Here is a 57,558-nt window from a genome sequence, read left to right as displayed (position 1 = left end):
CCGAGACGCTGTTCATCATCGCGTCGAAGACGTTCACGACGATCGAGACGATCACCAACGCTTCCTCCGCGCGCAACTGGCTGCTCGACGCGCTCGGCGACGACTCCGCCGTCGCGAAGCACTTTGTCGCTCTGTCGACGAACGCCGAGAAGGTGGCCGACTTCGGCATCGACACGGCCAACATGTTCGAGTTCTGGGACTGGGTCGGCGGGCGTTACTCGTACGAGTCGGCCATCGGCCTCTCGCTGATGATCGCGATCGGTCCGGACGCCTTCCGCGAGATGCTCGACGGGTTCCACCTCGTCGACGAGCACTTCCGCACCGCTCCCGCCGAGGCGAACGCCCCTCTTCTGATGGGCCTGTTGGGCATCTGGTACGGCAACTTCCACGGCGCCCAGTCGCACGCGGTCCTGCCGTACTCGCACTACCTGTCCAAGTTCACCGCGTACCTCCAGCAGCTCGACATGGAGTCCAACGGCAAGTCCGTGGACCGCGAGGGCCGCCCGGTGGACTGGCAGACGGGCCCCGTCGTCTGGGGCACCCCCGGCACCAACGGGCAGCACGCCTACTACCAGCTCATCCACCAGGGCACGAAGCTCATCCCGGCCGACCTGATCGGCTTCGCCCGTCCGGTCGGCGAGCTCTCGGCTCAGCTGGCGGACCAGCACGACCTGTTGATGGCCAACCTGTTCGCACAGGGCCAGGCCCTCGCCTTCGGCAAGACCGCCGACGAGGTCCGAGCCGAAGGTGTCCCCGAGGCGCAGGTGCCCCACCGCACCTTCAAGGGCAACCACCCCACGACCACCGTCCTGGCGAAGGAACTCACCCCCTCCGTCCTGGGCCAGCTCATCGCCCTCTACGAGCACAAGGTGTTCGTCCAGGGCGCCGTCTGGAACATCGACTCCTTCGACCAGTGGGGCGTCGAACTCGGCAAGGTCCTCGCCAGGCGCGTCGAACCCGCCCTCACCCAAGGCGCCGACGTCCCCGGCCTCGATGCCTCCACCCAGGCGCTCGTCGCCACCTACCGCACGCTCCGGAAGAAGTGAAGACAGACATGACCGCGATACAGCTCGGACTCATCGGCCTCGGCAAGATGGGCGGCAACATGCGTGAGCGCATCCGCCGCGCCGGCCACACCGTCATCGGCTACGACCGCAACCCCGAGGTCTCCGACGTCGACTCCCTCGCCGAGCTCGTCGAGAAGCTCGAAGGCCCGCGCGTGGTCTGGGTGATGGTCCCCGCGGGCGCCGCCACCCAGTCGACGATCGACGAGCTGAAGGAGCTTCTCTCGCCCGGCGACATCGTCGTGGACGGCGGCAACTCCCGCTGGACCGACGACGAGAAGCACGCCGCCGAGCTCGCCACCAAGGGCATCGGCTTCGTCGACGCCGGTGTCTCCGGCGGCGTCTGGGGCCTGGAGAACGGCTACGCCCTCATGGTCGGCGGCGACAAGGAGCACATCGCCCGCGTCCAGCCCGTCTTCGACGCCCTCAAGCCCGAAGGCGACTTCGGCTACGTCCACGCCGGCAAGGTCGGCGCCGGGCACTTCTCCAAGATGGTTCACAACGGCATCGAGTACGCCATGATGCAGGCCTACGCCGAGGGCTGGGAGCTCCTGGAGAAGGTCGACTCCGTCACCGACGTGCGTGAGGTCTTCCGCTCCTGGCAGGAGGGCACGGTCATCCGTTCCTGGCTGCTCGACCTGGCGGTCAACGCGCTGGACGACGACGAGCACCTGGACAAGCTGCGCGGCTTCGCCGCCGACTCCGGTGAGGGCCGCTGGACGGTCGAGGCGGCCATCGACAACGCGGTGCCGCTGCCCGCGATCACCGCGTCCCTGTTCGCGCGCTTCGCCTCGCGCCAGGACGACTCGCCGCAGATGAAGATGATCGCGGCCCTGCGTAACCAGTTCGGCGGCCACGCCGTCGAGAAGAAGTAGTCAGAGGGAGACGACAGCCATGGGCGACCTCTTCCTGGTCCGCCACGGCGAGACGGAGTGGAGCCTGTCCGGACAGCACACCAGTTGGACGGACAAGCCCCTCACCCAGCAGGGCGAGGAACAGGCCAAGTCCCTCGCCCCGCTCCTCGCCGGACGTCCGTACGCGCTCGTCCTCACCAGCCCGCTCGGCCGCGCGGTCCGCACCGCGGACCTCGCGGGCCTGAGCGGGGCCAGGCCCGAACCGGATCTCCACGAGTGGCACTACGGCGCCTACGAAGGCGTCACCACCCGCGAGATCCACCGCACCCGCCCCGACTGGGACCTGTGGACCCAGGGCGTCCCGCAAGGGCCCGAAGACGGGCCCGGCGAGTCCCCGGGGGCCGTGGGGGAGCGGGCCGACCGCGTCCTGGCCCGCGTGGCGCCCGCGCTCGCGGAGGGCGATGTGGTCGTCGTGGCCCACGCCCACGTCCTGCGCGTGCTCACGGCCCGCCGCCTGGGCCTCGCCCCGGCGGACGGCCGCCTTTTCCAGCTGGCGACCGGGACGGTGAGCCGCCTGTCGACGGAGCACGGGCGACCGGTGATCGCGGAGTGGAACGTGCGGGCACCCGGACACGGGTGAGCCGAGTGAACGCGGGGTCTTGACAAGGGGATTGGTCCATACCAACTTGGTGGTCGCGCCTCGCGCGCCGCTGGTGTCCGGTCCAATCCCCTTGCCCCCACCGGGAGTTCGTGTGTTCTCCAGACGCAAGAGACGCTCCGCAAGACCCCGCCTCCTCGCCCTCATCGGATCCGCCGCACTCGCCGTGGCCGGCGCGGTCGCCCTCCCCACCACCGCTCAGGCCGCGAACGTACTGTCCAACGCGGGCTTCGAGAGCGGCAGCACGAGCCCGTGGACCTGCTCCGGCGGGCTCGGCTCGGTCGTTTCCAGCCCGGTCCACGGCGGCACCAAAGCCCTGTCGGGGGCGGCCGGTTCCAGCGACAACGCGAAGTGCAGCCAGACCGTCTCCGTCCAGCCGAACACCGCGTACACCCTCTCGGGCTGGGTGCGCGGCAACTACGTCTACCTCGGCGTGGACGGCGGGGCCTCGACCTGGACGCAGTCCCCGACGGCCTACAGTCAGCTCACGGTGCAGTTCACGACCGGCGCCTCCCAGACCAGCGCCACCATCTACACCCAGGGCTGGTACGCGCAGGGCACCTACTACGCCGACGACATCAGCCTCGACGGGCCCGGCGGCGGGGGCGGCGACACCCAGGCGCCCACCGTCCCGACGGCCCTGAAATCCACCGGCAAGACCTCGACGAGCGTCTCCCTGTCCTGGACCGGGGCGAGCGACAACGTCGGCGTCACCGGCTATGACATCTACAGCGGCGGCAGCAACAAGCTCCTGACGGTCTCCGGAACGAGCGCCACCGTCAGCGGCCTCTCCCCGAGTACCGCGTACGCCTTCACGGTCAAGGCCCACGACGCGGCCGGCAACGCCTCGGCCGCCTCCAACTCGGTCTCCGTGACGACCGATCAGGGCTCCGGCGGCGGCACCGGATTCAAGCAGGCGGCCCCGTACTTCTACACCGGCTGGGGTGACCCGCCGAGCCCGGCCACGGTCATGAACGCGACCGGCGTCAAGTGGTTCACGATGGCGTTCATTCTCTCCTCCGGCGGCTGCAACCCCGCATGGGACGGCCAGCGCGCCCTCACCGGCGGCCAGGACCAGACCGCGATCAACGCCATCCGCTCCGCGGGCGGCGACGTCGTCCCGTCCATCGGCGGCTGGAGCGGCAACAAGCTCGGCCCCAACTGCTCGACCCCCGAAGCCCTCGCGGGCGCCTACCAGAAGGTCATCGACGCGTACGGGCTCAAGGCCATCGACGTCGACATCGAGAACTCCGACGAGTTCGAGAACGAGGCCGTCCAGGACCGCATCCTGGGCGCCCTGAAGATCGTCAAGGCCAACAACCCGGGCCTGCGCACGATCCTCACCTTCGGCACCTCGACGACCGGACCGACGTACTACGGCAACCGCCTCATCGAGCAGTCCAAGGCCCTGAACGCGGACATCGACGTCTTCACGATCATGCCGTTCGACTTCGGCGGCGGTTCCGACATGTACGGCAACACCGTGAATGCCGCCGACGGCCTCAAGACCAAGCTCAAGTCGGTCTTCGGCTGGGACGACACGACGGCGTACGGGCACATCGGCATCTCCGGCATGAACGGCGTCAGCGACCAGCAGGAGACCACGACGCCGGCGATCTGGACCCAGGTCAAGGACTGGTCCAACAGCCACCACATCGCACGCCTCGCCTTCTGGTCGGTCAACCGCGACCGGCCGTGCGCGGGCGGGGGAGTGGCGGAGAACTGCTCCGGCATCAGCCAGGACAACTGGCAGTTCACGAAGATCACCGCCGGATTCACCGGCTGACCACGCGCGCACCGGACAGGCAGGCCCCCGGGATCTCCCGGGGGCCTTGCCGTTGCCCGAACACTCCGAACACTCCGATTGCTCTGGAGGCTCCGAAAGATCATCAACTCCGCTGTGGTCAAGAGGGCTTACGCGCGAGGCGCATCGAGCGTACAGTCCGGGCCACCTCGTTTAGTTACGTAACTTTACTGGCGCCTCCCTCCCGCGTGAGGAGCTCCTGTGAACGTGCCTCCATCCACGCCCGTCGTCCTCGCCCTAGATTTCGGCGGCACCAAGACGGCTCTGACCGTCGCAGACCAGCACGGCACCCGGTTGCACGACCTCACCGTCGAGACCGCGCCGGAGCACGGCGCACAGGCAGGCCTCAAAAGGGCCGTGGGCGCCGCCCGCTCCCTCCTCGACGGCCGCGAACCGGTCGCCGTCGGGGTGTCCACCATCGGCATCCCCGGCGCCGACGGGGTCGCCCTCGCCCCGAACATCCCCGGCTGGGAAGAGCTCGCCCTCGGGCGTGAACTCGCCCTGGAATTCCCGGATTCGGAGCTGCGCCTGGCCACCGACGTCAAGGCCGCGGCCCGCTACGAATGCGATGCCGGAGCGTTGAAGGGCTGCGACCCGGGCCTGTACGTCAACCTCGGCACCGGCCTCGCCGTCGCGATCGTGGCCGGCGGCACGGTCCTGACCGGACGGCACGGCGCGTCCGGCGAGATCGGCTACAACCTGCGGGCAGCCGCCGACGTCGGCCTGGCCTCCGGAGACCGGATCCCGCTGGAGGACGTCGTCAGCGGCAAGGCCCTCAGCCAGGCCGCGCAGGCGCAAGGATCTACCGAACTCGCCGGTCACATCGGAGAGTTCATCGACGAGCTGGCCTTCCACCTCGTCAACCTCGCCATTGCCGTCGATCCCGAGCGGATCGTCGTCGGCGGCGGCATGGTCCGCTCCTGGGAGGCGTTGCACGACAGGCTGCGCCACGCCCTGGACGCTGCCGTGCCCTATCCGCCCCAGCTCGTACCCGCAGCGCATCCGTACGACGCGCCCCTGCTCGGGGCACTCGCGCTGGCCGTCGAGGCCGCGCGCACCGGAACCTGACGCACCCGGCCCACGAAGGGACTGGCAGGACATGAGGCCCACGCGCATCCTCGCCGCAGCGGTCATCGGCGCGCTCGCCGTGACGGCGACGGCCTGTTCGGAGACCAAGCACAAAGGCGACTCCGACGGCAACAACGCCACACAGAGCAGCGGCCCGAAGAAGAAGGGCGGCACGGTCACCATCGCCAACACGGCGGGGCAGACCTGGACCTGCAACTTCAATCCGTTCAACCCGGCCGTCTACAACACGTCCATCGGCTTCGTCTACGAACCCCTGATCTACGTCAACACGCTCAAGGACGCGGCCGAGACGCCGATGCTCGCCAAGAGCTACAAGTGGAACGCCGACAAGACGCAGATCGACTTCACGGTCCGCTCCGGCGTGAAGTGGAACGACGGCAAGCCGTTCACCGCCAAGGACGTCGCGTTCACCTTCAACCTCATGAAGCGCGTCCCGTCCACCGACCTGTACGCGCTCTGGACCACGGCCGGACTCCAGTCGGCCACCGCCTCCGGTGACAAGGTCACCCTGAAGTTCGAGAAGGCGGCACAGCCCTACTTCTACGCCTTCGCCCACCAGGTCGCCATCGTGCCCGAGCACGTCTTCGGCACCGGCGCGGCCGCCGCCCACCCCGACACCTGGGTGGACAAGAAGCCCGTCGGCACCGGCCCCTTCGAGGTCAACCCCTGCTCGCCGAACAACATCCAGTACACGGCCAACCCCGGCTACTGGCAGCCGGGCAAGCCGTACATCCAGAAGGTCGAGTACCCGGCCTACCTCGACAACGGCCCCGCCAACCTCGACCTCGCCAACGGCAAGGCGCAGTGGGGGAGCCAGTTCATCCCGGGCATCAAGCAGTTCTACCTGGACAAGTCGGCCGACAACCACACCTGGTCGCCGCCCGTCCTGAACGTCAGCATCCACCCGAATCTCGACCCGTCCCACAAGATGACCAGCAACCTCAAGGTCCGCCAGGCGATCTCCCTCGCCATCGACCGGGACAAGGTCTCCAAGATCGGTGTCGGCGGCCAGGAACCGGCCGCGAACCAGTCGGGCATCGTGACACCGACGTTCGACAAGTACTACGACAAGGCGGCTGTGGAAAAGGCCGGCTTCGACAAGCCGGACCCGGCCCGCGCCAAGAAGCTTCTCGGCGAGCTCGGCTACTCCCCGTCCAAGCCGCTCAAGCTCAAGATCATCACGATCACCGGCTACACCGACTGGGACGCCTCGCTCAACGTCATCAAGCAGAACTTGAAGGCCGTCGGCATCGACCTCGCGGTCCAGGACCTCGCGCAGCAGACCATGATCGGCCACCTCTACACCGGCGACTACGACCTGGCCTACTACGCCCAGCAGACCAGCGGTCCCACCCCGTACTACGAGCTGCGCCAGATGCTGCACTCGGCCAACACCGCCCCGCTCGGCAAGAACGCCGCGAGCAACTGGGAGCGCTACAAGAACCCGAAGGTCGACCAGCTGCTCAACGACTACGCGTCGGCGAACGAGACGAAGCAGGTCGAGATCGTCAAGCAGGTCGCCCAGTACATGATCGACGACGTCCCGGTGATCCCGATCGTGGAGTCGGTGGACTGGTTCCAGTACAACACCAAGGACATCGCCGGCTGGCCCACCGAGGACAACCCCTACGCTCAGCCCGCGGCCTACAACTTCCCCGACACGGGCCAGGTGCTCACCCACCTGTACTCCAAGTCGGCCCAGTAGGCGGTGACTTGTGCGCTTCATACTGCGCCGCCTGGGGTTCTTCCTGCTGACGCTCTGGGCGGCCCTCACCCTGAACTTCTTCATCCCGCGCTTCATGCCGGGCGACCCCGTCGACGCGCTCGTCGTGCGTACCCGCGGCCGGGTGTCCCGGGACGCGCTCGAACAGATGCTGACGTCGTTCGGCTTCAAGCCCGACCAGAACGTGGCGGTCCAGTACTTCGACTATCTGGGCCACATGTTCACCGGCAACTGGGGCCGCTCCATCGGCCAGACGCTGGGCGAGCCGGTCACCAAGCTGATCGGCGGCGCCCTGCCCTGGACCCTCGGCCTCGTCGGCATCACCACGGTCCTCGCCTTCGTGCTCGGCACACTCATCGGCACGGTCTCGGGCTGGCGCCGCGGCGGCGCCCTCGACGCGGTCCTCCCGCCGATCTTCGTGATCACGTCGGCGCTGCCGTACTTCTGGGTGGGCCTGCTGCTGATCCTGGTCTTCTCGCAGGGCACCGGCGGCTGGCTCCCCGCCAACTTCAACTACGACACCTCGATCGTGCCCGGCTTCTCCCCGGGCTTCGTCGGGAGTGTGCTCTCCCACGCCGTACTCCCGGCGGCGACGCTGCTCATCACCACGATCGGCGGCTGGATCCTCACCATGCGCAACAACATGATCACGACCCTGGCCGAGGACTACGTCCGGATGGCCCGCGCGAAGGGCCTCGGCTCCCGCCGGATCATGTACGGCTACGCGGCCCGTAACGCGATCCTGCCCAACCTGGCCGGCTTCGCCATGTCACTCGGCTTCGTCATCTCGGGCGCGATCCTCATCGAGTACGTCTTCAACTACCCCGGGATCGGCTACCTCCTCTACAACGCCGTCCAGAACGTCGACTACCCGCTGATGCAGGCCCTGTTCATGCTGTTCACCGTCGCGGTGCTGGTGGCACTGCTGGCCGTGGACATCGCGACCGTGTGGCTCGATCCACGAGCCAGGGCGAAGGGGTGAGCGCCCGATGACCACCACCGCCATCACCGCCCCGCCGCCCGAGAAGGCCTCCGCCCGCACCCGGGCGGGAGGCGGCCTGTGGAGGGCGGTCCGCGGCAACCGCAAGGCCATGGCCGGTGCGGTGATCCTGCTGATCTTCACCGTCGTCGCCGCGTTCCCGGGCCTGTTCACCTCCGTCGACCACCCCGACGAGGCGAACTTCGCCCCGCGCCTCGACCCGTCCACCGCCCATCTCCTCGGCACGACGGCGCTCGGCCAGGACATCTACTCCCAACTCATCTACGGCACGCGGGAATCACTCGTCATCGCCGTCGTGGCCGGCGCGCTCGCCACCGTCCTCTCCGTGATCGTCGGCGTCTCCGCCGCGTACCTCGGAGGCATCGCCGACGACCTCCTGTCCCTGCTGACGAACGTCGTCCTCGTCATCCCCGCGTTCCCCCTGGTGATCATCCTCGCCAAGTACGCCGGCAAGGGCTCGCTCACCGTGATCCTCGCCGTCCTCGTCCTCACCGGCTGGTCCTACGGCGCCAACCAACTGCGCGCCCAGGCCCTGTCGTTGCGCAACCGGGACTTCCTGGAATCGGCCCGCGTGCGCGGCGAGCGACGCTCGTACATCATCGTCTTCGAAGTCCTGCCGACGATGACGTCCCTGATCGTCGCCAACTTCCTCGGTGCCGCGCTCTATTCGGTGCTGAGTGCGGCAGGCCTGCAGTTCCTCGGCCTCGGCGACCCGAACTCGCAGAGCTGGGGCACGATGCTCTACTGGGCCCAGAACCAGCAGGCCCTGCAGACCGGCACCCCGCTGTGGTCCATCGCCCCCGGCCTCTGCGTCGCCCTGCTCGGCGTCGCGTTCGCCCTCGTCAACTACGCCTTCGACGAGATCGGCAACCCGGCCCTGCGTCCCGTACGAAGGAGGCGCAAAGGTGCCTGAACCCCTGCTGAGTGTCACCGACCTGACCGTCGTCTACGACACCGCGCGCGGCCCTGTCACAGCCGTCGACCACGTCGAACTCATCGTGGAGAAAGGGCAGTTCACTGCCGTCGTCGGTGAATCCGGCTGCGGCAAGTCCACCCTGATGTTCGCCGTCGCGCGGCTGCTCAACCCGCCCGCCCGCATCGCCGGCGGCGCTGTCCGCTTCCGCGGCGAGAACCTCGTCACCCTCGGCGAACGCGAACTCAACGCCCTGCGCTGGCGCGACTACTCCGTCGTCCTGCAGTCCGCCATGAACGCCCTGAACCCCGTGGCCACCCTCGCCGCCCAGTACAAGGACGCCATGGCGGCGCACGGCACCTACACCAACGAGGAGATCCGCGCCCGCTCCACCGAGGTCCTCGACCTCGTCGGCATCGACCCGGTCCATCTGCACAGCTACCCGCACCAGCTGTCCGGCGGCATGCGCCAGCGCGCCATGATCGCCATGGCGCTGCTGCTCACCCCGGACCTGGTCATCATGGACGAACCGACCTCGGCGCTCGACGTCGTCGCCCAGCGCTCTCTCATGGTCCAGATCAAGGAACTCCAGCAACTCCTCGGCTTCGCCGTTGTGTTCGTCACCCACGACATGTCCCTCGTCAGCCACTTCTCCGACCAGCTCCTCGTCATGTACGCGGGCCAGGTCGTCGAGCAGGGGCCCACCCGCACCGTCTTCGACCACCCCTCCCACCCCTACAGCCGCGGGCTCCTCGAAGCGTTCCCCTCGATCCGCGGCCCCCGCGTCCCCCTGAAGGGCATCCCCGGCAGCCCGCCCGACCTCGCCGCACCGCCCGCGGGCTGCCGCTTCACCCCGCGCTGCCCCCTCGTCCACGAGCAGTGCCACGACACCGAGCCCGCCCTGTACGAAGTCGGCACGGCCCGCTCCCGCTGCCTGCTGCACCTCACGGAGGCCGTCTCATGAGCCCTCTGCTCGAAACGATCGGCCTCACCCGCCACTTCAAGGTCGGCACCGGGCTCACCCGCCGCGTCCTGCACGCCGTCGACGACGTCGACCTCACCATCGGCGCACGCGAGATCGTCGCCCTCGTCGGCGAGAGCGGCAGCGGCAAGTCCACACTCGCCCGCCTCGTAGCCCAGGTCCACAGGCCCACCAGCGGCGAAATCCGGTACGAGGGGCAGCCGCTGACCGCCCAGCGCGGCCGCAAGGCGAAGCTCGCGTACCGCGGCGACGTCCCCATGGTCTTCCAGGACCCCTTCGCCTCCCTCAACCCCGCCTACCGCGTCTCCCACGGCATCCTGCGGGGTCTCAAGCTGCACCGCCCCGAACTGAGCGGCGCCGAGCGCCAGGCAGAAACAGAGCGCGTCGTCGAAGCGGTCGGCCTCACCCCTGCCGCGGACGTCCTGGCCCGCTTCCCGTACGAACTCTCCGGCGGCCAGCGCCAGCGCATCGGCTTCGCCCAGGCCCTCGCCCACCGCCCCAAACTGATCCTCGCCGACGAACCCGTCTCCATGCTCGACGTCTCCATCCGCATCGGCCTGCTCAACGTCATGGCCGACCTGCGCGAGACCGAGGGCGTCTCCATCCTCTACATCACCCACGACATCGCCGGCGCCCGCTACCTCTCCGACCGGATCGCCGTCATGTACGGCGGCCACGTCGTCGAGACCGGCCCCACGGAGGACGTCCTCGCCCACCCCCGCCACCCCTACACCGAGTTGCTCCTGTCCGCCGTCCCCGACCCGCGCGCCCCCCTCGACGTCGACGCGGCCGCCGCCAAGACCGACCCGCCCGTCGTCATCGACCCCACCCCCAGCTGTCGCTTCCGCACCCGCTGCCCGCTCGCCGTCGACGAGTGCCACCACGTCACCCCGCGTCTGCAGCCGGTCGGCGGGGGTCACACGGCGGCCTGCCACGTCACCGCCCCGCCCGAGGGCGCCCAGTGACCACACCCCCCTGGAACCGCCTGCGCCTGCGCAGCAACAACGAATGGCTGCTCCTCGAACGCCTGCGGCTCGAAGGCCCCGCCTCCCGCGCCCAACTCGCCCGCGACAGCGGCCTGTCCAAGCCCACCGTCTCCTCCGCCCTCGCCGCGCTGGAACGCGCCGGCCTGGTCCGCGAGGCCGGCACCCACGCCCAGAGCCGGGGACGCGTCGCCGTCCTCTACGAACCCGACCCGCGCGCCGGACACGTCCTCGGCATCGACATCGGCCGCGCCCGCCTGCGCACGGCGGTGGCCGACCTGACGGGCGCGATCGTCTCCCGTACGGAGGTACGCAACCGCGGCCGCAGCGCGGGAGCGGTCGCCGACGCCGCCGTCACCTGCGCCGAACAGGCCCTCGCGGACGCCGGGCTGAGCCAGGCCGACATCGTGCACACCGCCGTGGGCACCCCCGGAGTCTTCGACCGCCACACCGGCCGGGTCCGCTACGCCGTCAACCTGCCCGGCTGGGGCCGCCCCGGCCTCATCGAGCGCATGCGCGACCGCCTCGGCACCCCGCTCTCCGTCCACAACGACGCCAACCTCGCCGCGCTCGGCGAGTACACCTTCGGCGCGGGCGCCGAAAGCCACCTCTTCGTCTACGTCCTGATCGGCACCGGCCTCGGCATGGGCGTCGTCGCCGACGGAGAGCTCTTCCTCGGCGCACACGGCGCCGCGGGCGAGATCGGCTTCCTGCCACTGGACGGCGTACCGGCGTCGGGGGCGGCACCCCGGCGCGGCATGCTGGAGGACGCGGTCTCCGCCGACGCCGTCGTCCGCGCCGCCCGCACCCTGGGCATGACCGGCCCGCTCACCGCCAAGCGCGTCTTCGACGCCGCCCGCACCGGCGACACCGCCGCCCTCGCCGCCGTACGCCAGGAAGGCGAGCGCCTCGCCCTCGCCGTCGCCTCCGTGACCGCCGTCCTCGACCCCGATCTGGTGGTCCTCGGCGGTGGCGTCGGCCGGGGCGCGGACCTCCTGCTCGCCACGGTCGGCGAGACCCTGCACCGCCTCACCCCGCTGCGCCCCCGCGTCGAACCCAGCAGGACAGGAGCGGACGCGGTGCTTCTCGGAGCGATCACCACGGCCCTGCGCGCGGCCCGCCCGCTGCTCTTCGATCGCCTGACGGGGAGAGGGCCGGGGAGAGGACCCGCGAGAGTTCCGGAAACGCAAAAGACCCCAGGTGAACTGGGGTCTCAGCTGGTGTCCGAGGGGGGACTTGAACCCCCACGCCCGATAAAGGGCACTAGCACCTCAAGCTAGCGCGTCTGCCATTCCGCCACCCGGACAAGGTGTCTGTCTTCGCGGGGTGTTCCCCGCGGCGACAGAGAGAACATTACCAGGCCCGAAGGGGTGCCAGATCCCGCCACCCGTCCGCTGTGAACGGCGGATGACGACCCCCGCCCGCCCTTGGGCCGCGGCCCCCGGAGAGAGAGGATGAGGGGGACCACCAGCAACGACAGTGGGAGGAACAGGCGTGAGCGAGTCGAGCACGGGCAGGACGGTCTCGGGCGAGGACGAGGTCGTCGACCTCTGTCGTGAGCTGATCCAGATCGACACCAGCAACTACGGCGACCACTCCGGTCCCGGCGAGCGCAAGGCCGCCGAGTACGTGGCGGAGAAGCTCGCCGAGGTGGGCCTCGAGCCCAAGATCTTCGAGTCGCACCCGGGCCGGGCCTCGACGGTCGCCCGCATCCAGGGCGAGGACCCCTCGCGGCCCGCGCTCCTGATCCACGGCCACACCGACGTCGTACCGGCCAACGCGGCGGACTGGACCCACCACCCGTTCTCCGGCGAGATCGCCGACGGGTGCGTCTGGGGCCGCGGCGCCGTCGACATGAAGGACATGGACGCGATGACCCTCGCGGTCGTCCGCGACCGGCTGCGCAGCGGCCGCAAGCCCCCGCGCGACATCGTCCTGGCCTTCCTCGCCGACGAGGAAGCGGGCGGCACGTACGGCGCGCGGCACCTCGTCGACAAGCACCCGGACCTCTTCGAGGGGTGCACGGAGGCGATCAGCGAGGTCGGCGGGTTCTCCTTCACCGTCAACGAGAAGCTGCGGCTCTACCTCGTCGAGACGGCCCAGAAGGGCATGCACTGGATGAAGCTGACCGTGGACGGCACGGCCGGCCACGGTTCGATGATCCACAAGGACAACGCGATCACCGAGCTGTCCGAGGCCGTCGGTCGTCTGGGGCGCCACAAGTTCCCGGTGCGGGTCACCAAGACGCTGCGGCACTTCCTCGACGAGCTCGGCGACGCGCTCGGCACCGAGCTCGACCCGGAGAACATGGACGAGACGCTCGCCAAGCTCGGCGGCATCGCCAAGCTGATCGGCGCCTCGCTGCAGAACACCGCCAACCCGACCCAGCTCGGCGCCGGCTACAAGGTGAACGTGATCCCCGGGCAGGCCACCGCGCACATCGACGGCCGCTATCTGCCGGGCTACGAGGAGGAGTTCCTCGCCGACCTCGACCGCATCCTCGGCCCGAACGTCCAGCGCGAGGACGTGCACGCGGACAAGGCCCTGGAGACCACCTTCGACGGCGCGCTCGTCGACGCCATGCAGACGGCGCTCCAGGCCGAGGACCCGATCGCCCGCGCGGTGCCGTACATGCTCTCCGCCGGCACCGACGCCAAGTCCTTCGACGACCTCGGCATCCGCGGGTTCGGCTTCGCTCCGCTGAAGCTGCCGCCGGAACTGGACTTCGCGGGCATGTTCCACGGCGTTGACGAGCGAGTTCCGGTCGACGGACTCAAGTTCGGCGTGCGCGTGCTCGACCGGTTCATCGACGCGTCCTGACCCGAGGGGCCCGCGCGGCCGGATATTCGGCCGCGCGTGCGTACCGGACTGAGAAGAGTGAAAGGAAACATAGGCTCGTAGCCTCATCAGTCCCTCCTCGTTACAGGGGGTGCAGTCCGCGGCTGGGACTGCATTGCCAACAAGGAGGAATAATGATCAAGAAGGTCGTCGCTGCTGCGGCTGCCACTGGTGGTCTCGTGCTCGCTGGTGCGGGCATCGCCGCTGCCGACGCCGGGGCTCAGGGTGCCGCCGTGAAGTCTCCCGGTGTCATCTCGGGCAACGTCATCCAGGTTCCGGTCCACATCCCGGTGAACGCCTGTGGCAACACGGTGTCCGTGATCGGGCTGCTGAACCCCGCCTTCGGCAACGCCTGCGTCAACAAGTGACGTCGTTGTGCATCGCCCCGTGAGGGCCTGAGTCCATCGGCCCCGGAGTGCGCGCCATGCGCTCCGGGGCCGCTTGGTCATTCCGCGCACGTGTATGGATGCCCGTGCGCATTCTGCAAGGCATAAGGCAGGTTAAAGCTATGCGACAGGTCACGCGCAAAGGCCTGATCACCGTGGCGGCCGCGACCGGCGTACTCGCCGTGTCCGGGGGCTACGCACACGCAGACTCCGGTGCCGAGGGAGGCTCGTCGGGATCGCCCGGCGTCCTCTCCGGCAACACGATCCAGCTCCCTGTGGACGTCCCGGTCAACGCGTGTGGCAACACCGTGAACGTCGTCGGGCTGCTCAACCCCGCGGCGGGCAACGACTGTGCCAACACGTCGAAGCCGGGAGGCGGCCACCCCGGTGGGAGCCATCACGGCGGCGGCGCCACGGCCGAGGGGGGCACGAGCGATTCGCCCGGTGTCGGCTCCGGCAACCATGTGCAGGTCCCGGTCCATGTGCCGGTCAACGCCTGTGGCAACGGCGTCTCGGTCATCGGGCTGCTCAACCCCGCGGGGGGCAACGACTGCGCGAACTCGCCGGGAGGCGACAAGCCGACGACCCCGCCGACCAAGCCGCCGACGCAGCCGGAGCCGAACACGCCCGCGCCGCCGAAGCCGGTGACCCCCAGCACCCCGAACCACCCGGGGACGCAGACCGTCACCCAGCCCGAGGGTTCGGAGCAGCTCGCCGAGACCGGCAGCTCGATGCCGCTGGGAACGGTCCTGCCGGCCGGTGCGGGCGCCCTGCTCGCGGGCGCGCTCCTCTACCGGCGGGCGCGGGCAGGCGTGTGACCGCCGTGTGACGCGGCGTGACCGAGCAGGTGCGGAACGGAGCGGGCCCAGCAGGACGGGGCCCGCTCCGCTCACTCACCACGTGGCGCGAAGCTGGCGGATGATCCGCCGGCGCAACCGCACCCTGCGGCTGCCGTCGCGCAACAGGCTCAGGCGGTCCAACTCCCAGTGTCCGTACTCGGCATGGTCGGTCAGCAGGCGTGTGGCGTCCTTGCGGGAGACCCCGCGCGGGACGTACACGTCGACAAATTCGTATTCCGGCATCGCATCTATTGTGCGGGCACGGGCCGTGTACGGATAGCGTCTGCACTATGTCTGATGCTGCGCAGCCCACCGCTGCCGAGGTACGCGCCGCCGCCGAGGCGGTCAAGGCTGCGCTCGACCGCCACCTGGCGGCTGTCGAGCGCAGGTCGGGTGAGGACGATCCGGCCGTCTACGAAGCGTTCAACGAACTGGCCGCGGCGGCCGAGGAGTACGACGAGCTCCTCTACGACCGCTACGACGAGGTCACCCCCTTCGAGATTCCCGGTACGGAGGACTCGCTGCCCCCGTACACCGGCCCCGAGGAACCGAACGCCCTGAGCGTGCTCATCCGCCGCGACTACGCCGTGGTGGAGCCGCAGCGCCTGCTCGCGCAGGCCCAGCGGGTCGCCGACGTGGAGGCCGACTCGGATCTCGTCGACGGGGCCGCGGCGGCCGTCGGGACCATCGGGAACAGCGTGCACGCTGCTCTCGGTGTCCTCTTCGGAGAGTTCGAACCCGACGAAATCGCCTCCCGGCACAAGGAGTTCGGCCTGGAGGAGGGCGACTCGACACTGTGGGTGACGGCCTCGGACGAACCGGCTGAGCCGGGGGAGTGGCTGGACGCGCCGTTCGACCAGGCCGATCCGCAGCGGGTCGTCTGCCGCTTCGACGTGAGCTCCGTCTTCGACGACGAGCTGGACGGCGACCTCGCGGACGACGGGCCCGGCGCGGTCGCGGGCGCGACGGAGGACGAGCTGGAACCGACCTGACGCGGTCCGTCCACGCGGGCCGGTGACGGTGTGAGCGAGTGAGCGGGAGGGGCGGGCGGACATCGGTCCGCCCGCCCCTCCCGCTTGCCGCTGTGTGCCTACTGTGCCGTGGGGACCTGCGCGCGCAGCAGGGTCTGCAGACGCGTCGTACGTGGCTTGGCCGGGACCTCGGCCACGGCGATCGGCAGGGCCGCGTCGGCGCCGTGCACCACCGAGAGATGCCGCTCACCGCGGCCGAACGCCGTGTACACCCACGGGCGGCTCAGGGCCTGCGTCGCGTCGCCCGGCAGTACGACCACCGCCGCGGGCCACCGCAGGCCCACCGCCTGGTGCGCGGTCAGCGCCCACCCGTGCCGCACGGTCCGCTCCACCGCGTCCTGCGGCACGACGACCGGGGTCCCGGCGCAGTCCAGGTGCAGGCCCTGAGCGTCGGCCCGCACGACCCGGCCGGGCACGGTACGGCCCGGGGCCGGTGCGTACGCGACCCGGTCGTCCGGGTCGAAGCCGCCGAAGCGGCCGGGGCCGGGGTTGAGGCGCTCCTTGAGGGCCGCGTTCAGCGCGCGCGTCCCGGCGGCGCCCCCGTGGCCCGGGGTGATGACCTGGGTCTGTTCGGAGGGCACACCGATCGCGCGCGGCACCGAGTCGGCGACCAGCTGTACGGCACGGTGGATCGCCTCGGCGGCGTCGCGCACCGGCACGATCACCACCTCCTTGCCGGGGGCCTCCACCTGGTTCAGCTCGCCCACGCCGATGCCGGAGACCAGCTCGCCGACCGGGCCGGGGTCCGGGGTGCGGGAGGCGATCTGAGGGCACACGCGGGCCGCGAGGAGGTCCGCGAAGACCCGGCCGGGGCCCGCGGACCACAGGACGGACGGGTCGCCGCTGAGGACGAGCCGCGCGCCGTCCGGGAGCGACTCGGCGAGCATCGCGGCCGTCTCCACGTCCAGCTGCGGCGCGTCCAGGACGACCAGGAGGTCCACCGCGAGCGCGCCGTCCCGGTCCCGGCCCGGGCCCTCGGCGCCGGACAGCAGGCCGGACACGGTGACCGCCGTGCCCTCCGGGGCGCCGGGGCCGAAGTGCTCGGCGAGGCGGCGCCGCCCGTCGACGGTGTGCGCCGCGGCGCACACGCGCAGGCCGAGGCGGGCCGCGGCCTGGACGAGTGCGGCGGGTTCGGCGCGGGCCGCCTCGGCGCCCGTGTGCAGCACGAGGCCGTGTCCGGCGGACGCCCTGATCAGCTCGGCGGTGGAACCGGACGCGGCCGCAGCGGCAGGCTCCCAGTCCGCGAGGGCCTGTGAACTGTCTTCCTTGGAGAGGGAGTTGACCAGCCGGGCGAGTCCGTCGGCGAGGCTCTCCTCGGCGAGCGCGTACCGCTCGAGGCCGACGAGCACCCGGACCGGCCGCTCGGCTTCCTCACCGTCCTCATGGCCGTCATCCGAGCCGTCCTCGGCCCCGTCCTCCGCGGCGGTCTTCCGGGCGCTCTCCGGGGCGCTGGCCGGACCGCCGGGCGGCTCTTCCAGCGCGTCCTGGAATACGAGCGCGTCGCCCTCCGCGATGGCGCTCTGCACCGCCTCGTCCGGATCGGGCACGGCGCGCTTGCCCAGCGCCTGGGCGAGCAGCGGCGCGTCCAGGGCGGTGTGCCCCGCGACCGCGGCCTGTTCCAGCAGCCATACGGTGACGGCGCGGCCCCTGCGCTCGTCGTCGGGGCCGCACTCGGCGCCGAGCAGCGCGCGGGCGAAGCCGTCCGCCTGCTCGGGGCGCACGCCAGGGATCCGCAGAAGCTGCCAGGGGTCGTCCCGGAGCACGCTGTCCGCGCCCTCGCCGAGCGTCGCGGCGGCGGGAGCGGCGAGCGAGACGGGGGCGCCGCCCTCGGTCAGGACGGCCCGCACGGCGTCGACGGCCGCCACGGCCGGTTCGGCAGGCCCCGCGGGCGCGGCGGCCGGCGCACGGCGGACGGGCTCGGCGACGATCTTGCGGGGAGCCGGATCCGGCTCGCTGAACACGGCGGCGGGCCGCTCACCGCTCTCGACGGCCCGGACCGCGGCGAGGAGATCGGCGGCCGTACCGCTCAGCTTCCCCCCGGCCGCGATGGGCCCTTCCTTGGCCGCCTTCCGCTGGGCGATCCGCTCCTGCAACTCACGCTGCGCGGCGATCTCGGCGGCGGCCTCGGACGCGCCTTCGTCTTTGCCTTCGGCGGTGGCTCCGTCCTGATCCGCGGCGGCGCCGGAGCCTTCGTCCGGCTCGTCCGGACCAGGTGTGCCGGCCCCTTCCTCGGGGCCGGTCTCCTCGGGGCCGGTGGCCTCCGCGCCTTGCCCGGCGCGGGGCGCGTCGGTGTCGGCCGGGCCCGGGTGGCCCTCCGCGGCAGCGGGCTCCGTACTCACAGCGTGCTCCAGTCCTGATCGGGATATCGGTGCACGGGCGTCGACACGTCGTCGAGCGCCTGGCAGATCTCGTCAGGAAGACTAAGGGCCTCCACTGACAATGCCGCCGTGAGCTGCTGCGAGTTGCGCGCGCCGATGATGGGGGCGGCCACGCCCGGCCGGTCGCGGACCCATGCGAGGGCGACCTGGAGCGGCGTCACCGCGAGGCCGTCCGCCGCCGTGATGACCGCGTCGACGATGCGGGTCGCGGCGTCGTCGAGGTACGGCGCGACGAAGGGTGCCATGTGGTCGGACGCGCCCCGCGAGTCGGCGGGCGTGGCCTTGCGGTACTTGCCCGTGAGAACCCCGCGGCCGAGCGGCGACGACGGGAGCAGGCCGATGCCGAGGTCGAGCGCGGCCGGCAGCACTTCCCGTTCGACCCCGCGCTGGAGCAGCGAGTACTCCATCTGCGTACTGGCGAGCCGGGTGCGTATCCCCGGTGCGGCGAGCTGCCACGTGCCGGCCTTGGCCAGCTGCCAGCCGCAGAAGTTGGAGACGCCTGCGTACCGGGCGCGGCCGCTGCTCACGGCGATGTCGAGGGCCTGGAGCGTCTCGTCGAGCGGGGTGGCCGTGTCGAAGGCGTGGACCTGCCACAGGTCGACGTAGTCCGTGCCGAGGCGGGCGAGGGACGCGTCGAGGGCGGCGAGGAGATGTCCGCGAGAGCCGTCGAAGCGGCGGTCCGGGTCGGGCACGCTGCCCGCCTTCGTCGAGATGACCAGATCGCGCCGCGGCACGAGGCCCTCGACGAGCTGCCCGAGGAGATACTCGGCCTCCCCGCCCCCGTAGACATCGGCCGTGTCGACGAGTGTGCCGCCCGCTTCCCAGAAGGTCTTCAACAGGTCCGCGGCGTCGTGCTCGTCGGTGTCGCGGCCCCATGTGAGGGTGCCGAGCCCGATCCGGGACACTCGCAGGCCGGTGCGGCCGAGATGCCTCTGCTCCATGGGCGCTGAGATTACTGGCCGGAAGTCGGTTATTGGGGGCCTGTGGACAACCGGCCTGCGCCGACCGCCGAACCGGCGCGCTAGGGTGCCCGGACAAAGGACGTTACTGAGCAGTAAGGGGATCGGCCATGGAGCTCGGCATCAACCTCGGCTACTGGGGCGCCGGAATGGACGCGGACAACCTGGCCGTCGCGCGGGAGGCCGACAAGCTCGGCTACGCCGTCTGCTGGGCCGCGGAGGCCTACGGCTCGGACGCGCCCACGGTGCTCTCCTACGTCGCCGCGCAGACCGAGCGCATCGACATCGGCTCCGCGATCATGCAGATCCCCGCCCGCCAGCCCGCGATGACCGCGATGACGGCCGCGACCCTCGACTCCCTGTCCGGCGGCCGCTTCCGCCTCGGCCTCGGCGTCTCGGGCCCGCAGGTCTCCGAGGGCTGGTACGGCGTGAAGTTCGACAAGCCGCTCGCCCGCACCCGCGAGTACGTCGAGATCGTGCGCCGCGCGATGAGCCGCGAGCGGCTGTCGTACGAGGGCGAGCACTGGACGCTGCCGCTGCCGGGCGGCCCGGGCAAGCCGCTCAAGCTGACCGTGCACCCCGAGCGCGAGCACATCCCGCTCTACATCGCGGCGATCGGCCCGAAGAACCTGGAGCAGACCGGCGAGATCGCCGACGGCGCCCTGCTGATCTTCCCGGCCGCCGAGCACCTGGAGGAGACCGCCCTGACGCACCTGCGGGCGGGGCGCGAGAAGGCAGGCAAGACGCTGGAGGGCTTCGACGTCGTCCCGACGCTGCCCCTCGCGCTCGGCGCCGACAAGGACGTGCCGGCGCTCGCCGACATGTTCCGCCCGTACACCGCCCTGTACGTCGGCGGCATGGGCAGCCGGAAGCAGAACTTCTACAACCAGCTCGCCCAGCGCATGGGCTACGAGAAGGAAGCCGCCGAGATCCAGGACAAGTACCTGGGCGGTGACAAGGAGGGTGCGGGGGCCGCGGTGCCGCATCAGCTCATCGACTCGACGACGCTGCTCGGCTCCGTGGAGCGGATCGCCGAGCGGATGCAGGCCTACGCGGCTGCCGGGGTGACGACGCTGACGCTGGCCCCCGCCGGCTTCACGCTCGACGAGCGGATCGCGGCCCTGCGGGCCGGCACCGAGGCCCTGGAGCGGGCCGGACTGGCGTAACCGCGGGGGAGGAAAGTTCTGCGGCCGTGGTGGGGGCTCGGGGGTCTTCCCCGCCACGGCCGTCACGGGTAACAACGCCTCATCGGGCACCTGGTTACGCCCAAGGACCCTCTCCCGGGGTCCTTCCTTCGGCCGACTGGCCCCGTACAGCTGTTGCCCGGTCCGGCATGCCGTATTTGACTCGTTTTCGGCGGAACCACGCACGGAACGCGCGGCGCGCACGGAGGTGCCACAGATGCTGTCGGCCAAGAGCCTGTTCCAGGAGATCCTCGACGACGACGAGTCCTTCCGGCTCTTCTGCTCCATCGCGGCGAGCGGGGAGTCGCAGGGAGGCTGGGAGAACGGCCGTATCGCCGCGCTCGTCCCCGCCGGCGAGCGTGACCTCGCGCCCAAGGTGGCGCGGCACGGTGCCGACGAGGACAAGCACGGGCGGATCTTCAACGCCCTGATGAAGAAGCGCGGCCTGAAGCCCGTGGACGTCCCGCCGGAGACCGACTACACGATGCTCCTGGAGAAGCACGGCATCGGCCTCGCGCACGAGCAGCTCAAGGCCGACGAACCGCTCACCGTGCGGGACATCGTCACGTATCTCGCCCACAGCCGGGTCACCGAGCAGCGGGCCTCCGAGCAGATGGACCTGCTGCGCAAGTACTTCGCGGACGACCCGGACATCGGCCGCGCGGTGAAGATGATCTCGGCCGACGAGGACAACCACCTCGCGTACTGCCACGAGGAGCTGCTGCGTTTCGCGTACGCGGGCCACGGCCGCGACATCCAGCGCATCCTGCGCGAGTGCGCCCTGGAGGAGATCCGCGTCTACCGCGACGTCAGCCTCGCCGTGATGGACCACATGGGGCACATCCTGCGCTGGCCGAAGCCCAAGGTGGCCCTGCTCGCGGCGGGTATCCACGCCATGTACGCGTACGAACGTCTGGTCGGCTGGCGGCGGATGGTGTCCCTGGAGATGCCGGAGCGGCGCAACGCGCTGGGCGGGCCCGCGACGAGCGCGGTCGAGTTCGCGTAGGCCCCCGCGGAAGGCGCGCTACAGCCAGCCGCGCCGCTTGAACGTCCGGAACAGGAGCAGCTCCAGGGAGATCATCAGGAGGATCACCAGCGGATACGACCACGTCCAGTGCAGCTCCGGCATGTGGTCGAAGTTCATGCCGTAGACGCCCGCGATCAGTGTCGGGACCGCGACCATGGCGGCGTACGCCGAGATCTTCCGCATGTCGTCGTTCTGCCGCACGCCCATCTGTGCCAGATGCGCCGACAGGATGTCCGAGACGAGCCGGTCCAGGGCGTCCACGGACTCGTTGACGCGCAGGAGGTGGTCGCTGACATCGCGGAAGAACGGCCGCGCCGATTCGTTCACGAAGGGCACGGGTCCCATGGACGGGCCGGTTCCGGAAAGCTTGGCCAAGGGGGGCATCAGCGGGCCCGTGGCTCTGCGGAACTCCAGGATCTGGCGCTTGAACGTGTAGATCCTGGACGCCGTGTTGCGCGAGCCGCCCCCCTCCGGCGAGAACACCTCGGCCTCCAGCCCCTCCATGTCGGTCTGGAGCTCGGTCGCGACCTCCAGGTAGTGGTCGACGGTCGCGTCGGCGATCGAGTACAGGACCGCGGTGGGCCCGTGCCGCAGCACGTCGGGATCGGCCTCGAGCCGCTTGCGTACGGCTTTCAGGGGTGCGCCCTCGCCGTGCCGGACGGTCACCACGAACGAGTCGCCCATGAAGAGCATGACCTCCCCGGAGGACACCTTGTCGCTGTCCGGCTCGTACACGACCGGCTTGAGCACCACGAACAGCGAGTCGTCGTACACGTCCAGCTTCGGCCGCTGATGCGCCTTGAGCGCGTCCTCGACGGCCAGTGGATGCAGCCCGAACTCGTCGCTGACCCGCGCGAACTCGTCCTCCGTCGGCTCGTACAGGCCGATCCAGACGAAGGAGTGACCCTCGACCCTGGCCTCGGCGAGCGCGTCGGAGAAGTCCGCGGGCCCCTCGGTCCTGCGCCCGTCGCGATAGATGCCGCAGTCGACGATCACCCTTCGTATTCTTCCCAGGGGGCGCCGGGGCCGCATGTCGCGAGGCGAGGGGGCGTCTGAAAGTTCCCTTGGAGCAAGGAGTGCCGGTCGTCGGGACGCCGCGGGGAACTTTCAGACACCCCCTAGGCTTGCCCGCATGCCCACGCTGATTCTCGTCCGGCACGGACGCTCCACCGCCAACACCGCGGGCCTGCTCGCCGGCTGGACCCCCGGTGTGTCCCTCGACGAGCGCGGCGCCGCGCAGGCCGCCGCGCTGCCGGGGCGACTGGCCGCGGTGCCCCTCGCCGAGATCGTCACCAGCCCACTCCAGCGCTGTCAGGAGACCCTGGCCCCACTCCTCGCCGCCCGCCCGGAACTCACCCCGCACGCCGAGGACCGCATCGGCGAGTGCCACTACGGCGACTGGTCGGGCCGCAAGCTCGCCGAGCTCGTCGACGACCCGCTGATGGAGGTCGTGCAGCAGCACCCGTCGGCCGCCGCGTTCCCCGGCGGCGAGTCCATGCGGGCCATGCAGCACCGGGCCGCGGAGGCCGTACGCGAGTGGAACGCGCGCGTGGAGCGCGACCACGGCCCCGACGCCACCTATCTGATGTGCTCGCACGGCGACATCATCAAGTCGCTCGTCGCGGACGCCATAGGGCTTCATCTGGACCTCTTCCAGCGCATCTCCGTGGAGCCCTGTTCCGTCACCGCGATCCGTTACACCCGGCTCCGCCCCTATCTCGTACGCCTCGGCGACACCGGCGACTTCGCGTCGCTCGCCCCGCGCGAGAAGCCGGCCGAGGGGGACGCACCGGTCGGGGGCGGCGCGGGCGCCCCGTGATCGTCCGCCGCAGTAGGGTGAAGCCGTCGCAGTAACTGCAGTTGTTGCCGCGCCCGATCAAGCGGTCGGTCCCAGCAGTCGATTCCAATGGAGACAGGACGTGTCCCGTCAGGTGTTCCTCTACGACCCTCCGGAGCGCTTCGTGGCCGGCACGGTCGGGCTCCCCGGGCGCCGCACCTTCTTCCTCCAGGCCTCGGACGGCGCCCGTGTGACGAGTGTGGCCCTGGAGAAGACCCAGGTCGCCGCGCTGGCCGAGCGCATGGACGAGCTCCTCGACGAGGTCGTGCGCCGCAGCGGCGGGAACGCGCCGGTGCCGGCCGTCGTGCCCACGGAGATCCACGACACCGCGCCCCTGGAGTCGCCCGTCGACGAGGAGTTCCGGGTCGGCACGATGGCCCTCGCCTGGGACGGCGAGGAGGAGCGGATGATCGTCGAGGCGCAGGCGCTCGTCGAGCTCGACGCGGACACCGACGAGGACCTCGCGGAGGCCGAGGAACGGCTGCTCCAGGACGAGGAGAACGGCCCCCCGATGCTGCGGGTCCGGCTCACCGGCGTACAGGCGCGCGCGTTCGCCAAGCGCGCCCTGGACGTCGTGAACGCCGGGCGTCCGCCGTGCCCCCTGTGCAGTCTGCCGCTCGACCCGGAGGGACACGTATGCCCGCGTCAGAACGGATACCGGCGAGGAGCGTGACCGTCTCGGACACGGACCTCCTCATCAGGGGCGAGCTGGCGGTCCGGGGGCGCATCCGCGAGGCGTCGAACGCGGTGCTCCTGTGCACGGTCACCCACGAGGGCCGCGAGGCGTCCTGCGTGTACAAGCCCGTCGCCGGTGAGCGCCCCCTGTGGGACTTCCCCGACGGCAATCTCGCCCGGCGCGAGGTCGCCGCCTACGAGGTGTCCCAGGCCCTCGGCTGGAGCCTCGTACCGCCGACCGTCCTGCGCGACGGGCCCTACGGCGAAGGCATGTGCCAGCTGTGGATCGACCAGCCCGACGAGCCCGTCGAGGGCGGTGAGCTGCTCGCTCTCGTGGAGGGCGAGGAGCCGGGCGACGGCTGGAAGGCCGTCGGGTTCGCGGAGGTCGGCGAGGGGCGCACCGCGCTGCTCGTGCACTCCGACGACGTACGGCTGCGGCGCCTCGCCGTGCTCGACGCGGTGATCAACAACGGCGACCGCAAGGGCGGTCACCTCCTCGTCGACGCCGAAGGGCGCCTGTTCGGCATCGACCACGGCGTCTCCTTCAACACCGAGGACAAGCTGCGCACGCTCCTGTGGGGCTGGGCGGGGGAGCCCCTGACCGGGGAGGCGACCGAGGCCCTCAAGACGCTCACGGGCGCTCTGGGGACCGGGAAACCCCTCGCGCTGCGGCTCGCGGAGCTGATCACCGAGGCCGAGCTGGACGCCGTACGCGCACGGGTCGACGCGATGCTCACGACCGGGAAGCACCGGGAGCCGAGCGGGGAGTGGCCCGCCATCCCCTGGCCGCCCGTCTGAACCCACCCTTGTGACCCCTGCGGTCCGCGCTGTCCGGGGGGCGCATGTCAGCGGCTGCGGCTACGTTCGAAGAGACCCTCGAGGGGTCCCTGGAACGGAGGCCACGCCGTGAAACTGATCGTCGAGGACCGGATCGACCGGCCCGTGAAGGACGTGTTCAACTCCATCGTGAGCCCGGAGGGGCTGTCCAGTTTCTTCACGGCTGACGCCTCCGCCCCGATGATCCCCAACACCACGGTGACCTGGCGTTTCGGCCATGTCGACGCGACGTTCGACGTCGCGGTCGGGCCCGTGGAGACGGACCGGCTGATCTCGTGGAGCTGGCCCGGGGGAGACGTGACCATCGAGCTGGAGCGGGCCGACGACGGCGCGGCCACCCTTCTCACGATCACCGAGCAGCCCATGGGGCAGAGCCTGGAGGGCGCCGCGCGGGCCGTCGGGCAGACCCAGGGGTGGACATACTTCGTGACGGGGCTCAGAGCCCATCTGCTGCACGGCATCCGCCACTTCGGACTCTCGGGATCCATCCGTGCCACCGTCGAGGCCTGACATGGCACCCCGGCGGACCGCAAGAGGGCCTTCCCGGCCATCGGACCAGGTCCGGTTCGTATGCGGAAGCTCCGTCCGGTTAGGCTCATGGCATGCATGCCTGGCCCGCTTCTGAGGTCCCCGTCCTGCCTGGCAAGGGCCGCGACCTGAGGATCCACGACACCGCGACCGATGGCCTCGTCACCCTCGAGCCCGGTCCCGTCGCCCGTATCTACGTCTGCGGGATCACCCCGTACGACGCGACCCATATGGGTCACGCGGCGACCTACAACGCGTTCGACCTCGTTCAGCGCGTGTGGCTCGACACCAAGCGGCAGGTTCATTACGTCCAGAACGTGACGGACGTCGACGATCCGCTGCTCGAGCGCGCGATCCGTGACGGCGTCGACTGGACCGGACTCGCGGAGCGCGAGACCGCCCTCTTCCGCGAGGACATGACCGCCCTGCGGATGCTGCCGCCGCAGCACTACATCGGAGCCGTCGAGGCGATACCCGGCATCGTGCCGCTCGTCGAACGGCTCCGGGACATGGGCGCCGCCTACGAACTCGAGGGCGACGTCTACTTCTCCGTCGAGTCCGACCCCCACTTCGGCCAGGTCTCCCGCCTGGACGCCGCGGCGATGCGACTGCTGTCCGCCGAGCGCGGCGGCGACCCGGACCGCCCGGGCAAGAAGAACCCGCTCGACCCGATGCTGTGGATGGCCGCCCGCGAGGGCGAGCCCAGCTGGGACGGCGGCTCGCTGGGCCAGGGGCGTCCCGGCTGGCACATCGAATGTGTCGCCATCGCCCTCGACCACCTCGGCATGGGCTTCGACGTCCAGGGCGGAGGGTCCGATCTGGCCTTTCCGCACCACGAGATGGGCGCCTCGCACGCGCAGGTGCTCACCGGCGAGTTCCCCATGGCCAAGGCGTACGTCCACGCCGGCATGGTCGCGCTCGACGGCGAGAAGATGTCCAAGTCCAAGGGCAACCTCGTCTTCGTCTCGAAGCTGCGCCGCGACGGGACCGACCCGGCCGCGATCCGCCTCGCGCTCCTCGCGCACCACTACCGGGCCGACTGGGAGTGGACCGACCAGGTCCTGAGCGACGCTGTCGAGCGGCTCGGCCGGTGGCGTGCCGCCGTCTCCCGGCCCGACGGACCGTCCGCCGCGGCGCTCGTCGAGGAGATCCGCGAAGCGTTGTCGAGCGACCTCGACGCACCGGCGGCGCTGCTCGCCGTGGACCGCTGGGCCGCCCTTCAGGCGGAGCGGGGCGGTACGGACGAGGGGGCGCCCGGCGTGGTGTCCCGCGCGGTCGACGCCCTGCTCGGAGTGGCGCTCTAGACACCCGGGTCCCGGGCCCGGCCCCGGGATGCAGACAACCTCAACCGCCCCCGAACTCCACGGAGTTCGGGGGCGGTCACCTTTGCCCTGGGCCTTGGCGGTCGCACAGCGAAAGGGCGGTGCACACCGCGTGTGCACCGCCCCTGCTGAGCCGTCGTCGCCCTACTCCGGCGAGTCCTCGGAGGAATCGTCCCCGGAGTCCGAGGACGTGTCCGTATCACCCGTCCCGCCGGGGGTGTCCGTGCCCGGATCGGGGCGCTGGGGCCGCGGCGGCCGGGTGCGCTCGCTCGGGGTGTCCCGCAGGTACGACGCCGTGTCGCCGCCGTCCGTCGCGTGGCCGGCCGGACCGCCCGGAGGGCCGCCGCCGTCCCTGCGCCGCAGATAGCGCTCGAACTCACGGGCGATCGCCTCACCGGACGCCTCGGGAAGCTCCGCCGTGTCCCGGGCCTCCTCCAGCGACTGCACGTACTCGGCGACCTCGCTGTCCTCCGCCGCCAGCTGGTCCACGCCCAGCTGCCACGCCCGGGAGTCCTCGGCCAGTTCGCCCAGCGGGATACGCAGGTCGATCAGGTCCTCCAGCCGGTTGAGCAGCGCCAGCGTCGCCTTCGGGTTCGGCGGCTGCGACACGTAGTGCGGCACCGCCGCCCACAGGGAGACCGCGGGGACGCCCGCGTGTGTGCAGGCCTCCTGGAGGATGCCGACGATGCCCGTCGGACCCTCGTACTTGGTCTCCTCCAGGTCCATGGTGCGCGCCAGGTCCGCGTCGGACGTGACGCCGCTGACCGGCACGGGCCGTGTGTGCGGGGTGTCGCCGAGCAGCGCGCCCAGGATGACGACCAGCTCGACGCCCAGCTCGTGCGCGAACCCGAGCAGCTCGTTGCAGAACGAACGCCACCGCATCGACGGCTCGATGCCCCGGACCAGGACCAGGTCGCGCGGCTTGTCGCCGCCGACCCTGACCACGGAGAGCCGGGTCGTCGGCCAGGTGATCTTGCGCACGCCGCCGTCGAGCCACACCGTCGGCCGGTTGACCTGGAAGTCGTAGTAGTCCTCGGCGTCGAGCGCCGCGAACACCTCGCCCTTCCACTCCTTGTCGAGATGCGCGACCGCGGCAGAGGCGGCGTCACCGGCATCGTTCCAGCCTTCGAACGCGGCCACCATGACCGGGTCGACCAGCTCGGGAACCCCCTCGAGCTCGATCACCCAGCGCCTCCTTCCGACGTTCCCCCAGTGCCCTGATGGCCTGGGGGGACCCCCCATCGCGTACCTGCCCACCTTACGGCGTCCGCGAGGGCCGTCCGCAGCCCCCTTGTACGGGGGAGTGACCGGATCACTGCCCCACGATCCGCCCTCGCACTCCCCCTTCACGCCCGTAGCGGAACCCGTGTCAGAGTGTCGAGCGCAGCCACTGCTCCACGCTCGCGATGTGCACCGTCGCCCACGACCGGGCCGCCTCCGCGTCACCGTCGCGCAGCGCCGCCAGGATCGCCCGGTGCTCGTGCAGGGTCCGGCTGACCGCGTCCTCCTGCGTCAGGCCACGCCAGACGCGGGCCCGGGTCGTCGGGCCGGACAGGCCGTCGAGGAGCGAGCACAGGACCGAGTTGCCCGAGCTCTGCACGATGCCGCGGTGGAACTCCAGGTCGGAGGCGACGAGTTCCTCCACCGAGGGCGCGGGGCCGAGCGCGTCCAGCTGGGCCGCGAGCGCGTCGAGCCGCGCCTCGTCGATCCGGGTCGCGGCCATCGCGGTCGCGGCCGGCTCCAGGATGCGGCGCACCGCGAGGAATTCGAGGACGGTGTCGTCGCGGTGGAAGTCGACGACGAAACTCAGGGCCTCGAGGAGCAGTTGGGGGTCGAGGCTCGTGACGTACGTCCCGTCGCCCTGCCGCACGTCGAGGATGCGGATGAGGGACAGGGCACGGACGGCCTCGCGCAGGGAGTTGCGGGAGAGGCCGAGGTCGGCGGCGAGTTCGCTCTCCTTCGGGAGGCGGTCGCCCGGGCGCAGGGCGCCGGAGACGATCATGCCCTTGATCTTCTCGATGGCCTCGTCGGTGACAGCCATGGCGGCCTCCCTGTCCTCGGTTGGAGCGCCACCGTCTGGAGCGCCGATACCTCCGATGTATCGGCTCATTATGTGTGCAGGGATGCGGTGGGCGCGGCGGAGTCCCGCAACCACGACCTGATCGTGCGGGTGCGGGAACGGAACACCCGGACGACGAACGGCGCATGCCCGGCCGGGATCTCCCCGGCCGGGCGGCCTCAACCCGCCTGGCTGTGCTCCAAGTCGGAGCACTCTGTCGAGGACTGCGCACCCGCGCCCGACGGACCTTGAACCGGCCGCGCGAGCAGCCAGGCCCCGCACACCAGCGTGATCAACTGCGCCCCGGCCAGCAGCGTGAACCCGGCGCCGAAGCCGTGCCCGCCGCTCGCCGCGATGGCCACGCCCATCAGCATCGGCATGAACGCCGAGACCAGGTTGCCGACCCCGTTGACCACCCCGTACGCGCTGCCCACGAAACGGGCCGGCGCGCAGTGCTGGACCAGCGTGGGGATCGCCGGACCCTGCAGGCCCCAGAACGCGCCCGCGAGGATCAGGCCCGTCGCCGCCGCCCCGTCGCTGTCCGCCCCGGCGACGAGGAGGACACAGACCGCCGTGCCGGCCGAGCCGACGACGAACGGCAGCGCGAGCAGCCGCCGCGGCAGCCGGTCGAGCAGCAGCCCGCCGAGGAACCCGGACACCAGCGACATCAGGAACGGCAGCGACGACACGGCGCCCATGGCGGCCAGGGAGAAATGCCGCTCCTGGATCAGATACGACGGCAGCCAGGCGCTCGAACCCCACAGATACGCGAGCGTGGCGATCTCGATGAGCAGGATCGGCGCCAGGCGCGGCATGCTCAGGGCGCCCTTGAGGGTGGCACCGAACCCGGACCGGCGGGCCCCCGCCACACCCCGGCCACGGACGAACAGGGCTATCAGCGGCAGGCCGATCACCGCGTTGAGCGCGGCCAGGGCGAGGAACGACGTATGCCAGTCGAAGTGATAGACGAGATACGTGATCAGGGGGAGACCCGCGGCCGTGCCCAGGGACACCCCCATCGAGCTGACCGCGTTCGGCCGTCCCGCCTCGTGCGGCGGGAAGTGCTCGCGCACGTACATCGTCTTGAGCGAGAACAGCGGCCCCTCGGCCGCGCCCAGCAGGGCACGCAGGGCGGTGAGCGTGAGCGCGCCCAGGGCGTACGGCGACAGCAGCGTCATCACCGACCACAGGGCCACGCTCACGAACAGGCCGCGCCGCACCCCGAGCGTCGTCTCGTAGAACGGGGTGAGGAAGAAGGCCGTGATGCCGTACCCCACGAGGAAGACGGTCGACAGGGCGCCCTGAGCCACCCGGTCACCGGTGATGCCGAAGTGGTCGGTGAACGCCTCGTCGGTGATGAGGACGGAGACGTTCACCCGGTCCACGTAGCTGATCAGGACGATGACCAGGAGGCTGAGGACGCCGGCCCAGCGGGCTCTCGAACTCATGCAGACGCCTGCTCCGCGGCGGCCGCCCGGTACATGCGGCGCAGGCGCACCACGCCCAGGTCGTGCTGGTAGAGGTTCTCGCGCTGGTCGGCATCGGCCGGCATGGCCTCCAGCATTACGCGGTCCTGCTCGAGCACATCCCAGTGGCGCTTCTCGATGAGGGTCTTGTAGAGGAAGCGCCAGGTGTCGCGCTGCCAGCCCTCGACCCTGCGGTAGCGCCAGAAGAAGACGCCGCAGCGCTTCTCGTCGACAGGGCAGACCATGCCGACGATGCCGAACGGGCCGCCGGGGCCGGCCGACGGCGGGTACGGGATCGACAGGTCGACCCAGTCGACGCCGGTCTGGCACAGCTCGACCCAGTCGAAGTTGACGCCCCGCTGGTCGGTCTTCTCGAAGAAGTAGCCCCGGTCGGTCTCGCGAATGCGGAACTTGGCCGTCGTGTCACCGTCGAACATGGTGTGCGAGTCGTGGTGCAGGAAGGCACCGTGCATCGGGTCGAGGAGGTTCTCGACGGCGTAGCGCCACGGCACGTCCCACTCCGCGTAGCACAGGATCGCGTCGGTGCCGGGGTCGGTGAGCGGCTCCGGGAGCGTCAACTCGGCCGGTTCCGGGTGCTCTTCGTCGCCGAAGTAGGCGAGGACCGCGCCGCCGACCTCGCGCACGGGCAGCGACCTGACGAGCTTCTTGCCCTCCAGGTTGCAGCCGGGCAGGCCGGGCACCGAGGAGACGGTGCCGTCGCCCTCGACCTCGACGCCGTGGTACCAGCATGCCACCCGGTCGCCGAGGTGCTTGCCGAGCGACAGGGGCGCGCCGCGGTGCGGGCAGCGGTCCGCGAGCATGGACAGCGTGCCGTCGGAGCGGCGGAACAGGAGCCACTGCTCGCCGAGCGCCGTCACCTTGCGCATGGCGCCGGGCGCGACGAACGAGGACGGCACGACGGGGTGCCACTGGTTGCGCAGGCCCGTCGCGTAGATGTGGTCGGCGGAGGAAGCCGCCGAGGCGGTCGTGGTGGCGGTCATCGGGTCACGCTCCCAGTCGGTGCATCTCGGCGCGGAACGAGTCCTCGGTCCACGGGGCGCCGTCGGGGGCGTGGACCTGGCGGGCATTCAGCCCACGGATGACATCGGCGAGTTCGTGGCCGTCCTTGGTGAAGACCTCTTCGAGGGTGGCGGCCAGCTTGTACTCGTAGGGGGTGGGTTCGTGCGTACGGGACTGGTGGACGTCCAGGTACGGCCAGGTGGTGGTCACACGTGCCTCCAGGGAAGGGGTTACAGGTCGAGGGCCAGGCGGCCGGAGGCGCAGCGCGAGACGCAGATCATCATCGAGGCGCCCGCGGCCCGCTCGGCATCGGAGAGCAGGAAGTCGCGGTGGTCGGGCGTGCCGTCGAGCACCCGGGTCTCGCAGGACCCGCAGATCCCGTCGCGGCAGGAGCTGGCCACATCCAGGCCTGCCGCCTCCGCCGCCTCCAGGATCGAGGTATCGGCGCCGACGGTGAGGGTGAGCCCGGAGGTGCGGCACTCGACCTCGAAGCCCTCGTCGTCCGCGGAGCGCTCGACGACCGGGGCCGCGAACCGCTCGACGCGCAGCCGGTCCGCCGGGCAGAGGGCCTCGATGGCGGCGAGCAGCGGCTCGGGCCCGCAGCAGTAGACGAGCGTCCCGTCCGGCAGCCCGGCGAGTGTGGACGCGAGGTCGATGTGGCCCTGCTCGTCCTGCGGCACCACCGTCAGATCGCCGCCCAGCGCGGCGAGTTCGTCGACGAACGCCATCGACGCACGGCTGCGACCGCCGTACACCATGCGCCACGCGGCACCCCGACGCGCGGCCTCGCGGGCCATCGCGAGGATCGGCGTCACACCGATGCCGCCCGCGACGAAGACGTAGCCCGGCGCGTCCTGAAGCGCGAAGTGGTTGCGCGGCGCCGACACCGTGACCCGCTGGCCGGGGCGCAGCTTCGTGTGCACATGGCGCGAACCCCCGCGTGACGACGGTTCGTTGAGGACACCGATGCGGTACGACGTCGGGGTGCGCGGGTCCGAGCAGAGGCTGTACTGGCGGACCTGCCCGCCCACGTGGACGTCGAGGTGCGCGCCGGGCTCCCACGCGGGCAGGGGCTTGCCGTCCGGGTGGGTCAGTTCGACGGACAGGACGCCGTCGGCCTCCCAGGTCATGCGGTGTACGAGGAGGTTCAGGAGGGTCTCGTCGGTTGCGGTCATGGCTGCGGGGCCTCCCTACGCGGTGGGGATCTTCACGGGCGGGGTGAACGGGTTCTTCATCGGGCCGAGCGAGGCGAGGTCGACCTCGACGAGCGTCGGCCCCTCGGAGGCGACGGCCTCGGCGATGACGGGCTCGGCGTGCTCGGCGGCGGCGATCCGCAGATAGGGCAACCCGCAGGCCCGGGCGAGGAGTTCGAAGTCGGGCGTGGTGAGGTCGACGCCGGAGCGGCGGTCGCTGTGCCGGTCCTGCATGTTGCGCAGGACGCCGTAGCCGCCGTCGTTGAACACGAGGAGGGTCAGGCGCGGGCGCTCCTGGGCGAGGGTGAGCAGTTCGCCGAGGTGCACGGCCAGCCCGCCGTCACCGGCGATGACGACCGTGGGCGCGTCGGGCCTCGCGAGCGCGGCCCCGATGCCCATGCCGAGGCCCTGCCCGATGCCGCCGCCGCGCGGGAAGATGTTGTCGCGCGGGTCGTACATGTCGAGGAGCCGGTTGCCCCAGCTGCTGGACGGGATGGTGACGTCGCGGGCGACGACGGCCTCGCGCGGGAGCGCGGCCCGGATCGCGTCGCAGATGGCGGCCTGGGGGCCGATGTTGTCGTGCAGGGTGGCGCGCACGTCGTCGCGGACGGCGGTGACCCGCGCCGTCCAGCCCGGCTCGGCGGGCTTCGCGTACGGGAGGAGCCGCTCCAGTACGTCGGCGGCGTCGCCGTGGAGCGCGTGCCGGGCCGGGTACACGCGGCTGAGCGCGGCCGCGTCCAGGTCGATCTGGATGTGGGCGGCGGGGAGCTCGAGGCCGTAGTCGGCTGTCTCGTTGGACCGGAAGTGGGTGCCGATCGTGAGCAGCACGTCGGCGTCGGCGAGCAGGGCGCGCCCGGCCGGCGTCGTCGCGAAGTTGCCGACGACCTGCGGGTGGTCCTCGGGGACGGCGCCACGGCCGGAGTTCGACGTCAGGAGAGCGGCGCCGGTCGCGGCGAGCAGGTCCCCGAGCTGGGTACGGGCGCGCGTGGCACCGCCACCGGCCCAGATCACCGGGCGCTCGGCCGAGGCCAGCAGGGCGCCCGCGGCGGCGAGTTCGTCGTCACCGGGCGCGGGCACGGCGGCCTCCGTGAACTCCTCGACGGCGGTGTCGGTCTGGGCCGCGTACTGGAGGTCGACCGGCCACTCCACGCTCGCGGGGCCGCCCGGCGCGGTGAGCGCGGCGCGGGCCGCCTCGCGCAGGACGCGGCCGGCCGCGTCGGCGGACGGCACGGTCGCGGCGTACTTGGAGACCGCCGTCAGCATGCCCAGCTGGTCCTTGGTCTCGTGGATGAAACCGCGCCCGCTGCCCAGGAACTCCGACTCGACCTGCCCGGTGATGTGCAGGACGGACGTGCCGGACGCCAGCGACTCGATCAGGGAGCCGGCCGCGTTGCCCGCGCCCGTCCCGGTCGAGGTGAGGGCGCAGCCGAGCGTGCCGCGGGCCCTGCCGTAGGCGTCGGCCGCGTTGACGGCGGACGCCTCGTGGCGCACGGGCACGAACCGCAGCTCGCGGTCGACGGCCTCGACGAGCGGCAGGTTGTGCACGCTGACGATCCCGAAGACCGTGTCGATGCCCAGTTCCCGCAGAACGGCGACGAGGAGATCGCCTCCGGTGTCGTAACGCATGGTGGTCTCCTCAGAGGATGGAGCGGCCGACTCCGCCGCAGACGTCGATGCTGGTTCCGGTGATGTACGAGGCACGCGGCGAGAGCAGCGCGACGATCGCGTACGCGACCTCCTCGGCCCGGCCGAGCCGTCCGAGCGCGATCCCGCGGTCGGCGGCGAGCTCCGCCTGCCAGTCCTCGTAGGAGAGCCCGGACTCCGCGGCGGCGTGCCGGCGGGTCCACTGGCCGGTGTCGACGAGGCCGAGGCAGACCGAGTTGACGCGGATCCCCTCGGGGGCGAGCTCGGTGGCGAGGGACTTGGAGAGGTTGAGGATGCCGGCGCGGGCGGCGCTCGTCGTGATCAGCCGGGTCTCGGGCTGCTTGGCGAGGACGGCGTTGACGTTCACGACGGACGCGGCGTCCGAGGCGACGAGGTGTGGGCGGGCGGCGTGCAGCGGGTTGAGGACGCCGGAGAACTTCAGCTCCAGCTCGTCGCGCCAGTCGTCGGCGGTCGACTCGTCGAGGCTCTTCATGCGGGACTGGCCCGCGTTGTTGACGAGCCCGTCGAGGCCGCCGAAGGTGTCGGCGGCATGCCGGACGAAGCCCTGTACGGCCGTCGCGTCCCGCACGTCGCAGACGCCGGTCAGGAGGCGGTCGCTGCCGAGGCGCGCCGCCGCCTTCGCGAGGCGGTCGGCGTCACGGCCGCAGGTCGCGACGCGCGCGCCCTCGTCGAGAAGGGCGCGGACCGTGGCCAGGCCGACGCCCGAGCTGCCGCCGGTGACCAGGACGGTCCGGTCGGCGAGGCCCAGATCCATGATTCTGCACTCCTGTGGGTCAGTTCATCGTGAAGCCGCCGTTGACGGCGATCACTTGTCCGGTGAGATAGCGGGACTCCTCGCCGAGCAGGAAGGCGACGAGACCGATGAGGTCGCCGGGCTCCTGCGGCCGCGAGATGGCCCGGCCCGAGCGGTACAGCTCGTGCCGCTCCTCGGGCACGGTCTCGGTGGCCTCGCACTCGGTGAGGCCGGGCGCGACCGCGTTGACGGTGATGCCCTTGTCGCCGAGCTCCCTGGCCATCGCCCGGGTCAGCGCGATGACCGCGCCCTTCGAGGCGATGTAGTGGGCGAGGCGGGGCGAGCCGTAGAGCGCGGCGTCCGACGCGACGTTCACGATCCGGCCCGGCGAGCCGAAGAGCGGGTACAGGGCCTTGGACACCAGCCAGGGGCTGCGGGCGTTGACCGTCATCAGGCGGTCCCACACCTCGACGTCGATGTCCTGGAACTCCTTGCCGCCGACGCCGTTGGCGAGAGCCGCGTTGTTGATCAGGCCGTACAGCGGACCCAGTTCCCGTACGCGACCGGCGAGTTCGTCGACCGATTCGGGGTCGGCCACGTCGCAGCGCACGAAGTGGGCGTCGAGTCCGTCACCACGCAACTCCTCGGCCGCGTGGGTCCCGCGCTCGGTGTCGAGCTCGGCGACCACGACGCGGAAGCCGTCCTCGGCGGCCCGGCGGGCCATGGCCAGTCCCAGGCCACGGCCCGCCCCGGTGACGACGACGGTGCCGGCGTCCCCTGAGGGGTCAGTCACGGGTGACACCGTGCATCGGCGAGTGCTCCGGGTACGTCGGAACCTGCGGCTTCTGCGTGCCGATGACGACGCAGAACAGGGCGTCGGTGTCGCCCTCGTTCTTCAGGGACCGGGCCACGCCCGCCGGGACGACGATCATGTCGCGGTAGCCGAGGGTGCGGTACTCGACCTCGTCGGCGCCGCGGTGGATACCCACGCGGACCTGGCCCTCCAGGACGAAGAAAGCCTCCTCGACGTCGTGGTGGGTGTGCTCGGGGCCCTCGGCGCCGGGCGGGAGCAGCATGTTGGAGAAGGTGAAGCCGCCGGACGGGAGGATCCGGGAGTCGTTCTCGTGGTTGCCGGTGGCGCCGGAGCCGACGTAGCGGATCTGGCCGCGGCGGTACTGCGGGCCCGCCTTCTCCTGGAAGGAGAGCGTGTTGAAGTCCGCGACACGGGACTCCTTGGTGGCGATGAGCGAGTCGGTGTACTTGCCGAGGTCGCTGCCGTTGTCGTAGTCGGTGGTGGTCAGAGGCATGGCTGGACTCCTACTCGGGGATGCGGGCGGTGATGCGGAGGTGGGACAGGACCCACGCGTCGAAGCGCGCGGGCTGTTCCTGGTTGGCCAGGTGACCGGCGTCCTTGACGATCACGTAGGCGGTCTTGTGGAGGGCGCCGGCGAGGACCTGAGAGGCCTCGACGCCGGTGACCCGGTCCTGGTCGCCGCACAGGACGAGGGTGGGCGCGGCGATCTCGGGCAGTTCGGGCCGCAGGTCGGCCGAGGCCATGGACTCGGCGGCGTAGGCGTAGCCGGGCAGCCGCACGGACGAGGCCATGGTGTCGACGACGCGCTGTACGAGTTCCTCGGGCGCCCCGCCGGACACGAGCCGCGGCCCGCGCTTCTCGGCGAAGGCGCGCGGTCCGAGCTCGGCCAGCTCGGCGGCCCGCGCCCGCATGCCCTCGGCCTTGGCGGGGTCGGTGCCGGAGCCCGCGCTGGAGTCGGCGACGACGAGGGACTCGACCAGATCCGGGTGGCGGGCCGCGAGCCGCAGCGCGATCACCCCGCCCCAGGAGACACCGAGGACGTGCGCGCGTCCGCCGCGCTCCCGGATGACCTCGGCCGCCGCGTCCGCGAACCCGTCCAGGTCCAACGGCCCTTCGGGATCCGGCGACTTGGCGTAGCCGGGCGCGTCCCAGGCCACGACCCGCGCGTACGCGGACAGCTCGGCGAGCTGCGGGGCGAACGCCGCCGACGAGGAGCCGATGCCGTGCAGGCACAGCAGCAGGGGGCCGTGGTCGCCCGCCTCCTCGACATGGACGGTGCTCACAGGATCTGGCCCGTCCGCCCGGCCAGCGCCGCCAGGCTGCGCAGCACCGCGTACGGCACGACCTGGCTGGTCGCGGGGTTGCCCGGGTCCGGCAGGTGCGCGACGTCGAAGCGGTACGCGCCGTGGGCTCCGGACGCCTCGACGACGTGCCGCGTGTGGCGGGCGCCGGGGTCGGCGACGACCCGGACCCGCACAGCGTCCAGGTCGCCGACGGCGAGGGCGACCGAGGCGGCCACGTTCGTCGACTTGGGGAACTTCACGGGGATGTCGCGCGCCGTGCCGGACATGACCTCGACGGGCCCGGTCGCCGTCCGCAGCCTGGACAGCAACTCCTCGTCCATCCAGGGCTGTTCGAGGGTGGACGGCAGCTTGGTGGTGGTGAGCCGCACCTCGTCGAGGGGGCCGAGGGAGCGCACCGCCTGGAGAAGGTCGAGGCCGCCGACCGCGCCGCCGGTGAAGTAGACCCGGCCGGGGCCCGCCGCGAGCAGCCGCTTGGACAGCTCGTCGTCGGTCAGCGCCCCGGTCGACGCGACGAGCAGATCGGTGCCGGAGGCGAGGACCCGCTCACCCCACTCCCGTACGACACCCTGCCCGGCCGCCTCGACGATGAGGTCGCAGCACTCCAGGGCCTCGTCGAAGGTCCGCTGGGGCGCGGGCGCCGTGTCGCCGAGGGGGCGGTTGTCGATGATGCACGTCAACTCGGCGCCGGGGACCTTTTGTTCGGCGAGTGCGGTGCCGACGACGCGACCGATCGCGCCCCAGCCGACGAGGCCGACCTTGCGTACCGTGCTCATGCGGGGACCTCCTGGGAAGTGGATGCGAGCGGACCGGGGTCGGGCGACCCCGCCATGTGACAGCGGATCTCCTTCGACGGCGGGCCCGCCGTGCCCCACAGGTCGGACAGCTCGGGCACGCGCCGCCACACCCGCGCGATCCAGGCGTCCTCGACGATCTGCGCGACCTCGGACGTGTACTCGCACACGAGGCCGGACGGGTCGGTGAAGTAGGAGAAGGTGTTGTTGCCGGGGCCGTGGCGGCCCGGGCCCCACTGCGGGTCGATGCCGTGGTGCTTGAGCCGGCCGAGCCCCCGCATGAAGTGGTCGACCGAACTCATCTCGTACGCCACGTGGTTGAGGGAAGCCCACTCGGCCTGGTTGAACGCGATGCAGTGGTGGTCGGCGTTGCAGCGCAGGAACGCCATCTGGTGCTCGGACCAGTCGGAGACGCGCAGGCCGAGGACGTCGCAGTAGAACGCGACGGAGGCGTCGATGTCGGCGGTGTTCAGGACGGCGTGTGTGACGCCGACGGGGACGGCGGCGTCCCTGCCGCGCGGCGCGACCGCCTCGACCTGCGCGCTGATCTCCACGAGTCGCCGCTCGGGGTCGGTGAAGCGCAGGCCGTAGCCGCCGCCCACCTGGTCGAGCGGTCCGGGGCCGAAGACCGGGGTGATCCCGCGGGCCTCCAGACGCCGGGCCGCCTCGTCGACCTCGGCGGGCGTGGCGACGGCGAACGCGAGCCGGCCGAGCCCCGTGCGGTCCGCGCGGGTGAGGTGCAGGACGTGGTGCTCCTCGCCGGTGCCGCGCAGCCAGGCCGCCGCGCCGCGCTCCGCCTCGACGGTCCGCAGGCCCCAGACCTCCTCGTAGAAGTCGGCGGCCTCGGTGAACGCGGGGGTGAGCAGCTCGACGTAGCGCAGGGAGCGCAGGCGGGCGACGGGTCCTGGCGATGGGTGGGGCATGAGTGTCTCCAGACGACGGGGCGGTCAGTTGGCCCAGGGCAGGGGCGCGTCCGAAGTGCCCCAGTACAGGGACTTCTGGCGCTGGTAGGCGCGGATGGCGTCGCGGCCCTTCTCCGTACCGAGACCGCTGTCCTTCATCCCGCTGAACGGGGTGGACGCGCTGAACTGCTTGTACGTGTTGATCCAGACCGTCCCCGCCTCGATCCGGCGGGCCAGGCGCCACGCGGCCCGGTGGTCACGGGTCCAGATCCCGCAGGCGAGCCCGTAGACGGAGTCGTTGGCCTGGCGGACCAGGTCGTCCTCGTCGTCGTAGGGCAGGGCGACCAGGACGGGTCCGAAGATCTCCTCCTGGCAGGTCCGTGAGGTGTTGGGGAGCCCGTCGAGGACGGTGGGCAGGTAGTACGCGCCGTCCCGGTACGTGTCGCCCTCGGGCGCCCGGCCGCCGCACAGCACCCGGGCGCCCTCGGAGCGGGCCAGATCGACATAGGCGGCGACGGAGTCCCGGTGCCGGTGGTGGACCAGCGGTCCGACCTGGGTGCCGGGGTCCGTGCCGGGACCGACGCGCAACTTGCTCACCCGCTCGACGAGTTCGCCGACGAAGCTGTCGTAGATCTCGCGTGCGACGAAGAGCCGCGATCCGGCGATGCACGACTGGCCGCTGGACGAGAAGATCCCGAACATCACGCCCGCCAGTGCCTGCTCGACGTCCGCGTCCGCGCGCACGATCGTCGGCGACTTGCCGCCGAGTTCGAGGGAGGCGGGGATCAGCTTCGAGGCCGCCACCGCCGCGATGGACCGGCCGGTCTCCGTGCCGCCGGTGAAACCGATCCTGGTCACCAGGGGGTGGTGCACGATCGCGTCCCCGACGACCCGGCCGCTGCCGGGCAGGACCGACAGCAGCGCGGTGGGCAGGCCGAGCTCTCCGAGTGCCTGGTGGATGAGGCGCCCGAGCGCGAGGGAGACCAGCGGGGTCCAGGCGGCGGGCTTCAGCAGGACGGCATTGCCGCCGGCGAGGGCGGGCGCGATCTTCTGCGCGTCGCTGGCGACCGGCGAGTTCCAGGGGTTGATCGCGCCGACGACACCGATCGGCTCGTACACACTCATCGTCACGTACGGGCCGCGGGACGGGGTGAGGGTCTCCTCGGCCGTCTCCAGGGCCGCCGCCATGTACCGGAAGGTGCCGGCCGCGCTGAGCGCGAGGGCCTTCGTCTCGGTGAGGGTCTTGCCGGTGTCGGCGGTCTGGAGGGCCGAGAGCTCGCCGGCGGCCTCCTCGGTCAACTCCGCGATCCGGTAGAGGAGCCGGGCCCGCTGGTGGGGGAGGAGATCGCGCCAGGCCGGGTCGGCCACGGCGAGCGCGGCGGCCCGAGCGGCTTCGTCGACCTCGTCCGCGGACGCGGAGTGGACGGTGGCGAGCACCTCTCCGGTGGCCGGGTCGACGGTCTCGACCGGTTCGCCCGCGCCGCGTCGCCACTGGCCCGCGATCAGGATGTCGGTGGGGTGGTGAGGCACGGGCGGGACCTCCAGGCGGTCTACGGCCAACGGGTGCGGGGGAGTTGGGCTCACCGAGGCGCTCACTCACGTTGGTTGCGCCTACCGGCTTGCTCAGTGCTAGAAATCTAAGCGCTTAAGTATTTTCCCGCAAGACCCTGCGGCGAAGTCGTCGCGCGAAGGTGTCCGAGGTGGGTTACGTGAGGGTGACGGTGAGGTCACTTCCGATGTATCTAAGTCATTAATCATTGACCCCTTAGATAAGTCCTCTTAGTGTCTGCGCAACTCCTCTGTTCGCGTTGTCGCGGAAGGACCCCCTCATGACGACTGTGGCCGGCAAGCCAGGCCTCGGCTCGATAGCAGCCCGACTCGAACGACTCCCGCAATCCCGCTGGCACGTGAAGGTCCGGTTCCTGATCGGCGCCGTGACGTTCTTCGAGGCGTTCGACCAGCTCCTTGCCGCGTCCGCGCTGCCCGTCCTGATCAAGGACTGGCACCTGAGCACGGGCCAGGCCACCTTCGCGGTCACCACGGGCTCCGTGGGCATGCTGCTGGGCGCCCTGGTCGCCGGGTGGCTGGGCGACCGGATCGGCCGGGTGCGGACCGTGGCCCTCGGCGTCGCCGTCACCGCGCTCGGGAGCCTCGCCGTGGCCTTCTCGAACGGCATCGAGCTCTTCTCGCTGTTCCGCTTCGTCCAGGGCCTCGGCATCGGCGGAGTCGTCCCCGTGGCGGCCACGTACATCAACGAGATCGCCCGCTCCGACAAACGCGGACGCTTCGTACTGATCTACGAGATGATCTTCCCGGCCGGTCTGGCCGCGGCCACCCTCGTCGCCGTGTGGGTGGTGCCGAACCTCGGCTGGCGCGCGATGTTCGTGATCGGCGCCCTGCCCGTCCTGCTCGCCGCCGCCCTGCCCAAGCACGTCGCCGAATCACCGCGGTGGCTGCTCTCCCAGGGCCGCACCGAGGAGGCCGAGCGGGCCATCGCACGAATCGAGGAGGAGGTCGCCGCCGCCACCGGGGAACCCCTGCCGCAACCGGCTGCGGACCGGGCGGAGGAGATCTCCCGGGGCCGCCTGCGCGAGCTGTTCACCGGCCGCTACCTGCGCCGCACGACCGTGGTCTCCGGGCTCTGGTTCGTCGCGTACTACGTCAACCACGGCATCTCCACCTGGCTGCCGTCGCTCTACACCAAGAACTTCGGGCTCGACCTGACCACCGCACTCGTCTACACGCTGCTCAGCAATGTGACGGGACTCCTCGGCACCCTCGTCGTCGCCCTCGTCATCGACCGTGTGGGCCGGCGCCCCGCCCTCGTGGCCGCGCTCGGCGGCACCACGTTCACCCTGGCGACGCTCGCCCTGGTCGGCGTGACATCGGGCAGCCAGGTCGCGATCTTCGCCTCCTGCACGACGTTCTTCGTGTACGCGATCAACGCGGGGCTCTACCTCTACTCGCCCGAGCTGTACCCGACGCGCAACCGCGCCAAGGGCGCCGCGTTCGGCGGCCTGTGGAACCGCCTCGGCGTCATCCTGGGCCCGATCACGGTCGGCGCGATCATCGGTGGGGGCGGCAGCCTGACCCTTGTCTTCGCCCAGCTCGCCGGGGTGGCCGCGGTGGGTGCGGTGATCGCGCTGTTCGCGGTGGAGACGAAGGGGAAGACGCTGGAGGAGCTCAACTCCTGAGGGAGGGACGGGTATTCGGCGTCGGTCTGTCGCGCGGGGGGTGCGAGGAGGCCGGCGCCGTTCGCGTGCCCGCCGTGCGGGCTCAGCCCTGTTCCGCCCTGCGGGCTCAGCCCTGTTCCGCCCTGCGGGCTCAGCCCTGTTCCGCCTTCATCGACCGTCCCAAGCCGTCCAGCAGCGCCGCGAGTTGCCGCTGTTCGCCCGGCACCAGCCCCGCGAGCAGCTCCCGTTCGTGTGCGCGGCGCTCCTCGGCCACCCGGCCGACCAGGTCGGCCCCGGCCGGGGTGAGGCGCAGATGGACGATGCGGCGGTCCTGGCCGTCACGTTCGCGTTCGATGAGGCCGGCCTCCACGAGGCGGTCGGCCTGCTGGGTGACACCGCCCGCGCTGACCGCGCCGGCCGCGGCGATCTCGCCCATCGTGCGCTGGTACGGCGCGCTCGTCGCGTGCAGCGCGGACAGTACTTCGAAGGCGGCCAGGCTGATGCCGTGCCGCTTCACGACGCGGCCGATCAAGGTTCGGTAGTGGGCCGTGCAGGCGTTGAGCGCGGCGAACACGGCGGGGCCGGACGCGCCGGGGGCCTCGCGCACCAGCGGGCGGGGGGCTGCCGCGGGATCCGGCTCCGGGGCCCGCCGCTCCGGGACCCGCCCGGTCAGCGCCGCTGTCAGGACGTCCGCGAGGACGGGCTCCAGGGTGCCCGTCGGCACCGACGTGGCCGGTTCGTGGGCGAACAGATAGCGCTCCATGATCACGCCGAAGAGGATGCTGCGGATCATGGCGATCCGTGCGTCCGCCGCGTCGCAGTCGCCGAGCAGCCGACGCAGGGGCTCGCTCACCTGCCGGTCGAGGATCGTGGACAGCAGCTCGGCGCTGGGGGGATGGCTGAGCCCCGAGCGGATCAGCGCCGGCCAGGGGTCGTGCGCGGGGAGCCGGTCCCAGCGGTCGAGATAGTCGTGGGCGAGTGCGCGCGGCAGCTCCTCCCGGCCGACCGAGGGGTCGTCGAGCACGCCCTCGGTGACCCCGGTCCCGCCGCCGACCACCTCGCGGAACAGTCCGTCCTTCGAGCCGAAGTACGCCATGACCAGGCCGGGGGTGACGCCGGCCTCAGCGGCGATGGCCCGGATGCCGACCCCCTTGTAGCCCTGGGCCGCGAAAAGCCGACGCGCCGCCTCCAGCACGGCGCTGCGCCGCCCCTCGGGGTCGTGGGAGCGGCCGCGTCGGGGCTCGGGGGCGGTCCGGTCCGGGGTGCTGTGCTCTGCGTCCACGTGCCTCAGATTAAACGAGTGTTCAGAATGGGGGGTTCGGGCCGGTCGTGGCGGGCGACCGCCCGGGCCGTCGCCGTCGCCCGCCACTGCCGATGTGCCGGTCCGGAGCACCCTCGCGGGGCACGACCGGAACGGCCGTTCAAAAACGCCCGTTCAAAAACGGCTCACGACGCGTGCACCGGCCCCGCGAGGCCGCTCAGCGCCCGCCCGCTGCCGCCCCGCCGCACCGCGATGAGCTCCGCCGCGATGGACACGGCCGTCTCCTCCGGCCCGCGCCCGCCGAGATCGAGGCCGATCGGAGAGCGCAGTCGAGCGAGTTCGGCCTCGCCGAGTCCGGCGGCCCGCAGCCGTGCCAGCCGGTCCTCGTGGGTGCGCCGGCTGCCCATGGCGCCCACGTACCCGGCCCGACTGCGCAGCGCCAGTTCGAGGACGGGCACGTCGAACCGGGCGTCATGGGTCAGCACGCACACGGCGGTGGCCGCGTCCACCTGGTCCTCGTGGGCCGCGAACCAGCGGTCCGGCCAGTCCACGACGACCTCGTGCGCGTCGGGGAAGCGGGCGGCCGTCGCGAAGGCCGGGCGGGCGTCGCACACGGTCACCCGGTGTCCGAGCAACGCTCCGATCCGTACGAGGGGGCGCGCGAACTCGACCGCCCCGCACACCAGGAGGTGCGGCGGCACCCCGAAGGCCTGCACGAACAGTTCCCGCTCGGGCGCGCACGACGGGTCCGAGCCCGGCTCGCCGACGCGTATGAGGCCGCTCGTGCCGCGGGCGAGCAGCGCTTCGGCCGCCTGGGCCGCAGCCCGGTCGAGCCGTGCGTCGCCCAGTGTCCCGCTCACCCCGGACGCACCGGCGGCGAGGCTTCCCGGCCCGCCCTCCGCCGGCGTCACCAGCGCCACCGGGACATGGGCCGCGAGGTCGGCGGCCACCCGGGCGAGCGGTGCGTCGCCGGTGACCTCGCGTATCAGCACCTCTATGGTTCCGCCGCAGGTCAGACCCGCCGAGAAGGCGTCGTCATCGCTGACCCCGTACGTCTCGCGGGCGGGCCCCGCACCGGCGAGGACGTCCTCCGCGACCGCGCACACCGCGGCCTCCACGCAGCCGCCGGAGACGCTGCCGACGACGCGGCCGTCCTCGGCGACCAGCATCGACGTGCCCGCGGCGTGCGGGGCGGAGCCCCAGGTGTGGACGACCGTCGCCATCGCGAAGCGGGTCGTGGAGGCCTGCCACGCGGCTGCCTGGTCGATCACGTGTCGCATGTCGCTCACCTCGAGCACATCGAATCGGCTGCACCCTCTTGCCAAGAAGAAACTTTAGTGTAAATCATTTTAGGCATTAGATAGATGCGTCGACCCGAGAGGCCTGGTGGAAGCCGGTTGAAACCGACACCCTTTGACTACAGCGCTCCAGGCAGCGTCGCCGAGGTGCTCGCCCTCCTCGCCGACGAGGAGCGGGAGGCCAAGGTCCTGGCCGGCGGCCAGTCCCTGATCCCCATGCTCAGCATGCGCCTCGCCCGCCCGGGACTGCTCGTCGACATCACGCGGGTCCCCGGCCTCGACCGCCTCTACGTCGACGCGTCGGGCGCCCTGCACATCGGCGCCGCCGTCCGCCAGACCCGGGCCGCGGACGACCCCGCGGTGCACGACGGGTGGCCCCTGCTCGCGGCGGCGATCCGGCGCATCGGGCACCCGCAGATCCGCCACCGCGGCACGGTCTGCGGCAGCCTCGCGCACCACGACCCCGCCGCCGAACTGCCGACCGCAGCGCTCGCCCTCGACGCCCGCTTCGTGATCGCCGGGCCCGGCGGCACTCGTACCGTCGGCGCCGCCGACTTCTTCGTGGCCACTTTCCAGACCGCCGTGGCACCGGACGAGCTCCTCACCGAGGTCGTCCTGCCGCCGCGGGCCGGTGACGGCTGGGCCTTCGAGGAACTCGCCCGCAGGCATGGCGACTTCGCCACCGTCGGCGTCGCGGTCACCCTGCGACGGGCGCCGGACCGGCGCACGGTCGCAGCCGCCCGCGCGGTCTTCTGCGGCGCGGGCCCCGTCCCCGTCCGCCTGCCCGCCGTCGAGGAGGCGCTGACCGGGACCGACGCGGGAGCGGCGGCCCTCGACGCGGCCGCGTCCGCCGCGCTCGCCGGGCTCACGCCCGCCGACGACGTCCACGCCACGGCCGCCTACCGCCGCGAGGCCGCCGCCCATCTCCTCGTCCGTGCCTGCACCCTCGCCTGGGAGCGCTGCTCATGACCACCGACCTCGCCACCCCCGACCCGGCGCCGGCCACCCACGCCGCCCCGCCGCCGCTCGCCGAACCCTCCGGCTGGCACGAGATCCGCCTCACCGTCAACGGCGCGCCCGTGACCGGCCAGGTGGAGTCCCGGCTGCTGCTCAGCGACTTCCTGCGGGACCGGTTGCGCCTCACCGGCACCCACGTCGGCTGCGAGCACGGCGTCTGCGGCGCCTGCACCGTCCTCGTCGACGGGGAGCCGGCCCGCTCCTGCCTGACCCTGGCGGTGCAGTGCGCGGGCGCCGAGCTGCGCACGGTCGAGGGCCTCGCCCCCGGTGACGCCCCGCTCACCCCCGTACAGCGGGCGTTCCACGAGTGCCACGGGATGCAGTGCGGCTTCTGCACCCCGGGATTCGTGATGACGGCGACCGCGCTGACCGAACAGCCCGAGCGGCCCGACGCGGCTGATGTAGCCGACGCTCTCAGCGGACACCTGTGCCGCTGCACGGGGTACCGCAACATCCGCCGTGCCGTGTGCCAGGCGCTGGACGAGCGCTTCGCCGGCGGCCCCGCCGGGCGGGGGGAGTGACCCGTATGTCCCACGGACCCCAGCAGCCCACGCCGGACGGCGGCCCCTGGACCGGCCGCCCCGTTCCGCGCGTCGAGGACGACCGCCTCCTGCGGGGCAACGGCCGCTACGTCGACGACGTCGCCCTGCCCGGCGCCGCCGAGGCCGCCTTCCTGCGCAGCCCGCACGCCCACGCCCGCATCCGGTCGGTCGACGTCACCGCCGCGCTCGCCGCCCCCGGGGTCGTCGCCGTCTGGACCGGCGCCGACGTCGCCCACCTGCCCGCCATGCTCAACAGGGAGGAGCTGCGCACGCCACCCGGCCTCGCCGAACTCCTCGACCCGTACGTCGCGATCACCCCGATGCCGCTCCTCGCCACGGACAGGGTCCTCTACGTCGGCCAGCCCGTCGCGGTCGTCCTGGCCGAGAACCGCTACCTCGCCGAGGACGCCCTCGAACTCGTCGAGGTCCGCTACGCGCCCCTGCCCGTCCTCGTCGACCCCGACCAGGCGCTGACCGACGGCGCGCCGCTGCTCCACGACGAGCTGCGCGACAACACCGCCGTCGCCGTGGCCACCAAGGTGGGCGACCCCGACGCGGCGTTCGCGTCGGCCCACACCGTCGTCAGTGAGGAGTTCCGGGCCCACCGCTATGTCGCCTCGCCCATCGAGACCCGCGCGGTCTCGGCCCAGGTCGACCCGTACAGCGGCGAGCTGACCGTCTGGTCCAACACCCAGACCCCGCACCGGGTGCGGGAGGCCACGGCGCACACGCTCGGCCTCGACGCGGAACGCGTCCGCGTCATCGCCACCGATGTCGGCGGCGGCTTCGGACAGAAGGGCATCCTCTACGTCGAGGAGATGCTCGTCCCGTACGCGGCCCGTGTCCTGGGCCGCCCCGTGCTCTGGCGCGAGGACCGCAACGAGAACCTGACGGCCTCCTCGCACGCCCGAGAGCAGATCCACCGCATCGAACTGGCCGCGGACGCGCAGGGCCACCTCCTCGCCGTACGCGACCGCATCACCGTCAACTTCGGCGCGTACAACATGACCGGCCTGGTCGTGCCCTACAACTCGGTGTGCCACCTCCTGGGGCCCTACCGCGTCCCGCACGTGGACATCGACGTCGTCGGCGTCCTCACCAACACCACCTTCGCCACTCCCTACCGGGGAGCGGGCCGCCCCGAGACCGTCTTCGCGATGGAGCGTGCGATGGACCGCCTCGCCGCCGAACTCGGCCTCGAACCCGCCGAGTTGAGGGCCCGCAACCTCGTGGGTCCCGACGAGATGCCCTACGCGACCGGCCTTGTCGACCGCTCCGGGAAGCCGCAGTCGTACGACTCCGGGGACTTCCCCGAGCTGCTGAGGCGCGCCGTGGCCAAGGTCGATGTCGAAGGGGTGCGCGCCCGGCAGCGCGAGGGCGCCCGCGACGGCAGGCTCGTCGGGGTCGGCTTCGCGATGTACATCGAGGCGACGGGACTCGGCCCGTTCGAGACCGCCCGCATCGACATCGCGCCCAGTGGCCGGGTCAAGCTGGCGATCGGCGCGCCTTCCCAGGGGCAGGGACATCGCACGTCCATGGCGCAGATCGCCGCCGACGCGATCGGGGTGCCCTTCGACGTCGTCGACGTGGTGGGCGGGGACACCTCCGCCACGCCGTTCGGTGTCGGCACCATCGCCAGCCGGGCCCTCGTCAACGCGGGCAACGCCACGCACCGGGCCGGCCGTCTCGTCCGCGAGAAGATCATCGAGGCCGCGGCCCGCCGGCTCGGTGTCCCCGCCGACGGCCTCGACCTGCGCGAGGGCGTCATCACGTCCAGGACCGTCGAGGAGCTGGCCCTCACCCTGGCCGAACTCGCCGGCCGGGCCCCCCTCCCCGGCACCCCCGAGCCCACCGACGGCCGGCACGGCACCGAGCTCAGCGAGACCGTGCACTTCCGCCCGCCCGGCTTCGCCGTCTCGAGCGGCGCGCACGCCGTCGTCGTCGAGGTCGACGAACACACCGGCGAGACCGAGATCCTGCACTACGTGGCCGTCCACGACGCGGGCGTCATCGTCAACCCGATGATCGCCGAGGGCCAGGTCACCGGCGGTATCGCCCAGGGCATCGGCGGCGCGCTCTACGAGGAGATGGTCTACGGCCCCGACGGCCAGCCCCGTACCGGCACCTACATGGACTACCTGGTGCCGACCTCGTCCGAGATACCCGACCTCGACCTCGACGAGATCCACTCCCCGAGCCCGATGAACGACCTCGGCGTCAAGGGTCTCGGCGAGGGCGGCGCCATCGCCCCGCAGGCCGTCATCGCAAACGCCGTCGAGGACGCGCTGCGCCCCTTCGGCGTGGTGGTCCGGCGCGGCCCTCTCTCACCCAGCCGCGTACGCGACCTGCTCCGCGAGGCCGGCCGGCCCACGGCGGCCCGCTGACCCGGCGCCGCTCCACCCCGACGATTGGACACCCACCCATGCGACTCGACCACTCCTTCACCGTCCCGGCCGCGCCGGACGACGCGTGGAAACTCTTCCTCGACCTCGGCCGAGTGGCCCCCTGCATGCCGGGCGCCGTGCTCGACACCCTCGACGGCGACGCGTTCACCGGACGCGTCAAGGTGAAGGTCGGCGCCGTGCAGATGAGCTACCGCGGCGAGGGCACCGTGACCCGCGACGAGAGCGGCCGCTCGATGGTCCTCGACCTCAGCGGCAGCGAGACCCGGGGCGCGGGCACCGCGTCCGCCACCGTCACCGCGTCGCTCACCGCCGACCCGGCGGGCACCCGGGTCCGCGTCAGCACCGACCTCGACATCACCGGCCGCCCCGCCCAGTTCGGCCGCGGCATCATGACCGAGGTGGGCGACCGCATCGTGCGGCAATTCGCCGACCGCCTGGAGGAGTTGCTGAGGGAACCGGCCACCATGGAACCGGCGGCGGCGCTCTCGTCCCCGGCCCGCGAGCCCGAGGCGGTGGATCTGGGCGCGGCCGCGCTGCCCGTCCTCCTTCGGAAGGCCGCCGTCCCGGCCGTGGCCGTGCTCGTCACGATCGCCGTGATCCGCCTCTTCGCCCGACGCGCTTCCACCCCCCGATCCCTTCAGGGGTAGGATTTTCAGGGGCGTAGGACATCGCGTCCCGCCCGGGAGCGGCCGAGGGGACGGGGATGACTGAACGGAAGGCGGCACGGCGTGATGCCGTGGCGGAGGTCATCGAGGACTGGGCGCGTGAGCGGCCCGAGCTGGACACGACCCCACTGGAGGTACTCGCCCGGCTGCACCGCTCGTTCCTGCGGTACAACACCAAGCTCATCGCGTCGATAGAGCGGCACGGGCTCTCCGTCGCCGGATTCGACGTGCTGACCGCGCTGCGCCGCTCCGGCGAGCCGTACCGCCTGACCGCGGGGCAGCTCGCCGACCAGGGGCTCGTCTCGTCGGCCGGGGTCACGCTGCGCATAGACCGCCTGGAGAAGGACGGCCTGATCGTCCGGGAGCGCGACGCCGGCGACCGCAGGGTCGTCTACTCGCGGCTCACGGACGAAGGGCTCGCCAAGGTCGACGAGGTCTTCACCGAGCACCTCGACAACGAACGCCGGATGCTCGGCGAGCTCTCCCCGGCGGAGCGCCGCCAGCTCGCGCGGCTGCTGCGCAAGCTGGAGAACTCCATCCTCGCCTCGGACACCCCGGACGAAGCGGCTTCTTAGCGACGAAGCGGTTTCCCGGCGACGATGCGGTTTCCCGGAACGGGGGCGCTCACTCCCACAGGGAGCTGGGCGCCTCCTTCCTGATCACCGGCGCGATCTCCTCGGCGAACCACTGGAGCGTCTCGACCTGCTCGCCCGTCCCCTGCCCGAAGGTGTCGACGGTGACCGACTGGAGGTCGTGCCGGTACACCTCGTGACAGCCGAGGATCTTGTCGATGATCTGCTGCGGCGAACCGATCAGCTGGGGCCCGTCCGCGATCGCGTCCTCGATCGTGCGGAACGGCGTGTTGTACCCCGCCCTGCCCTCCAGGTGCGGCTTGAAGGACTGCGCGACCTTCGCCTCGTACAGCTCCTTGAAGCGCGCCACCGCCCGCTCGTGCGAGTCCGCGATGAGCAGGCCACCCGAGCCCGCCGCGACGTGCGCCCGCGCCGGATCGTGCCCGTACGCCTCGAAGCGCTCCCGGTAGTGGTCGATGAGCTTCGCGTAGGCCGCCCGCGGCTGGATGGCGTTGGCCGTGAACAGTGGATCGCCGTGCCGGGCCGCCAGCTCGGGGGAGTTGAGCGAGGTCGCCGAGCCGTGCCAGACGCGCGGTAGTCCGTCGTACGGGCGCGGCACCGTCGTCACGTTCTTCAGGGCGGGCCTGAACTCTCCTTCCCAGTCGACGCCTTCCTCGCTCCACAGCCGCCGAAGGAGCTCGTACTTCTCCCTCTGGAGGTCCCACTGCCGCTCCTCGTCGAGCCCGAAGAGGTCGAAGTGGCCGGCTTCGGCGCCCTTGCCGATGACCAGCTCGACGCGACCGCGGGAGAGTTGGTCCAAAGTCGCGTAGTCCTCGGCGACCCGCACCGGATCGAGGATCGCGACGACCGTCACGCCGGTCAGCAGCTTGATACGGGACGTACGGGCGGCCAGCGCACCGAGGATCACCGTCGGGCTCGACGAAAGGAACGCCCCCGCGTGCCGCTCGCCGACCGCGTACGCGTCGAAGCCGAACTCCTCCGCCGCGACACCGACGTCGACGACCTGCGTCAACCGGTCGGCGGCGGAGGGGAGTTCACCGGTGAGGGGGTGCGGCGCATGGCCGATGATCGACAGGACCTGGAACTTCATGCGTCCACTCTCGCGCCCGGGCATTGCGGGCGTATGTACACGGCATGGCAGTGCACCAGGACATGCGAGAGGGGCGGCACCCCCCGTGGGAGCCGCCCCTCAAGTCACGTGAATCCAGGGGTACTTACTTCTTGTCGAGCACGTCCTGGACCTTGGCGCGCACGTCGTCCGTGGCCAGGCCGCGGATCGTCAGCGTGGTGCGGCGCCGCAGCACGTCGTCCGCCGTCTCGGCCCACTCGTGGTCGCGGGCGTAGGCGACCTGCGCCCAGATCTCCGGGGCGTCCGGGTGGACCCGCCGGCCGAGCTCCGGGTTCTCGTTGGCCATCCGCGCGATGTCGAAGGCCAGCGAACCGTAGTGCGTGGCCAGGTGCTTGGCCGTGTCGGCCGCCATGCGCGGACCCGGGGCCGGGTTGTCGACCAGGAGGCGGTGCGCGACGGCGCGCGGGTTGGCGACACCCGGCAGCGGCATCCGCTTCGGCAGCTCCTTGACCGGCTCGAAGTCCTCGCCCAGCGGGTGGCCCGGCAGGGACTCCAGCTTCTTCATCACCGTGCGGCCGATGTGGCGGAACGTCGTCCACTTGCCACCGGCGACGGACAGCATGCCGCCGCGGCCCTCGGTGACGACCGTCTCGCGCTTGGCCTTCGACGTGTCGCCGGGCCCGCCGGGCAGCACGCGCAGACCCGCGAACGAGTACGTGATCAGATCCCGCTTCAGCTGCTGGTCCCGTACCGAGAAGGCCGCCTCGTCGAGTATCTGGTCGGTGTCCTTCTCGGTGACCGACACGTCGCGCGGGTCACCCTCGTACTCCTCGTCGGTCGTGCCGAGGAGCAGCATGTCCTCCCACGGCAGAGCGAACGTGATGCGGTACTTGTCGATCGGCGTCGCGAGCGCGGCCTTCCACGGGGAGGTGCGCTTGAGGACGAGGTGCGCTCCCTTGGAGAGGCGGATGGAGGGGGCCGCGTTCGGGTCCTCCATGGCGCGCAGGTGGTCGACCCAGGGGCCGGTCGCGTTCAGCACGAGCCGGGCGTTCACGCCGAACTCCTCGCCGTCGACGCGGTCCTTGAGGTCCGCGCCCGTGACCCGGCCCCGGGTGAAGCGCAGGCCCGTGACCTCGGCGTGGTTGAGGACCACGGCGCCGGAGTCGACGGCCGCGCGGACCGTCATCAGGGCCATGCGCGCGTCGTTCATCTGGTCGTCGCCGTACACGGCCACGGCCTTGAGGTTCTCCGTCCGCAGCTCGGGCACGTCCTGCTGTGCCTTCGCGGGGGAGAGCAGGTGCCCGACACCGTCACCGAACGCCGACAGGGCGCTGTACGCGAACACGCCCGCGCCCAGCTTCGCGGCGCCGTGCGGGCCGCCCTTGTAGACGGGCAGGTAGAAGGTGAGCGGGTTGGCGAGGTGCGGTGCCACCTGACGCGACACCGCACGCCGCTCGAAGTGGTTCTCCGCCACCAGCTTCACCGCGCCGGTCTGCAGGTAGCGCAGACCGCCGTGGAGGAGCTTGGAGGAGGCGGAGGAGGTGGCGCCGGCGAAGTCACCGGCGTCCACCAGGGCCACCCGCAGTCCCGACTGCGCGGCATGCCAGGCGGTGGAGATGCCCAGGATTCCGCCGCCGATCACCAGGAGGTCGTACTGCGCCTTGGAGAGCTGCTCCCGGGTCTCGGCGCGGCTCGCTGCCTTGAACGACGCAGTCGAGCCGACGGCCGGATGCGTCCCGAGGGCAGGGACGCTCTGCAGGGTGGTCATGTCTTACTCCTCGCCACTTTCGTCGAGCCAGCCCATGGAGCGTTCAACGGCCTTGAGCCAGCTCTTGTACTCACGGTCGCGCTTCTCCGCGGCCATGTTGGGGGTCCACTCGGCGGCCCTGCGCCAGTTGGCGCGCAGCTCGTCGGTCGAGGACCAGAAGCCGACGGCGAGACCGGCGGCGTAGGCGGCACCGAGGCAGGTGGTCTCGGCGACCATCGGGCGCACCACAGGGGCGTCCACGAAGTCCGAGAGCGTCTGCATCAGCAGGTTGTTGGAGGTCATGCCGCCGTCGACCTTGATCGCCGCGAGCTCGACGCCGGAGTCCTTCGTCATGGCGTCGGTGATCTCACGGGTCTGCCAGGCGGTGGCCTCGAGCACGGCGCGCGCGAGGTGCGCCTTGGTGACGTACCGGGTCAGGCCGGCGATCACACCGCGGGCGTCGGAGCGCCAGTACGGGGCGAACAGACCGGAGAAGGCCGGCACGAAGTACGCGCCGCCGTTGTCCTCGACCGACGACGCCAGCGTCTCGATCTCGGCGGCGGTGGAGATCAGGCCCATCTGGTCGCGCATCCACTGCACCAGCGAACCGGTGACGGCGATCGAGCCCTCCAGGGCATAGACCGCCTTCTGGTCGCCGATGCGGTAGCCGACGGTGGTCAGCAGGCCGTTGTACGAGTTGACGGGCTTGTCGCCGGTGTTCATCAGCAGGAAGGTGCCGGTGCCGTACGTCGACTTGGCCTCGCCCTCGGAGAAACAGGTCTGGCCGAACAGGGCCGCCTGCTGGTCGCCGAGCGCGGACGCGACGGGAATGCCGCCGAGGAGGTCGCCGAGACCGCCGCCGCTGACCTCGCCGTACACCTCGGCGGACGAGCGGATCTCCGGCAGCATGGCCAGCGGGACGCCGATGGACTCGGCGATCTTCGCGTCCCACTCCATGGTGTGGAGGTTCATCAGCATGGTGCGGGAGGCGTTGGTGACGTCGGTGACGTGCTTGCCGCCGTTGACACCGCCCGTCAGGTTCCAGATGACCCAGGAGTCCATCGTGCCGAAGAGGATGTCGCCGGCCTCGGCGCGCTCCTTGAGCCCCTCGACGTTGTCGAGCAGCCAGCGGGCCTTGGGACCCGCGAAGTAGGAGGCCAGCGGGAGGCCCGTCTCGCGGCGGAAGCGGTCCTGGCCCACATTGCGCCCGAGTTCCTTGCACAGGGCGTCGGTGCGGGTGTCCTGCCAGACGATGGCGTTGTGGACGGGCTCACCCGTGTTCTTGTCCCACAGCAGCGTCGTCTCGCGCTGGTTGGTGATGCCGATGGCCTTGATGTCGTCCCGGGTGATGCCCGCCTTCGTGACGGCCCCGGCGACGACCTCCTGGACGTTGGTCCAGATCTCGGTCGCGTTGTGCTCGACCCAGCCCGGCTTCGGGAAGATCTGCTCGTGCTCCTTCTGGTCGACGGAGACGATCCGGCCGTCCTTGTCGAACACGATGCAACGGCTGGAGGTGGTGCCCTGGTCGATCGCTGCGATGAACGGGCCCGCGGTGTGTGCGTCGGTCACGGTCTGCTCCTGGAAGTTCTCGGTGCGGCTCTGGCGGAGGGTGCGTAGCGGGGTCTGTCGCCTACTTGAAGGCGATGTTGTAGAGACCGCCCGCTATGGCGCCGCCGATGAGAGGGCCGGCGACCGGGATCCAGGCGTACGTCCAGTCGGAGCCGCCCTTGTTCGGCAGGGGCAGCAGGGAGTGCACGATGCGGGGTCCGAGGTCGCGGACCGGGTTGATCGCGTAGCCCGTGGGCCCGCCGAGGGAGAGGCCGATGCCGACCACGACGAACGCGGTGACCATGGCGCCGAGGACGCCCAGGCCGTTGCCTCCGTCATTGAGGCCCTGCGTGAGGATGGCCAGGACGAGCACGACCGTCGCGATGATCTCCGTGACGAGGTTCTGCGCCACGTTCCGGATCTCAGGACCGGTCGAGAAGATGCCGAGCACCGGGCCCGCCTTGGGCGAGACCTTCTCCTGGATCATGCCTTCCTCGGCCGGCGGGGCGGCGAGGATCTCCGGGTCGGTCAGATGCGCGTGGAACTGGCCGTAGTACGTCGCCCAGACCAGCAGGGCGCCGATCATCGCGCCGAGGAGCTGCGAGCCCAGGTAGAGCGGAACATCGCTCCACTTGGTGCCGCCCTCGATGGCGAGACCGATGGTGACCGCCGGGTTCAGGTGGGCGCCTGACACGCCCCCTGCCAGGTAGGCGCCGGTCAGTACGGCGAAGCCCCACCCGAAGGTGATCGCGAGCCAGCCGGCGTTGCGCGCCTTTGAGTTCTTCAGCGTGACGGCGGCGCACACGCCACCGCCCAGCAGGATGAGTACGGCGGTACCGATGGTCTCGCCGATGAAGATGTCGGAGCTGGACACCCGCGACTCCTTTGTCCTTCGTCCAGGGAAGCCGAACCCCGGGTCCCTCTCCGGTGGTTCGCGCCCTCAGGTGAGGGCGTTTTCGGCCCTGGCTTGCCACACTCTAACGCCTGTTGCCGGTAGGTGTTCGACAATGCCGACCGATGGACGCGAGTCTCACCCCGGGGTTACTTACTAGTCAATGGTTTCGGTTATCGAAGACTCGATCGTTATTGATCGGGTCGGGCTATCGGTTGCGTGTCTGGACTGCACGTCCGTCGATCGTGGCCCGTAAAGCTGCGGCCTGCACGTTGAAACGGCGAAGGCCCCGCCGGGAAGCGGGGCCCTGTGTTCGTCCGGAGGGCGCCGTCGAGGCGGCGCGGGCGCTCAGAAGCGGCTGGCGCCCAGGTCCCGGGAGACGGCGCGGGCGCAGTCCCGCACGGCGGCGACGAGCTCGGGGCGCAGGTCCCCGTCGACGCACACGCGCTCCACGGCGCCGGTGATGCCGACCGCACCGACCGGCATGCGCCGCCGGTCGTGGATCGGGGCCGCGACGGAGGCGACGCCCTCCCAGGTCTCCTCGACGTCGTCCGCGTAGCCGCGCGCGCGGGTCAGGTCGAGGAGCGTCTCGAACTCCACGATGTCGCTCACGGTCCGCCCGGTGAACGCCTTTCGGTCCACCTCGACCACCTCGCTGTGCGCCACCGGGTCGTACGCCGAGAGGACCTTGCCGAGCGCCGTGGAGTGCAGCGGCTGCATCGCCCCGACCTCCAGGACCTGACGGCTGTCGTCGGGCCGGAACACGTGGTGCACGATCAGTACGCCCTGCTGGTGCAGTACGCCGAGATAGACGCTCTCGCCGCTGGAGCGCGCCAGGTCGTCCGTCCACACCAGCGCGCGCGCCCGCAGCTCGTGCACGTCCAGATAGCTGTTGCCGAGGCGCAGCAGCTCCGCGCCCAGCTGGTAGCGGCCCGACGGGGCGTCCTGCTCGACGAAGCCCTCGTGCTGCAGCGTCCGCAGGATGCCGTGCGCCGTGCCCTTGGCCAGCCCCAGTGTGGAGGCGATGTCCGAGAGGCCGAGCCGGCGCTCACCGCCCGCAAGGAGCCGCAGCATGGCGGCTGCCCGCTCGAGTGACTGGATGTTCCGTGCCATCCCAGCCCTTCCTCCTCGATCCTCTCGCCGAGCAACGTTCGACAATGCTGAACACTATCGGTCGTTGCCGACCTCGTGCGAATACGCGAGGAGCCTATATTTCGCCCCGTTTGGCTCGACGCCCCGGTTCGGGTCACTCCTGTGCGCACCCGCACCCTGCGCCACATGGCGTTCCGTCCAGTGGACGCCTCCGCGGAGAAACCACCGGCCCGGCTACCCTGGCCGGGTGCGCCTCCTCCATGGGAGCCGCAAAGCCGACAGCCGTCGCACCTCAGGGAGCACTTTCATGGCCTCGTTGCCAACGCCCGTCCCGTCCACCGACCCCGCCGGCCGGACCCGAGCCGACGCCCTCCGCGAAGCCCTGGCCACCCGTGTGGTCGTGGCCGACGGTGCGATGGGCACGATGCTCCAGGCGCAGGACCCGACTCTCGAGGACTTCGAGAACCTCGAGGGCTGCAACGAGATCCTGAACGTCACCCGCCCCGACATCGTCCGCTTCGTCCACGAGGAGTACTTCGCGGTCGGCGTCGACTGCGTCGAGACGAACACGTTCGGCGCGAACCTCGCGGCCCTGGGGGAGTACGACATCCCCGAACGCGTCTTCGAGCTCTCCGAGGCCGGCGCGCGCATCGCCCGCGAGGTCGCCGACGAGTTCACGACGAGTACCGGGCAGCAGCGCTGGGTCCTCGGCTCGATGGGCCCCGGCACCAAGCTGCCCACCCTCGGCCACGCCGCGTACACCGCGCTGCGCGACGCCTACCAGCAGAACGCCGAGGGCATGATCGCCGGCGGCGCCGACGCGCTTCTCGTCGAGACCACGCAGGACCTGCTCCAGACCAAGGCCTCGATCATCGGCGCCCGCCGCGCCCTCGACGCCACCGGCGCGAACCTCCCGCTGATCTGCTCGGTCACGGTCGAGACCACCGGCACGATGCTCCTCGGCTCCGAGATCGGCGCGGCGCTGACCGCCCTGGAGCCCCTCGGCATCGACATGATCGGCCTGAACTGCGCCACCGGCCCGGCCGAGATGAGCGAGCACCTGCGCTACCTCGCCCGTCACTCCCGCATCCCGCTGTCCTGCATGCCCAACGCCGGCCTGCCCGTCCTCGGCAAGAACGGCGCGCACTACCCGCTGACCGCTCCCGAGCTGGCTGACGCCCAGGAGACGTTCGTCCGCGAGTACGGCCTGTCCCTGGTGGGCGGCTGTTGTGGTACCACGCCGGAGCACCTGCGCCAGGTCGTGGAGCGGGTCCGCGGTCTGACGCCCGCTGTTCGTGAGCCGCGTCCCGAGCCGGGTGCCGCCTCGCTGTACCAGACGGTCCCGTTCCGTCAGGACACCGCGTACATGGCGATCGGGGAGCGGACGAACGCGAACGG

53 protein-coding genes, 1 tRNA gene and 1 pseudogene are annotated in these 57,558 nt (G+C 71.3%); 29 read left to right on the top strand and 26 right to left on the bottom strand.

The features are described 5' to 3' along the window. The 11 genes and pseudogenes from pgi to CG723_RS43390 form a co-directional block, all read left to right on the top strand. Positions 1-1,046 (top strand): glucose-6-phosphate isomerase (pgi, locus tag CG723_RS43440; protein ID WP_100599082.1); only part of this gene is annotated, 1,046 nt, incomplete at its 5' end. Positions 1,047-1,063: 17 nt separating this feature from the next. After that, complete coding sequence (gene gnd / locus CG723_RS43435; protein WP_100599087.1) at positions 1,064-1,939, top strand: phosphogluconate dehydrogenase (NAD(+)-dependent, decarboxylating); 876 nt, start codon at positions 1,064-1,066, stop codon at positions 1,937-1,939. Between the two features lie 19 nt (positions 1,940-1,958). Then, positions 1,959-2,558, top strand: a complete 600-nt coding sequence (locus CG723_RS43430) for a histidine phosphatase family protein (RefSeq protein WP_100599081.1) — start codon at positions 1,959-1,961, stop codon at positions 2,556-2,558. Positions 2,559-2,670: 112 nt separating this feature from the next. Then, positions 2,671-4,362 carry a carbohydrate binding domain-containing protein gene (locus CG723_RS43425; protein ID WP_100599080.1) on the top strand — a complete coding sequence of 564 codons (1,692 nt, stop codon included), beginning with the start codon at positions 2,671-2,673 and terminating at the stop codon, positions 4,360-4,362. A gap of 219 nt (positions 4,363-4,581) precedes the next feature. After that, entirely contained in the window at positions 4,582-5,448 is an 867-nt protein-coding gene (locus tag CG723_RS43420; RefSeq protein WP_199842117.1) for an ROK family protein, read from the top strand. A gap of 31 nt (positions 5,449-5,479) precedes the next feature. Then, on the top strand, positions 5,480-7,174 hold the full coding sequence (locus tag CG723_RS43415) for an ABC transporter substrate-binding protein (protein ID WP_234374840.1): 1,695 nt from the start codon (positions 5,480-5,482) through the stop codon (positions 7,172-7,174). A 10-nt stretch (positions 7,175-7,184) separates the two neighbouring features. Beyond that, positions 7,185-8,174: an ABC transporter permease gene (locus tag CG723_RS43410; RefSeq protein WP_100599079.1), complete on the top strand. Its 990-nt coding sequence runs from the start codon at positions 7,185-7,187 to the stop codon at positions 8,172-8,174. Positions 8,175-8,181: 7 nt separating this feature from the next. Then, positions 8,182-9,105, top strand: coding sequence for an ABC transporter permease (locus CG723_RS43405; RefSeq protein ID WP_100599078.1), 924 nt, complete (start codon positions 8,182-8,184; stop codon positions 9,103-9,105). After that, positions 9,098-10,069, top strand: coding sequence for an ABC transporter ATP-binding protein (locus CG723_RS43400; RefSeq protein ID WP_100599077.1), 972 nt, complete (start codon positions 9,098-9,100; stop codon positions 10,067-10,069). The genes CG723_RS43405 and CG723_RS43400 overlap by 8 nt, the downstream gene beginning before the upstream one ends. Next, positions 10,066-11,052, top strand: a complete 987-nt coding sequence (locus tag CG723_RS43395) for an ABC transporter ATP-binding protein (protein WP_100599076.1) — start codon at positions 10,066-10,068, stop codon at positions 11,050-11,052. Before CG723_RS43400 ends, CG723_RS43395 begins: the two co-directional genes overlap by 4 nt. Then, positions 11,049-12,209: pseudogene (locus CG723_RS43390) on the top strand (ROK family protein); the annotation flags it as partial. The gene CG723_RS43395 and the pseudogene CG723_RS43390, both read left to right, overlap by 4 nt. A 79-nt stretch (positions 12,210-12,288) precedes the next feature. On the opposite strand, the gene CG723_RS43385 reads toward CG723_RS43390, so the two are convergent. Further along, positions 12,289-12,376, bottom strand: a tRNA-Leu gene (locus tag CG723_RS43385). A gap of 188 nt (positions 12,377-12,564) precedes the next feature. On the opposite strand from CG723_RS43385, the gene CG723_RS43380 reads away from it, so the two are divergent. From CG723_RS43380 to CG723_RS49090, 3 genes are all read left to right on the top strand, one after another. Continuing rightward, positions 12,565-13,890, top strand: coding sequence for a M20/M25/M40 family metallo-hydrolase (locus tag CG723_RS43380; RefSeq protein WP_199842116.1), 1,326 nt, complete (start codon positions 12,565-12,567; stop codon positions 13,888-13,890). Between the two features lie 152 nt (positions 13,891-14,042). Next, on the top strand, positions 14,043-14,276 hold the full coding sequence (locus tag CG723_RS43375; RefSeq protein ID WP_100599074.1) for a chaplin: 234 nt from the start codon (positions 14,043-14,045) through the stop codon (positions 14,274-14,276). Between the two features lie 140 nt (positions 14,277-14,416). Further along, positions 14,417-15,112 (top strand): chaplin, encoded by a 696-nt coding sequence (locus tag CG723_RS49090; protein ID WP_100599073.1) that lies wholly within the window; start codon positions 14,417-14,419, stop codon positions 15,110-15,112. Between the two features lie 75 nt (positions 15,113-15,187). Here the strand turns inward: CG723_RS49090 and CG723_RS43365 are convergent, their stop codons facing one another. Further along, the gene (locus CG723_RS43365) at positions 15,188-15,376 is read right to left on the bottom strand and encodes a DUF5703 family protein (RefSeq protein WP_067429589.1); all 189 of its coding nucleotides are present in this window, start codon (positions 15,374-15,376) and stop codon (positions 15,188-15,190) included. Between the two features lie 47 nt (positions 15,377-15,423). Between CG723_RS43365 and CG723_RS43360 the strand changes: the two genes are divergently transcribed. Continuing rightward, entirely contained in the window at positions 15,424-16,125 is a 702-nt protein-coding gene (locus tag CG723_RS43360) for a hypothetical protein (protein WP_100599072.1), read from the top strand. Between the two features lie 98 nt (positions 16,126-16,223). Here the strand turns inward: CG723_RS43360 and CG723_RS43355 are convergent, their stop codons facing one another. Further along, positions 16,224-18,503: an ATP-dependent DNA helicase gene (locus tag CG723_RS43355; protein ID WP_234374839.1), complete on the bottom strand. Its 2,280-nt coding sequence runs from the start codon at positions 18,501-18,503 to the stop codon at positions 16,224-16,226. Further along, the gene (locus tag CG723_RS43350) at positions 18,500-19,483 is read right to left on the bottom strand and encodes an aldo/keto reductase (protein WP_100599070.1); all 984 of its coding nucleotides are present in this window, start codon (positions 19,481-19,483) and stop codon (positions 18,500-18,502) included. Before CG723_RS43350 ends, CG723_RS43355 begins: the two co-directional genes overlap by 4 nt. Positions 19,484-19,611: 128 nt before the next feature. Here CG723_RS43350 and CG723_RS43345 point away from each other — a divergent pair, with 128 nt between their 5' ends. Next, positions 19,612-20,667, top strand: a complete 1,056-nt coding sequence (locus CG723_RS43345) for an LLM class F420-dependent oxidoreductase (protein ID WP_100599069.1) — start codon at positions 19,612-19,614, stop codon at positions 20,665-20,667. Positions 20,668-20,902: 235 nt separating this feature from the next. Next, complete coding sequence (locus CG723_RS43340; protein WP_100599068.1) at positions 20,903-21,691, top strand: hypothetical protein; 789 nt, start codon at positions 20,903-20,905, stop codon at positions 21,689-21,691. An 18-nt stretch (positions 21,692-21,709) separates the two neighbouring features. Here CG723_RS43340 and corA read toward each other — a convergent pair whose 3' ends face one another. Continuing rightward, a complete protein-coding gene (gene corA / locus CG723_RS43335; RefSeq protein ID WP_199842115.1) occupies positions 21,710-22,708 on the bottom strand; it encodes a magnesium/cobalt transporter CorA in 999 nt (332 codons plus the stop codon). Positions 22,709-22,844: 136 nt separating this feature from the next. Between corA and CG723_RS43330 the strand changes: the two genes are divergently transcribed. The 5 genes from CG723_RS43330 to mshC all read left to right on the top strand — a co-directional run bounded on the left by CG723_RS43330 (position 22,845) and on the right by mshC (position 26,893). Beyond that, positions 22,845-23,531, top strand: coding sequence for a histidine phosphatase family protein (locus CG723_RS43330; RefSeq protein ID WP_100599067.1), 687 nt, complete (start codon positions 22,845-22,847; stop codon positions 23,529-23,531). A 100-nt stretch (positions 23,532-23,631) separates the two neighbouring features. Beyond that, a complete protein-coding gene (locus CG723_RS43325) occupies positions 23,632-24,222 on the top strand; it encodes a DUF3090 domain-containing protein (RefSeq protein WP_100599066.1) in 591 nt (196 codons plus the stop codon). After that, a complete protein-coding gene (locus CG723_RS43320; RefSeq protein WP_100599065.1) occupies positions 24,186-25,022 on the top strand; it encodes an SCO1664 family protein in 837 nt (278 codons plus the stop codon). Before CG723_RS43325 ends, CG723_RS43320 begins: the two co-directional genes overlap by 37 nt. Positions 25,023-25,130: 108 nt before the next feature. Beyond that, positions 25,131-25,571, top strand: coding sequence for an SRPBCC domain-containing protein (locus tag CG723_RS43315; RefSeq protein ID WP_159032687.1), 441 nt, complete (start codon positions 25,131-25,133; stop codon positions 25,569-25,571). Positions 25,572-25,663: 92 nt separating this feature from the next. Beyond that, positions 25,664-26,893 carry a cysteine--1-D-myo-inosityl 2-amino-2-deoxy-alpha-D-glucopyranoside ligase gene (gene mshC / locus CG723_RS43310; protein WP_100599063.1) on the top strand — a complete coding sequence of 410 codons (1,230 nt, stop codon included), beginning with the start codon at positions 25,664-25,666 and terminating at the stop codon, positions 26,891-26,893. A gap of 162 nt (positions 26,894-27,055) precedes the next feature. Here the strand turns inward: mshC and CG723_RS43305 are convergent, their stop codons facing one another. The 14 genes from CG723_RS43305 to CG723_RS43240 form a co-directional block, all read right to left on the bottom strand. Continuing rightward, positions 27,056-28,096: a PAC2 family protein gene (locus CG723_RS43305; protein ID WP_100599062.1), complete on the bottom strand. Its 1,041-nt coding sequence runs from the start codon at positions 28,094-28,096 to the stop codon at positions 27,056-27,058. Positions 28,097-28,280: 184 nt separating this feature from the next. Continuing rightward, complete coding sequence (locus CG723_RS43300; protein ID WP_100599061.1) at positions 28,281-28,952, bottom strand: FadR/GntR family transcriptional regulator; 672 nt, start codon at positions 28,950-28,952, stop codon at positions 28,281-28,283. A gap of 197 nt (positions 28,953-29,149) precedes the next feature. After that, positions 29,150-30,418, bottom strand: a complete 1,269-nt coding sequence (locus tag CG723_RS43295) for an MFS transporter (RefSeq protein WP_100599060.1) — start codon at positions 30,416-30,418, stop codon at positions 29,150-29,152. After that, the gene (locus CG723_RS43290; RefSeq protein ID WP_100599059.1) at positions 30,415-31,437 is read right to left on the bottom strand and encodes an aromatic ring-hydroxylating oxygenase subunit alpha; all 1,023 of its coding nucleotides are present in this window, start codon (positions 31,435-31,437) and stop codon (positions 30,415-30,417) included. Before CG723_RS43290 ends, CG723_RS43295 begins: the two co-directional genes overlap by 4 nt. A gap of 4 nt (positions 31,438-31,441) precedes the next feature. Then, complete coding sequence (locus CG723_RS43285; RefSeq protein ID WP_100599058.1) at positions 31,442-31,666, bottom strand: recombinase-like helix-turn-helix domain-containing protein; 225 nt, start codon at positions 31,664-31,666, stop codon at positions 31,442-31,444. A 20-nt stretch (positions 31,667-31,686) separates the two neighbouring features. After that, entirely contained in the window at positions 31,687-32,631 is a 945-nt protein-coding gene (locus CG723_RS43280; protein WP_100599057.1) for a PDR/VanB family oxidoreductase, read from the bottom strand. Between the two features lie 15 nt (positions 32,632-32,646). Next, on the bottom strand, positions 32,647-34,275 hold the full coding sequence (locus CG723_RS43275) for a thiamine pyrophosphate-binding protein (protein WP_100599056.1): 1,629 nt from the start codon (positions 34,273-34,275) through the stop codon (positions 32,647-32,649). A gap of 10 nt (positions 34,276-34,285) precedes the next feature. Beyond that, positions 34,286-35,068, bottom strand: a complete 783-nt coding sequence (locus CG723_RS43270) for an SDR family oxidoreductase (protein ID WP_100599055.1) — start codon at positions 35,066-35,068, stop codon at positions 34,286-34,288. A gap of 19 nt (positions 35,069-35,087) precedes the next feature. Continuing rightward, positions 35,088-35,840 carry an SDR family oxidoreductase gene (locus CG723_RS43265; protein ID WP_100599054.1) on the bottom strand — a complete coding sequence of 251 codons (753 nt, stop codon included), beginning with the start codon at positions 35,838-35,840 and terminating at the stop codon, positions 35,088-35,090. Then, positions 35,833-36,354, bottom strand: a complete 522-nt coding sequence (locus CG723_RS43260; RefSeq protein WP_100599053.1) for a cupin domain-containing protein — start codon at positions 36,352-36,354, stop codon at positions 35,833-35,835. The genes CG723_RS43265 and CG723_RS43260 overlap by 8 nt, the downstream gene beginning before the upstream one ends. A gap of 10 nt (positions 36,355-36,364) precedes the next feature. Beyond that, a complete protein-coding gene (locus tag CG723_RS43255; RefSeq protein ID WP_100599052.1) occupies positions 36,365-37,144 on the bottom strand; it encodes an alpha/beta fold hydrolase in 780 nt (259 codons plus the stop codon). Then, the gene (locus CG723_RS43250; RefSeq protein WP_100599051.1) at positions 37,141-37,938 is read right to left on the bottom strand and encodes an aspartate dehydrogenase domain-containing protein; all 798 of its coding nucleotides are present in this window, start codon (positions 37,936-37,938) and stop codon (positions 37,141-37,143) included. The genes CG723_RS43255 and CG723_RS43250 overlap by 4 nt, the downstream gene beginning before the upstream one ends. Next, a complete protein-coding gene (locus tag CG723_RS43245; protein ID WP_100599050.1) occupies positions 37,935-38,879 on the bottom strand; it encodes a VOC family protein in 945 nt (314 codons plus the stop codon). The genes CG723_RS43250 and CG723_RS43245 overlap by 4 nt, the downstream gene beginning before the upstream one ends. Before the next feature lie 24 nt (positions 38,880-38,903). Continuing rightward, a complete protein-coding gene (locus CG723_RS43240) occupies positions 38,904-40,388 on the bottom strand; it encodes an aldehyde dehydrogenase (RefSeq protein ID WP_100599049.1) in 1,485 nt (494 codons plus the stop codon). A gap of 299 nt (positions 40,389-40,687) precedes the next feature. On the opposite strand from CG723_RS43240, the gene CG723_RS43235 reads away from it, so the two are divergent. Further along, entirely contained in the window at positions 40,688-42,052 is a 1,365-nt protein-coding gene (locus CG723_RS43235; protein ID WP_100599048.1) for an MFS transporter, read from the top strand. Between the two features lie 130 nt (positions 42,053-42,182). Here the strand turns inward: CG723_RS43235 and CG723_RS43230 are convergent, their stop codons facing one another. Both CG723_RS43230 and CG723_RS43225 read right to left on the bottom strand, forming a co-directional pair. Then, positions 42,183-43,313, bottom strand: coding sequence for a TetR/AcrR family transcriptional regulator (locus tag CG723_RS43230; RefSeq protein ID WP_159032686.1), 1,131 nt, complete (start codon positions 43,311-43,313; stop codon positions 42,183-42,185). Positions 43,314-43,477: 164 nt separating this feature from the next. After that, on the bottom strand, positions 43,478-44,572 hold the full coding sequence (locus tag CG723_RS43225; RefSeq protein WP_100599083.1) for an XdhC family protein: 1,095 nt from the start codon (positions 44,570-44,572) through the stop codon (positions 43,478-43,480). 117 nt (positions 44,573-44,689) lie between these two features. On the opposite strand from CG723_RS43225, the gene CG723_RS43220 reads away from it, so the two are divergent. Genes CG723_RS43220 through CG723_RS43200 form a run of 5 tightly spaced genes read left to right on the top strand, consistent with a single transcriptional unit; the run spans position 44,690 to position 49,794 of the window. Next, complete coding sequence (locus CG723_RS43220; protein WP_100599046.1) at positions 44,690-45,559, top strand: FAD binding domain-containing protein; 870 nt, start codon at positions 44,690-44,692, stop codon at positions 45,557-45,559. Beyond that, the gene (locus CG723_RS43215) at positions 45,556-46,128 is read left to right on the top strand and encodes a (2Fe-2S)-binding protein (protein WP_100599045.1); all 573 of its coding nucleotides are present in this window, start codon (positions 45,556-45,558) and stop codon (positions 46,126-46,128) included. The genes CG723_RS43220 and CG723_RS43215 overlap by 4 nt, the downstream gene beginning before the upstream one ends. Before the next feature lie 5 nt (positions 46,129-46,133). After that, positions 46,134-48,533, top strand: a complete 2,400-nt coding sequence (locus CG723_RS43210) for a xanthine dehydrogenase family protein molybdopterin-binding subunit (RefSeq protein WP_100599044.1) — start codon at positions 46,134-46,136, stop codon at positions 48,531-48,533. 38 nt (positions 48,534-48,571) lie between these two features. Further along, a complete protein-coding gene (locus CG723_RS43205) occupies positions 48,572-49,201 on the top strand; it encodes an SRPBCC family protein (RefSeq protein ID WP_100599043.1) in 630 nt (209 codons plus the stop codon). Between the two features lie 56 nt (positions 49,202-49,257). Next, the gene (locus CG723_RS43200; protein ID WP_100599042.1) at positions 49,258-49,794 is read left to right on the top strand and encodes a MarR family winged helix-turn-helix transcriptional regulator; all 537 of its coding nucleotides are present in this window, start codon (positions 49,258-49,260) and stop codon (positions 49,792-49,794) included. A 49-nt stretch (positions 49,795-49,843) separates the two neighbouring features. Here CG723_RS43200 and CG723_RS43195 read toward each other — a convergent pair whose 3' ends face one another. The 5 genes from CG723_RS43195 to CG723_RS43175 form a co-directional block, all read right to left on the bottom strand. After that, the gene (locus tag CG723_RS43195) at positions 49,844-50,902 is read right to left on the bottom strand and encodes an LLM class flavin-dependent oxidoreductase (protein WP_100599041.1); all 1,059 of its coding nucleotides are present in this window, start codon (positions 50,900-50,902) and stop codon (positions 49,844-49,846) included. A 124-nt stretch (positions 50,903-51,026) separates the two neighbouring features. After that, positions 51,027-52,649: a glycerol-3-phosphate dehydrogenase/oxidase gene (locus tag CG723_RS43190; RefSeq protein WP_100599040.1), complete on the bottom strand. Its 1,623-nt coding sequence runs from the start codon at positions 52,647-52,649 to the stop codon at positions 51,027-51,029. A gap of 3 nt (positions 52,650-52,652) precedes the next feature. Beyond that, the gene (gene glpK, locus CG723_RS43185; RefSeq protein WP_100599039.1) at positions 52,653-54,197 is read right to left on the bottom strand and encodes a glycerol kinase GlpK; all 1,545 of its coding nucleotides are present in this window, start codon (positions 54,195-54,197) and stop codon (positions 52,653-52,655) included. Positions 54,198-54,258: 61 nt separating this feature from the next. Then, a complete protein-coding gene (locus CG723_RS43180) occupies positions 54,259-55,050 on the bottom strand; it encodes an MIP/aquaporin family protein (RefSeq protein ID WP_100599038.1) in 792 nt (263 codons plus the stop codon). A gap of 366 nt (positions 55,051-55,416) precedes the next feature. Beyond that, positions 55,417-56,181 carry an IclR family transcriptional regulator gene (locus CG723_RS43175; protein ID WP_100599037.1) on the bottom strand — a complete coding sequence of 255 codons (765 nt, stop codon included), beginning with the start codon at positions 56,179-56,181 and terminating at the stop codon, positions 55,417-55,419. 286 nt (positions 56,182-56,467) lie between these two features. On the opposite strand from CG723_RS43175, the gene CG723_RS43170 reads away from it, so the two are divergent. Beyond that, positions 56,468-57,558 (top strand): homocysteine S-methyltransferase family protein (locus tag CG723_RS43170; protein WP_199842114.1); only part of this gene is annotated, 1,091 nt, incomplete at its 3' end.

This window comes from Streptomyces sp. CB01635 (genome assembly GCF_002803065.1).
Lineage (GTDB): Bacteria > Actinomycetota > Actinomycetes > Streptomycetales > Streptomycetaceae > Streptomyces.
The sequence above is the reverse complement of the archived record's forward strand: the minus strand, read 5'-3'. Positions and strand labels throughout refer to the sequence as shown.

Bases quoted from the DNA above. Each gene is read 5' to 3' on its own strand.
- CG723_RS43350 (WP_100599070.1), bottom strand. From the start codon at position 19,483: ATGGAGCAGAGGCATCTCGGCCGCACCGGCCTGCGAGTGTCCCGGATC.
- CG723_RS43235 (WP_100599048.1), top strand. From the start codon at position 40,688: ATGACGACTGTGGCCGGCAAGCCAGGCCTCGGCTCGATAGCAGCCCGA.
- CG723_RS43215 (WP_100599045.1), top strand. From the start codon at position 45,556: ATGACCACCGACCTCGCCACCCCCGACCCGGCGCCGGCCACCCACGCC.
- CG723_RS43290 (WP_100599059.1), bottom strand. From the start codon at position 31,437: ATGACCGCCACCACGACCGCCTCGGCGGCTTCCTCCGCCGACCACATC.
- CG723_RS43190 (WP_100599040.1), bottom strand. From the start codon at position 52,649: ATGACCACCCTGCAGAGCGTCCCTGCCCTCGGGACGCATCCGGCCGTC.
- CG723_RS49090 (WP_100599073.1), top strand. From the start codon at position 14,417: ATGCGACAGGTCACGCGCAAAGGCCTGATCACCGTGGCGGCCGCGACC.
- CG723_RS43405 (WP_100599078.1), top strand. From the start codon at position 8,182: ATGACCACCACCGCCATCACCGCCCCGCCGCCCGAGAAGGCCTCCGCC.
- CG723_RS43245 (WP_100599050.1), bottom strand. From the start codon at position 38,879: ATGCCCCACCCATCGCCAGGACCCGTCGCCCGCCTGCGCTCCCTGCGC.
- CG723_RS43275 (WP_100599056.1), bottom strand. From the start codon at position 34,275: ATGCGTTACGACACCGGAGGCGATCTCCTCGTCGCCGTTCTGCGGGAA.
- CG723_RS43300 (WP_100599061.1), bottom strand. From the start codon at position 28,952: ATGGCTGTCACCGACGAGGCCATCGAGAAGATCAAGGGCATGATCGTC.
- CG723_RS43195 (WP_100599041.1), bottom strand. From the start codon at position 50,902: ATGAAGTTCCAGGTCCTGTCGATCATCGGCCATGCGCCGCACCCCCTC.
- CG723_RS43295 (WP_100599060.1), bottom strand. From the start codon at position 30,418: ATGAGTTCGAGAGCCCGCTGGGCCGGCGTCCTCAGCCTCCTGGTCATC.
- CG723_RS43320 (WP_100599065.1), top strand. From the start codon at position 24,186: ATGCCCGCGTCAGAACGGATACCGGCGAGGAGCGTGACCGTCTCGGAC.
- CG723_RS43340 (WP_100599068.1), top strand. From the start codon at position 20,903: ATGCTGTCGGCCAAGAGCCTGTTCCAGGAGATCCTCGACGACGACGAG.
- CG723_RS43260 (WP_100599053.1), bottom strand. From the start codon at position 36,354: ATGCCTCTGACCACCACCGACTACGACAACGGCAGCGACCTCGGCAAG.
- CG723_RS43345 (WP_100599069.1), top strand. From the start codon at position 19,612: ATGGAGCTCGGCATCAACCTCGGCTACTGGGGCGCCGGAATGGACGCG.
- CG723_RS43175 (WP_100599037.1), bottom strand. From the start codon at position 56,181: ATGGCACGGAACATCCAGTCACTCGAGCGGGCAGCCGCCATGCTGCGG.
- CG723_RS43375 (WP_100599074.1), top strand. From the start codon at position 14,043: ATGATCAAGAAGGTCGTCGCTGCTGCGGCTGCCACTGGTGGTCTCGTG.
- CG723_RS43210 (WP_100599044.1), top strand. From the start codon at position 46,134: ATGTCCCACGGACCCCAGCAGCCCACGCCGGACGGCGGCCCCTGGACC.
- CG723_RS43395 (WP_100599076.1), top strand. From the start codon at position 10,066: ATGAGCCCTCTGCTCGAAACGATCGGCCTCACCCGCCACTTCAAGGTC.
- CG723_RS43360 (WP_100599072.1), top strand. From the start codon at position 15,424: ATGTCTGATGCTGCGCAGCCCACCGCTGCCGAGGTACGCGCCGCCGCC.
- CG723_RS43330 (WP_100599067.1), top strand. From the start codon at position 22,845: ATGCCCACGCTGATTCTCGTCCGGCACGGACGCTCCACCGCCAACACC.
- CG723_RS43205 (WP_100599043.1), top strand. From the start codon at position 48,572: ATGCGACTCGACCACTCCTTCACCGTCCCGGCCGCGCCGGACGACGCG.
- CG723_RS43225 (WP_100599083.1), bottom strand. From the start codon at position 44,572: ATGCGACACGTGATCGACCAGGCAGCCGCGTGGCAGGCCTCCACGACC.
- CG723_RS43430 (WP_100599081.1), top strand. From the start codon at position 1,959: ATGGGCGACCTCTTCCTGGTCCGCCACGGCGAGACGGAGTGGAGCCTG.
- CG723_RS43270 (WP_100599055.1), bottom strand. From the start codon at position 35,068: ATGGATCTGGGCCTCGCCGACCGGACCGTCCTGGTCACCGGCGGCAGC.
- CG723_RS43200 (WP_100599042.1), top strand. From the start codon at position 49,258: ATGACTGAACGGAAGGCGGCACGGCGTGATGCCGTGGCGGAGGTCATC.
- mshC (WP_100599063.1), top strand. From the start codon at position 25,664: ATGCATGCCTGGCCCGCTTCTGAGGTCCCCGTCCTGCCTGGCAAGGGC.
- CG723_RS43415 (WP_234374840.1), top strand. From the start codon at position 5,480: ATGAGGCCCACGCGCATCCTCGCCGCAGCGGTCATCGGCGCGCTCGCC.
- CG723_RS43250 (WP_100599051.1), bottom strand. From the start codon at position 37,938: ATGAGCACGGTACGCAAGGTCGGCCTCGTCGGCTGGGGCGCGATCGGT.
- CG723_RS43365 (WP_067429589.1), bottom strand. From the start codon at position 15,376: ATGCCGGAATACGAATTTGTCGACGTGTACGTCCCGCGCGGGGTCTCC.
- CG723_RS43280 (WP_100599057.1), bottom strand. From the start codon at position 32,631: ATGACCGCAACCGACGAGACCCTCCTGAACCTCCTCGTACACCGCATG.